The organism is Staphylococcus sp. EG-SA-17, assembly GCF_017151845.1.
GTDB classification, from domain to species: Bacteria; Bacillota; Bacilli; order Staphylococcales; family Staphylococcaceae; genus Staphylococcus; species Staphylococcus aureus.
Genome location: NZ_JACVZO010000021.1, coordinates 1 through 44,828 on the forward strand (window position 1 = coordinate 1; position 44,828 = coordinate 44,828).

Consider the following 44,828-nt stretch of genomic DNA (forward strand, 5'->3'; position numbering starts at 1 on the left):
GTTGATGGATTATTTTATTTTTGCAAAAACAATTTTTTTAACTTAAAATCCAACTATACTTAGTTTTTTACAAGAACATTTGAGACCGAGACATAAATCAATGTCATAGGCTCCACAATGTTATATTAGCTGAAGTTGACAGAACGAAATGCGCTTATAACTAGGTTTTTTCAATTCTGGTCGGGGGTCCCAACATAGAAGCTTATGGAAATTCAGCTTACAATAATGTGCAGGTTGGGGTGGGCTCCAACACAGAGAATTTCGAAAAGAAATTCCACAAACAATACGAGTTGGCCCACTACCATTCTGTAATAAATATAGGAGGTCATTGTTATGCAAATAGAACTTACTGATGCAGCAGTAACTTGGTTTAAAAATGAACTTGAGTTACCTGAAAATAATAAAGTGCTCGTGTTTTTTGTAAGATATGGTGGCGAATTCCAACTCAAGCAAGGATTTAGTCCTGCTTTTACAGTTGAACCAAAGGAAGATGTTGATATTGGCTATGAACAACAATATGACGATTTAAATGTTGTCGTAGCGGAAAAAGATTTGTGGTACTTTGAAGATGACCACATTATTGTAAATGTAGTTGATCACGAAGATGAAATTTCTTATTCCACAAAATAACTAAATTAAAACGAACTTGTTTACACATTCTGATGTGTACTGAACCTCGGAAGTTGCACTTTGGTTTATCACATCTGATGTTGTATGAACAAGTTCGTTTTTGCTATATATTAGCTTATCTTCACGCTAATTGCGTTAATGCTAACGTATTGACTATTTAACATAGATTAATTGTTAATATTGCCTCTCCAAACATTTATAGTAACTTATAAAGAATCAATATCATCCATTATCTCTACTGTTTTCCCTTCATTATTGAGCGTTTGCACTTTACTATAGGCTTCATGCCAATCTGGGAAATAACGATCCAACCGTATAGGCTTAAAAGTATCTTCTTTAATGCAAATCAATTCTGTGGAACCTGTAGTTGCAAGTTCACCTTTTTCATTAAAAATCTCATATTTATACACTGAACGTAATCTCGAATATTTTTCAACCCAAGTTTTAACTTTAACTTTTTCTGGATAAAAAATAGACTTTTTATAATTGACATTGAGGTCAGTCACGGGTGAAATGATTCCTTGTTTTTCCATATCAGCATAACTAAAACCTAACTTCGATATATAATCCAACCGCGCAACTTCAAACCAAGTTGCATAATTCCCGTGATAAATTACACCCATCTTATCAGTTTCAGCATAACGCGCTTCTATTTCTGTAATACTATATATCATTTTAAGCCTTCTTTCAGTTTAACTTTATATCTCATTCTAACATAAAATACAAGAAGAGGCCGGCCAAGAACACAATGAACTGCACCCAGTCTAGTAGACAATTAAATAATTAAAATTAATGGTTGGTTTTGTTGTTATACAGAATCAGCCATTTTTAATGTAATTCTTTCATAATTAAAGAAATGGATAAAATCATGAATTGTTTTTGTAGCTTCTTCTACACTATTAAATTTAAAGTGCTTATTTCCTCTAAAAATTTCACTTTTTATTGTACCCCACACACCTTCCATAGGACCATTATCGATACATTTGCTAACACGTGACATACTTTGAATCATGCCACATTCATCCAACATATGTTTAAATGTTTTCGATGTGTATTGAAAACCTCGGTCACTATGAAATAAAATACCTTTGGTATTTTCTACTTTTTCTATCGCTTGATTGAATGTTTTAAATACTAATTGATTATTGTTAGAAGGGCCTAGCTCATAACTAACAATACGTTTAGCACCTAAGTCATAAATGGCACTCAAATATATCTTACTACCATCTTTGATTTTAAATTCTGTTACATCTGTTAACCAAACTTTATTTGGCGTATCAATGTCAAATTGTCGATTAAGCTTATTTTCTGATGTGATTTGTGGCGTTGAACGTCGATAAGGTTTTCGCTTTTGACGTATTACCGCTTTTAAATTAAGTTCTTTCATCAAACAATAAATTCGCTTTCGGTTTACTTGTTTACCTAGTTTTAATCGAATATAGATATAAATGCGACGATAGCCATAAATACCATTATACTTATGATAGATTGATTCTATTTCTCGCTTAAGCTGTTCATTCTCTAATTCAAGTTCACTCGGTTGATAATGTACCCACTTATAATAACTCGCTCTAGAAATGCCTAAAATACGACACAAGCGTTGGATAGGGTATTGATGCTTTAACGCTTCGATCGTTTTGTATGCCGTGATTTGTTTTCTCTTTGAATCATTTCTCTTTCCAATGCTTGAAACTTTTTTAAAACGTCATTTTCCATTTCTAATAATCGATTTTGTGCTTTTAATGCTTGAATTTCAGCTTCCTTTTGTTCTTCTGGCGTCATCATAGATTTGGGTTTTCCTTTGCCCCTGCCATCTACTAACCCATTTTTACCATGGGCTTGATACTTTTGGACCCACTGGTAAATTTGACCGTATGAGATATTAAAGTGTTCTGCAACTTCTCTATAAGATTGTTTATGATTCAAGTAATATTCAACAATTGTGACACGTTCTTCAAATGTGGTTTTTCTTGCTTTCATGATATACACCCCAGTTTTCGGAGATTGATTCTTAATCTCTTTTCCTACAGTATACATTTTTATCCAATTTTTGACTTGTGTCGAACTACGAATATTGTATTTAATGGCGAGATCTTGTGTTGATTGATTTGAATTCAAATATTCATTTACAACTTTTAATTTTAGTTCCTTTGAATAGCGATTGTATTGTTTTTGTGTAAGTAGTGTTTCAATACCATGGGTTTTATAATATTTATACTTAGGATACAAAGTATTGACATTAATATCTAATTGTAATGTATCGATTAAGTATTGAAACGACACGCCTTTTTCATATTCTTGAAACATATATAGCAGTACATCTATGTCTACTTTAGGTTTTATTGGCATAAATATAGCTCCCTTCAAAGTTTTCATTTTTTCAATGTCTACTTTGAAGGGAGCATTTCACAAAGGTTTTGAACCGACCTATTATATCATAAAGTTTATAGAAGTATTTTTGAGCACTATCAAAGTGCCTCAAATACCGATTAAAATTTTGCTGTGATATCTATTTTTATTGCGCTAATTTATTTCTTAAAACCATTTGTAAAATACCACCGTGACGATAGTAATCCATTTCAACAAGTGAGTCAAAACGAACCATAGCGTCAAATTCTACCAAATCACCATCATGCTTCTTAGCAGTAACTTTGACGTAGTCATGTGGTTGAACATTTTCATCAATATTAACAGAAATTTCTTCTGTACCATCTAGACCAAGAGAATCAGCTGATTCACCTTTTTTAAACTCTAATGGTAATACACCCATCATAACTAAATTTGAACGATGGATACGTTCATAACTTTGTGCAATAACTGTTTTAACACCTAATAAGTTTGTACCTTTTGCTGCCCAGTCACGAGATGAACCCATACCATAATCGTTACCGGCTAATACAACTAAACCTGTACCATCTTCTTTATATTTCATTGCAGCATCAAAGATAGGCATTACTTCATTTGTTGGCCAATAAGTTGTAAAACCACCTTCAGTGCCTGGCGCTAATTGGTTTTTAATACGTATATTAGCAAACGTACCTCGAACCATTACTTCGTGATTACCACGTCTTGAACCATAAGAATTAAATTCACGAATAGGCACTTGGTGATCTTGTAAATATTTACCAGCTGGCGTATCTTTACCAATTGCACCTGCTGGAGAGATGTGGTCAGTTGTCACAGAATCACCGAATTTACCCATAACACGTAAACCATTTAATGGAACAATCGTACCCGGTTCTTTAGATAATCCTTGGAAGAATGATGGATTTTGAATGTATGTTGAATTAGGATCAAAGTCATATAGAGGTTGATCAGTTACATCAATCTCATTCCATAATTCGTTGTTATTGTATACGTTATTATATTCTTCAATAAATAATTCAGGTGTTACAACACTATCAACGGTATCTGAAACTTCTTTAATTGATGGCCAAATATCTTTCAAATATACATCTTCACCGTCATTACCTTTACCAATAGGTTCATTCTGTAAATCAATATCAACCGTTCCAGCTAATGCATAAGCAACAACTAACTGTGGTGAAGCTAGGTAATTGGCTTTAACAAGAGGATGGATACGACCTTCAAAGTTACGGTTACCAGATAATACAGATGTCACTAATAGGTCCTCATCAGCAATCGCTTTTTCAATTTCTGGTAATAAAGGACCTGAATTACCGATACAAGTTGTACATCCATAACCAACCAAGTTGAAGCCTAAATCATCTAAATAAGGTTGTAAGCCAGCATCTCTTAAATATCCGGTAACAACTTTTGATCCTGGTGCTAGAGAAGTTTTAACGTATTCAGGAACTTTCAAGCCTTTTTCAACTGCTTTTTTAGCAACTAAACCTGCACCTAACATTACATAAGGGTTAGATGTATTTGTACATGATGTAATTGCTGCTATTGCAATATCACCTGTTTTCATTGTAGCTTTTGATCCATCTTTAAAGTTAATTTCAGCTTTCTTATCAAATTCACTTTTATCTAAACCGTGTCCTTGGTTGCCTGCTGGAGCTGTTACAGAATTTTCAAATGATGATTTCATATCACTTAAGAAAATTAAATCTTGAGGACGTTTTGGTCCTGAAAGCGATGCTTCAACTGTTGATAAATCCAATTCGATAACATCTGTATAATTAGGATCTTCTTTCTCAACATCAAAGAACATATGGTTTTGTTTCAAATATTCTTTTACTAGCGCGATATGTTCGTCTGATCTACCAGTTAACTTCATATATTTAAGAGATTCATCATCAACTGGGAAGAATCCGCAAGTTGCTCCATACTCTGGTGCCATGTTTGCAATTGTAGCACGGTCTGCTAGTGGTAAATGTTGTACACCTGGACCAAAGAACTCCACAAATTTACCAACAACACCTTTTTTACGTAGCTCTTGAGTTACTCTTAACGCTAAATCAGTTGCTGTTGCGCCTTGTGGTAATGAATTTACTAGTCGTACACCAATAACCTCTGGAATTGGGAAATAAGAAGGTTGTCCAAGCATTCCAGCTTCAGCTTCAATACCACCAACACCCCATCCTAGTACGCCAATACCATTTATCATTGTTGTATGTGAATCAGTACCAACTAATGTATCTGGAAATGCAGTTTTTTCACCATCTACATCACGAACATGTACAACACTTGCTAAATATTCTAAGTTAACTTGGTGAACTATTCCAGTTGCAGGAGGAACTGCATTGTAATTATCAAATGCTTTCGTTGCCCAATTTAAAAACTGATAACGTTCATAGTTACGTTCAAATTCTAATTTCATATTACGTTCAAGAGCTTCTGGATTTGCATAGCTATCCACTTGAACTGAGTGGTCAATAACTAAATCCACCGGTACTTCTGGATTAATTTTAGTAATATCTCCCCCAACGTCATCCATTGCTTTACGTAAAGAAGCTAAATCAACTACGGCTGGTACACCTGTGAAATCTTGTAAAATAACACGAGAAGGTTTAAATGGTACCTCGCCTTCATTTCCATCTTTTCCAAACTGACTTAAAGCTTTAATATGATCGTCTGTAATTACAAAATCATCTTCTTGACGAAGTAAAGATTCTAACAAAACACGAATTGAATAAGGTAAATTGGAAACTTTAGTAATACCTTGCTCTTCTACAGCTTTTAAATCATAGTAAGTATAACTTTGGCCATTCAAGTCAAAATGTTTTTTTGATTGCTCTTTAAAATTTGCAGCCATTTAATGATCCCCCTTGATACATTTTTATATTTATATGCCTTGATTAAATTGTATTATTATATTTATTGATAAACAACTCATCATGCTTAGAAAACGCTTAATTTAGGTTTTGACTTTTTAATCAGAGTATATAAGCAAAACTTATCATACAAGTAAGGTGTAATAAGTATTTTTTATTAATTGAGAATAATTATCAATTTCGCGAATGATTCAATTCAATTTTCAAACGTATTATTTCATTGAGCAGAAAGAAAATTATAGCGCCAAACTTTAATATTTCTTTTCAATGTCATTCTTTTGATGGGAGTGGGACAGAAATGATATTTTCGCAAAATTTATTTCGTCGTCCCACCCCAACTTGCACATTATTGTAAGCTGACTTTTCATCAGCTTCTGTGTTGGGGCCCTCACCCCAACTCGCATTGCCTGTAGAATTTCTTTTCGAAATTCTCTGTGTTGGGGCCCCTGACTAGAATTGAAAAAAGCTTGTTACAAGCGCATTTTCGTTCAGTCAACTACTGCCAATATAACTTCGTAGAGTATAGAATATTGATTTATGTCCCAGCCTGAGTTAATTTTTTATAAAAGTATAGTTAATTTGCGTTTATACCGTCAAACTTCACTTTAGCTTTGTCAAACCCCTTTCTATTAAGTTGTCAGAAATAAACCTATCTTAAAATATAAAAAAATCGAGAATTCGTAGTTTAATAACGAAATTCTCGTTCTTATCCTTTTGAATATACTCAATTTTCCACAAAAACAAACAAGTAGTATATCTGTTCTAGCTACTAGAATGACATACTACTTGTTATTTAAATACTTAACTAAATTTTATTAGTTATCTTTTTTCTCTATATTTCTACGTGACTGACGCTTTTCAAGAATGTCAGATTCATAATCTTCTTGTTGACTCTTGATATATTCTTGTAAGCGATGTTTATTCGGAGTCAATGTTAAACCTAGGAATTTACGTTCCTGGTTCGCATCCTTGTAGAAACTTACCATCATGAGTATGACGACAAAGGAGAATGGGAATGCACTTATAATTGCAGCACTTTGAATCGCATTTAAAGCTTCAGCGCCGTTACCGCCACCAGCTAATAAAAGTACAAATGCTATTAAGGCCTGTGAAATTCCCCAAACAACTTTTACCATACTAGATGGATTTAATGAACCAAATGTTGTTTGCATTCCTAATACAAATGTTGCTGAGTCAGCAGATGTAATAAAGAATGATGCAATTAATAATAATGCAATCAACGATAAAACAATGCCAAATGGCACATGATTAAACACTCCAAATAGCTGTGTTTCAGGAGTCATATCAAAAATTTCTTTGTGTTTCTTACCTGTCTCGATGCCTAATACACCAAAGACACTAAACCAAACAAAACTAACAATTGCTGGAACTAGCAAGACACCAGAAATGAACTCTCTAATTGAACGTCCTTTTGAAACTCGTGCAATAAACACTCCAACGAATGGGCTCCAACTTAACCACCAACCCCAGTAATAAAGTGTCCATGAAGACATCCATTCACGTTTTTGAGGATTTAAAGCTGCTGTATCAAAACTATTAAACAAGAATGTGTTTAGTAAACTACCCGTAGAGCTAGTTAACATATTTAAAATAAGAACAGTTGGTCCAACAATTAAAGCAGCTACCATTAAAATAGTACCTAAACCAATGTTCAAGTTACTTAAGTATTGAATACCTTTACTTAATCCAGACCATGCACTTGCTATAAATAAGATAGTAACAACAATGATGATAATCGCTTGTACAAACGTATTGTTTGGAACATTGAACAAGTAATGTAAACCACCATTAATTTGTAGAGCACCCATACCTAACGAAACGGCTACCCCAACGATTGTCGCAAATACAGATAAAACGTCAATAAAAATCCCAATAGGACCTTCTACTTTATCACCTAAAAGAGGACGTAAAGTTCTAGATAATAAACCTGGTTCACCTTTACGGAATTGCGAATATGCCAACGCTAACGCAACAACACCATAAACAGCCCAAGCATGGAATCCCCAATGGAAAAATGTTGAACGTAGAGCTTCAGTATAAGCTTCAGTAGTTTTGGGATCTGCTGTAGGTGGCGTAGCAAAGTGCGCCATCGGTTCAGCTGCACCATAAAACACCAAACCTATCCCCATACCAGCACTAAACAACATAGCAAACCATGAAATTGTATTAAACTCAGGTTTGTCATTTGGTTTACCTAGTTTAAGTTTTCCAATAGGACTAAAAATAAGGAATATACAGAAGAAAACGATAATCGTAGTAAGAATAAGATAATACCAACCTAACTTTTCTGTAATCCACATTTTAATATTATTGGTAACATAGTTGAATTGTTCAGGTAAAAATGCACCAAGTAATACGACTATAGCAACAACAATTGCACTATAGATGAAGACTGGTGAACACTTCTTTCCATTTGGATTCTCTGGTGAAGAAGAATTCATAATTAATTACTCCCTTCAATTCTATATTTAATTTTATGTAGTAGAATAAAAATATTATCTAAACATTTTATTCAATAACTCACGCACCTTTATAGGATAACAAAGGTCTTTGCGATAATCAAATTTTCTTGAATAATCTATTTTCTAATTTTTTTATTTGTTGTATAATTGAGGTTACATTTAAAAAAGAGAGGTTGAGTGTAATGTTAAAAGAATTCAAAGAGTTCGCCTTAAAAGGTAACGTCTTAGATTTAGCAATTGCTGTTGTGATGGGTGCAGCTTTCAACAAGATTATATCTTCATTAGTAGAAAATATCATTATGCCATTAATTGGTAAAATTTTCGGATCAGTTGATTTTGCTAAAGAATGGTCATTCTGGGGTATTAAATACGGTTTATTTATCCAATCTGTTATCGACTTTATTATCATCGCGTTTGCTTTATTCATCTTTGTTAAGATTGCAAATACATTAATGAAGAAAGAAGAAGCCGAAGAAGAAGCAGTTGTGGAAGAAAATGTTGTGTTATTAACTGAAATCAGAGATTTATTACGTGAGAAAAAATAATTTTTAAATAAAAAGAGATGGGCTAAGGTTGTTCTATACATTCCAAAGTACCATCTCTATTTTTTATGTTTTAATTTCTTTTGAATCTTGTTGAACTCTGATATTGATCTGATTTCACTTCTAAAACTAAAGGTATTCTATTTTTCAATTCGCTCACATGTGAAATAATCCCAACCATTCTACCAGTTGATTTAAGATTTAATAAAGTGTCTAACGCTGTTTCAAGCGTTTCTTGATCTAATGTACCGAATCCTTCATCAATAAATATTGATTCTAGTGAAATACCTCCTGATTGCTGCTGTACAATTTCGCTTAACCCTAAAGCTAATGCAAGCGACGATTGGAAAGTTTCTCCACCTGATAACGAGCTAATATGTCTAGACTTATTTGAATGCAAATCAAATACATCAATTTCTAGGCCACTAAGACCATGAGAAACCGCTTCTCGCCTAATTAGTTGGTATCGATTATCTGACATTGTTGCTAATCTCAGATTTGCTTGAGCAATAATTTGATCTAAATAGTAAATTAAGACAAAGTTTTCCAATGTAAGATTTTTGTTATTCTTACCACTGACAATTTCAGCCAATTGAAATATTTCTTGTTGATCCTTTAATTCTTGATTTAAGTAATTAATATGCGAAACTATAGATTGTGTTTTATTAATATTATTTTGACATTGATAATGAACAGCAGAGTATTCATCTATCAGTGTATTCATCTTTCCTTTTTTTAGCTCATATTCATCTTTTAATTTATCAGAGTCCAATAACTCTTTATCCTTAGTTAATGATTCTAACCTAGCTATTTCCATTTCAAATTCATGATAACGTTTTTTATAAGTATCCCTTTTCTGCTCTAATTCCTCTTGCTCGCCCCTCCAGGCTATTATTTCATCTATATCATTGTCATCAGTTAAATTCAGCCTCGACATTTCCATTTCAATAGACTGTTCATTCAATTCTAAGTCATTATTGTAAGTTTCTAGTTGATTTTCATAATGATTTAGATTATTTTGCTCAATTGACTTTCTTTGAGACAATTGCATTAACTTATCTTCAATCTCCTTTGAGAGTTCTTGATGCTGATTCACATCTTGAACATACTTCTTATAATCCACCTCAAAATTAGTGATATTATTATATTTCGAGAGTGTTTCAAATTCAGTGATGAGATCTCGACATAATTTCAACTCAGATTCATTTTTATTTAGACGCAATTGTTTATTATGAATTTGCAACGTTAGATTATCTTTTTCTTCTTTCATTTGTTCTATAAATTTATTAAGATCTCTTTGATTATTCAATGCATTTTCATTTTCTAGCAGACGCTTATTCAATACTTCAAGTGAAAAATCACTTTGCGTTTTAATATTAATATTCGATATTTTTTCATTAACAAATTTAATTTCAGAATTATGCACAGCAATATTCGATTTTATAGCGTGGATATTTGCTTCAATTTCTTTAATTTCATTTTGACGTTTAGCAATACTGTCAAAATCAATATGATGCCCTAAATCCTGAATTTCATTACCACATATCGGACATTGATCTCCAATATTTACAGCAGATTTAATTTCACTTATAAAGCTTTCTTTATCATTTAAGTCCAATTTTGTTTTATCGTAGCGATCTAATTTTATTTCGAGATTCTTCAATATAGATGTTTCTTCATTAATTTGATTCTCTAACTCTTGCTTACTACCTAATAGTTTATCTAATTCAGCTTTAGCTTTTTCATTTTCTTTAATTATATTAATTTCATTATTTATGTTCGTTATCGTATTATTTAGTTCGATAATTTTCTCGTAATCACTTTCGTTATTACCTATTGAATCTTCGACCGTTTCTAAACCTTTAATTAGATCATTTAATTCATCACCTAATTGTTCACCCTCAGTTCTCAAGCGTTCAATATTGAGATAACTTTGTTGATACTTATTAATATCGTTAAATAATACTCTAGTTTTATCAATAAAAGAGATTTTACTTTCAATTAAATCTCCATTTTCTTCTAACATTTTTTTCTCTTTGTCTATGTTTCGCTTATCACAATCAAGATTCAATATTTTATTATTGGTTTTAGAAATATCTTTTTTGCTATTAGCAATTTTAGTTTCAATTTTTTCTCTATTTTCAATATAATTCAATAGGTTTGTAATATCTTGTAACAACTTTAACTTAGCTTCAATTCCCTCTATTTCAGGTTGTTGTTCTTTCAATTGAACGAAATCAATTTTATTTTTGTTGAGTTGATTAATATTATCTTTTAATATATTATTTTCTAATGTTTTCTTTTCTATTATTTCAAATTCTTTAATAGCAGTTTCTTTACTTTCATTTACAGATGCTAGTATTTCTTTCGACCTAGCTTGTAAAAGTGGTATATTTTCAATCAATTTGTCTATCTGTTGAGTGGCAACCTCTAATAAGCCTTTTATATTGTCATCATCAAATGATTCAATTTCTTGCCATAAAAGGTCAATTTGTTGATATCTATTCTCGATTTGAGCTTTTTCTTTTTTTACTTCTTCTTTTAATATTTCTCGTATAGCTTCAAATTTTTCACTGTCAAACAGTGTTCTTAATATCCCTTGCTTTTCACGACTGTTTGATATTAAAAAGCGTTTGAATTCACCTTGAGGCAAAATAAACAATTGTCGGAATTGATCTGCATTTACTCCTAATAATTCAATAATGAATTGGGTACCTGAAATTACTTTACTTTCTCTAATTTCATACTTGCCATCCACCATCTCAAATACATCAAATTTAGCGTTCGTTTTTGTTGTATTACCTTCTTTGATATAAGGGCCTTGTCTATGCACTTTATAAATTCGATGATTTAATTGAAATTCAAATGTTACTGACATCGGCTGTTTACCATCAGCGAAATGACTTCTCAAATCATTTTCTTCTCTTTGTTCAGTTGATGCTTTACCAAACAAGGCATAAGTCATTGCATCAAAAATCATTGTTTTACCCGATCCAGTCTTACCACTTATTAAAAACAATTCATTATTATCAATTTTAGAAAAATCAATTTCTTCTTTTAAAAAGGGGCCGAAATTATTCAACTTTAAATGTAATGGTTTCATTCATTAATCCTCCTTTCTCAATTCGTTTTCTAAAATATTTTTTATCTTTTTAGATTGGATATCCGATAATTCTTTATCAGTTATATGTTTATAAAACATTTCGATAATTGACATGTCATCTTTTTCACTTATTTCTATAGCATTATTTTCTTCATTGTAATTAAAAGTTTCATTCGTCAGCGCTAAAGTATTAGGATAAATTTGTTTTAAACTCATCATTGGATCAGTAATATGAGACATATTTTTAAGTTTAAAATGTAAATAATTATCTTTATTTTTCACATGAACTTTTTCATTAATAACATCATTATATTCGCCTGAGATAATTTCCAATTGTCTAAGTGGCTTAAGAGGAATAAATACATCGTTAATAATGCCATCATTAATTGTTACACGTCTATACCCTTTAGCTTGACCCGCTTCCGAAAATGAATACTGCAATAAGGAGCCACTATATTTAATTTTGTCGTCTTCTATACTAAATGGATGATGCAAGTGACCTAGCATGACATAATCAAATATATCAAAAACACCTTTCTGAACTGATTCAACCGTTCCAATAGTTAATGGTCTTTCAGAATCAGATGTCTTTCCACCTTGAACAGTCAGATGACTAATTAAAATATTGACGGCATCTTCATCAATTTCCGGTGCTATTGTTTCAATACAGCGCGTAATTCCCTGTTGATGTGTTTCAATGGTGTCATCTTCAAAGTAGTGTTTCATTTCGCTCACAGTAGCATAAGGGAGTGTATAAAAATTAACCCCATTTATCTCTATTGGTGAATTAATCGATGTAAAATCTGTTCTTATAAATAACTGATTATGTTCAAACCAACTCGCCCCATAGTTTAACCTCTCTTTACCATCGTGATTTCCACTAATAATAATTATTGGTATACGCAGTTCTAAATTTAACTTTCCAATCGCTTGTTCTAATAACATGATTGCATCTTTACTTGGATATGTTGTGTCATATAAATCTCCAGCTATCACAATGATATCAGGTTCTTCTTCTTTCATTTTTTCTACGAACATATCTAAAATATACGCTTGATCTTCTAAAAGCTGTTTGCCATTTAATATTTTCCCTAAGTGCCAGTCTGCTGTATGTATAATTTTCATTACTGCCTCCATATAGAACATTTGTTCGCTTTTATTTTAATATAATCATTTCACCTTTTCAAGTAAAATTAAAACCACTCATTGACTGATTTAGAAGTCGATCACAAGTGGTTTTAAAAGTAATTAATTGATTAATGTTTTCTTTAGTTTTTTGTATTTATATAGCATTGCTGCTCTCCAAGGAACAATCATACAGAATGCTAATAAAAAGAACATGCCGCCTAATTCTCCAGGATCTATTTCATTACTAATGAATATTTTCATCACAGTACGAATGATAAGTAATGAAATCAAAATAACTGGAAATGCTTTAGATCGTTTCATATAAATTTCTGTACCTTTGACTTCAAATCGAGAAGTCCAAATTAGAACTGTAGAAAAAAGCAAACCAATTATAAAGGCTTCTAGCATTTCCGATCCTGTTAGCCTAAAATATGGAACGACGTACATCAATGCACCGGTCGCCATAAAAAACGGTGGCAAAACTATTTTTTTCTCATTTACCGGATAATTTTGAGCTTTCATACGAATAACTATAACTATAGTTCCCATAAATAAAGCTACAATGATTGAAAATATTAAATAGAGCACGCAGACACCTTCTCGTTAAATAAACTCTCTGTAAATCATACAAAATGAATTATAGCATTTCTCAGTCTATTCGTCATTTTGTTAACTTTAATTTTAATAAACATATTTATTCTTATTAATTTGATTATAAAAAGAGGCCATTTCCATATCTGGAAAATAGCCTCTATCAATTGCGAATTTACTTTTTCGCACTCTTCATATTTTGATCCATATTTTTATTCATCATCGTCATCATTTGATTAATTTTCTTCTGAGAAGGTTTTTGACCCATTTGCATCATCATCATACGAAGCATTTCTTCGTTGATTGGTGGGTTTTTCTTCAAGTAGTCCATCATATATTTTCTAGCTAAAAGGAAACCTCCAATTAAACCTAAAATTAATGCAGCTACTATAAAAATAATTGCTAACCAAGTTGCCATTGTTTCACCCGCTTTCTTTATCCTACTGAATTTTACTAAATTCATCACATTATTTCAAGAACTAGTTTATTCAAGTATTTTAATATCGATACTAAAAATAATATCAAAAATCATGCTGTTATAACAGAGCTTTTAAAGATTAATCTGAAATAGTATACTTTCATAACTTATCACTTATGATGTAGTTTAAGTGCTATACTCTAAATTTCAACACTTTAAAAGAAGCCTAAGATTATGCATCCTAGACTTCTAAACATACTCGCTTTATAAATTATTCTTATAAGCTCATAACTTGGTTTAAGATATTTTCTTTTGTATATCCATATTTTTCAACTACTAAATCGCCAGGTGCACTTGCGCCAAAGCCGTCAATAGCAATAACTTTACCTGCAGTACCTACATATTTATGCCATCCAAGCGGTGAAGCCATTTCAATCGCAACACGTTTTGTTACGCTTGATGGAATAACTGATTCTTTATATTCTTCAGATTGTTGTTCAAATGCATTCCAGTTAGGCATTGAAACAACACGTACTGATTTACCTTGTTTTTCAAGATCTTTAGCAGCTTCAACTGCAAGACTAACTTCTGAACCTGAAGCTAATAATAGGAATTCTGGTGTCTCTTCAGAGCCATAAACTGTATAGGCACCTTTTCGAACGCCTTCTTCAACTACATCTTCTGGTACATCTAATACCGGTAAGTTTTGACGTGTCAATACTAATGAAGTAGGTGTAGATTCAGATTCTAAGGCAACTTCCCATGCTACTCTTGTTTCATTACCATCAGCAGGACGGATAACATTCATATTTGGAATGGCTCTTAATCCAGCTAATTGCTCAATTGGTTCATGAGTAGGACCATCTTCACCTACTGCAATTGAATCATGTGTGAAGATGAACGTTGCATTTAATCCCATAATTGATGATAAACGTAACGCTGGTTTTAAATAATCACTAAATACGAAGAATGTTGCACCATATGGATGTAAACCTCCATGTGCAGCCATACCATTTACAGCAGCACCCATAGCAAATTCACGTACACCAAACCACACATTTTTACCTTCAGGTGTTTCAGAACTATAATCAGTTGCATCATTTACATTGGATTTGTTTGAACCAGCAAGGTCTGCTGATCCACCAAAGAATGAAGGGACAGTTTTACTGATTGCTTGAATAACAGTACCAGAATCAGCACGAGATGCACCATTATGACCCAGTTCAAAACGTGGTAATTCATCCTTATAATTTTTAGGCAATTTACCACTAATCGCTAATTTAAATTCTTCTGCTAATTCAGGATATGTTTCTGCATATTTTTCTAATAATGAATTCCATTGAGATTCATCTTCATTAGCACGTTTTAACATAGTATTTTGGAAAATTTCGTATACCTCTTCTGAAACATTAAAACGTTTTTCAGGATCTAAACCGTAATTTTCGAATGTTAATTTTCTTTCAACTTCACCTAAAGGTGCCCCATGAACACCATTAGTTCCTGCTTTATTCGGTGAACCAAATCCGATTGTTGTTTTAACTTCAATAATCGTTGGTCCTTCTTGAGATTTAGCTGTAGTAATCGCTTTATCAATTTCTTCTAAATCATTACCATCTTTAACTAGTAAGTAATTCCAACCATATGCTTCAAAACGAGCTTTTGTGTTTTCAGAAAAAGCTTTGTTTAATTCGCCATCTAATGAAATATCATTTGAATCGTATAAAACAACTAATTTACTTAATTTATTATGTCCAGCAAATGAAGCTGCTTCATGCGATATACCTTCCATTAAATCACCGTCAGAAGCTAATACATATGTGTAATGATCTACAACATTATATCCTTCTTTATTAAATTTCCCTGCTAGGTGATCTTCTGCTAAAGCTAATCCTACTGACATAGCAAAACCTTGTCCAAGTGGTCCGGTAGTAACTTCTACACCATCTGTATGTCTGTATTCAGGATGACCTGGTGTTTTAGAACCCCATTGTCTAAATTGCTTTAATTCTTCTAATTCTAAACTACCAGAAACATGTAACAAGCTATACAATAATGCTGAACCATGCCCTGCAGATAATACGAAACGGTCTCTATTGAAGTAATCTTTAGATTGTGGATTAAAATTCAGATGACGTGTCCACAAAGTGTAAGCCATTGGGGCAGCTCCCATAGGTAATCCTGGATGACCAGAATTCGCTTTTTCGATTGTGTCGATACTTAGTGCACGTAGCGTATCAACAGCTAATTGATCTTTTTCATTAAACATCTTGTGTATCTTCCCTTCTTCAATTTTATCAAATACATTATAACTTATTTTAAAATAAAAAGATAAGTAAAATACTTATTTCAAGTTATAATGTCAGAAAATTCTTTACAGATTTGTGATTTAATTTTTATTATCTCTTTTTTGTTGTATCTCTTTAATTTTTTCAGGTGTTACATCATTACCTTCTGGATCAATTACTTTAGTATTTTCAATTTGTTGTTTAAACCCTTTTCTAAAACTCTCAAGATAAGCTTTTCTTAAGGCTGTTTGCTCCTTTGCTTCTTCTTGAGTTAATCCTACTTCTTTTTTCTTTTTAGCTAACTCGTTAATTCTTTCGATATTCAAATCAGAATTACTCAATTAAAAAACCTACCTTCAATTTGTTTATTCAATCATTATAATACTTTAACAAAATATAACAAATTTAAGATCAGCAAAAAAGTAATAAAAAACGCTATTTCGCAAAAATAGGCAAAATAACGTTGTGACAATGTATCAATTTATTAAAGCGAACACTTTCCCATCTCTTTGTTCGCTATTGTTTGTAGGGTCTTTATGTTCGTATGCTTTATTTATCGTATTGTTCTTAATTTGATGGTCAGTCATTTCGTACACTTGTTCCGAGTGAGCACTAATGTTCGCACTTAACAAGAATATTGCAAAGGCTGCACTTGAAACTAAAAATATGATGATATATGTTGATACGTTTTTATATTTATTGTAAAACATCATTTTCACTCCTAGAACATTTGTTTGTATTAGTAATTTATCAGAACTTATGTTCTCTGTCAATATTTTAACGAACAAATGTTTGTTTTGGTTGTGAATTAATGATATACTGTATATAAATTAATTTAGGGAGTGCCTATATATGAGAGAATTAACAAAACGACAAAGCGAAATATATAACTATATTAAACAAGTTGTTCAAATGAAAGGTTATCCGCCTAGTGTTCGCGAAATTGGTGAAGCAGTTGGCTTAGCATCCAGTTCAACTGTTCATGGTCACCTTTCACGTCTTGAAGAAAAAGGCTATATAAGAAGAGATCCGACGAAACCACGTGCTATAGAAATTGTAAGTGATCAAACAAGTGATAATATTAATATGGAAGAAACGATTCATGTGCCAGTTATTGGTAAAGTCACAGCAGGTGTTCCTATTACCGCAGTAGAAAATATTGAAGAATATTTTCCATTACCTGAACACTTAACATCGACACACAATAGCGACATATTCATATTAAACGTCGTAGGCGACAGTATGATTGAGGCTGGTATATTAGACGGAGACAAAGTAATTGTTCGCAGTCAAACCATAGCAGAAAATGGAGACATTATTGTTGCTATGACCGAGGAAGATGAAGCAACTGTCAAACGCTTCTATAAAGAAAAAAATCGTTATCGATTACAACCTGAAAATAGTACAATGGAGCCAATTTACCTAGACAATGTTGCTGTAATTGGGAAAGTAATTGGTTTGTACCGCGAAATGTAATATTTTAAACCGTTATATATTATCGTAATTGTTAAGCCCTCATTTTTATAAATTTTGGACCTCTTGAAAAAGTTACGTTTTCAAGAGGTTTTATTTATTCTAATCTAAATTCAGTTCAAACAGAAATTGCGAATTGTTAGATAATCTCATTCTTTAATATAAATTTTGAATTACAGATTTCTGCAAAATGTTACACAAATTAAAACTCGCCCCCGTAATAATTTACAGGAGCGAGCCATTATTATTTTTTCTTTCTTTTTTATTAAGTATATCTTTGACGCGTTCAACTATATCCGCATCTTTTGGTTTATCTGTTGTCATCATGTTTATCTACTTCCTTACAGACAAACATTACCCTTTAATCTCATGCCAAAAACATTAACCAGTATAATTTTCTGTCCAAAAAGGTTGTTTTTCATCATTAAAATCAACACCAACACCTAATATTTTAAACGTATCATTTAAAATATTTTTTCTGTGACCAATAGAATTCATTAATCCTTGATGTGCATAGATACTACTAACTTGACCATATGCTAAATTCTCTCCGGCTGAGTTAAATGTAATACCATCTTTTTTCAATCGATCAAATGGTGATTGACCTTTTAAATTTGTATGATCAAAATAATGATTGTTGGCCATATCTTTACTATGCTTACGAGCAGTTTCAGAATTCTGTTTAGAATACTTCAATGTAGATAATTGATGTTGTTTTCTTTCAGCATTAACTAAATCAAAATTTTGTAGTTCAAAACTATCTGCAAGCGATTTCGAAGGTGCTCCATATTGTTCTTTTAATCTATTTTCCATAGCATCACTTACTTGTAAAACAGCTGTTACATTATTACGTCGATGCTTATCATAAAATACCGTCGTATAAATGTGATTTTTATGGAAAACATCATATTCTTTATTATTTTGTTCGTAACGCACTCTACCTTTAACAATCTCTGTCTCTGGTTCGCCTAATCTTTGTATTACAACCGATTTCGGTGTATTGTATTTAATTTTTGATTTTGAAGTAATGATATTTTGATTTGTATATAACGCATTTACTTTATCTTTAATATAGCTTACCATGATAAAATTATTGTAATCGTCATCATAATACGTATACCACTTCGTGCCATATTCATTAAATGTAACTCTTTTTGGTTTATTCAATGTTTTCTCAACATCTGACTTTGACATATTCATCTGAATATTATTAAAGGCAAATTGTTGTTTCTTAGGCGTATCCAATTTATTTTCCGCAGAAATTGTTTCTTTATTGATGTGAATGTCAATATATTGTCTTACTTCATTTTGTAAATGAATGAATGGTTTAAATTCTGTTATTGGCGCAATAATAATAATTGATAAAAACGCAACAACAGTTACTATGAATTTTTTAATTTACATCACCTACTATAAATATTAATCTCTATCACCGTTGAAAATAGAGTTTCTAACAATAACATAATCTACAGTACGTAATGATTTCAAGTCTTTTCCACCGGCATATGAAATTGAGCTTTGTAAATCTTGTTGCATTTCTTTTAAGGTATCCATTAATGAACCCTTATGTTCTACAAACATTTTTTTACCTTCTACATTTTTATGTTCGCCTTTTTGAAATTCAGATGCACTACCAAAATATTCTTTATACTGTTTACCATCAAGTTCTACAGTTTCACCAGGTGATTCTTCGTGTGCCGCAAATAATGAACCAATCATGACCATTGATGCACCAAATCTAATTGATTTAGCAATGTCGCCATGCGTTCTTATACCACCATCGGCAATCAAAGGTTTACGAGCTGCTTTACTACATATGTTTAATGCCGCTAACTGCCAACCACCAGTACCAAAACCTGTTTTAATCTTTGTAATACAAACTCTACCAGGACCTATACCGACTTTGGTAGCATCAGCACCAGCATTTTCTAATTCTCTAACACCTTTTGGCGTACCAACATTACCAGCAATAACAAAACTATCAGGTATATGGTTTTTTATATGTTTAATCATGTTTATCACTGAATCTGAGTGACCATGCGCAATATCTATTGTAATATATTCGGGGATTAATTTTTCTTGAGCTAACTTTTCAATAAAATCAAATTCCGCTTTCTTTACACCAACTGAAATAGATGCAAATAAGCCTGAATTTTGCATATGTTTTATAAAAGGTATTCTTGCTTCTTCATCAAAACGATGCATGATATAAAAGTAATCATTTTCAGCAAACCATTTCGCTAATTTCTCATTCATAACTGTTTGCATATTTGCAGGAACTACAGGTAGCTTGAATTTTTTCGGACCAAATTGGATTGTTGTATCACATTCAGACCTACTTTCAACTATGCATTTATTAGGTATTAATTGAATATCTTCGTAATCAAATATTTTCACTTTAAATAGCCCCTTTAAAAACTAATTATTTTTAAATGCAAATTAAAAACCGAATGTTTCCTTATTAATATGAGAAAACATTCAGTTTATAGCATTCGTATATACTGTACATTGTTTTATTGATATTGTAAATGGGCTAAAGTACGAAATTTGATTTTACCAACTTGATTTTTTAACACCTGGAATTTGCCCTTTGTGCGCATGTTCTCTAAACGCAATACGAGACATTTCAAATTTACGTAATACACCTCTAGGTCTTCCAGTTACTTTACATCTTCTAGTTAAACGTGTAGGTGATGAATCTCTTGGTAATTTTCTTAACGCTTCGTAATCACCTTTTGCTTTTAACTCTTTACGTAATTCGTAATATTTATTTACTAACTCTTCTCTTTTTCTCTCTTTTGCTATTTTAGATTTCTTAGCCATATATAGTTACCTCACTTTTTATCAAATCGTAATTATTACGATTTATATAATAACACAATCCTCACATAATTCAACAGTAAAGTTTCATTTCTTTGTTAAATCATTTTCTAAACCATCATATTTAAGATTAAAGTGTATTATCGAACATTTATAAAACATATCCACAATTACTTCGTACTTATTAAATTCCGCTTTGAAATTTTAAATTCTAATATATTAAATATTCTTTCAAGCATTCGCTAACAAAGTGACTTTATAAAATCAGCAATCTATTTCCTTCTATAAAAATTCTCAAATTTTAATAAAGTAACAACTAATACAATCATATATTGTTCTACCGATGAAACTCAATTCATTAATCACTCTTTACAAAAATTTCATAAAAAAGCGAGCTCCCCAATATAATAGGTAAGCCCGCTTTATTTTCAAATCGTCGTATTTGAATGATAAGAATTACTTAGTTTCACGATGTAACGTATATTTGTTTAATCTTGGGCAATATTTTTTCATTTCAATACGCTCAGGATTATTACGTTTATTTTTAGTAGTGATATAGTTACGATCGCCACATTCTGTGCATGCTAATGTTACGTTTACGCGCACGTTAAACACCCTCTCTTGTTAGGAATCTTTACGATTTATTATGATATCATAAACTGCTCAACTACGCAATATAGAAACTACATATCAAATTTATTTTTCAAAGTTTTCGTATGTTTCATCATTTTCAGTTTCAAGATCAATAGAATTTATATCAATACCTAATGCTTTTGCAACACCTTTACCATATTCTGGGTCAGCTTTGTAACAATGACGAATATGACGTCGTTTAACATCATCCGTTACGCCTTCCATTGCATTTGCTGTATTTGTAAAAATTCTTTCTTTAGCGTCCTCTGATTGTAATCTAAACAATTTACCTGGTTGTTCAAAATAATTATCATCATCTTGACGTTGATTATATTCATAGCCGTATCCATCAGTTGGGAATGGTGGCTTTTTATATTCAGGTTGAGAATCAAATTTACCATGGTTATTTGGATAATAATGTGTTCCTCCACCTTGGTTATTGTCAACTACACGCATTTGACCATCTCTACTAAAAGGACAAATATTTTCAATACCAACACCTTTAGGTTGGTTTACAGGAATCTGCCAATGATTAACTCCTAATCGATATCTTTGCGCATCGCCATATGAGAATAAACGCCCTTGCAACATTTTGTCTGGAGAAAAATCTAATCCTGGAATAATATTAGTTGGTGCAAACGCAGCTTGTTCAACATCCATAAAGTAATTATCTGGATTTCTATTTAATTCAAACTCTCCAACTTCAATTAGAGGATACTCATCGTGATACCATACTTTTGTTAAATCAAATGGATTATCTTTATGGTTTTTAGCTTGTTCCTCAGTCATTACTTGAATATACATTGTCCATTTTGGATAATCACCTTTTTCAATGGCTTCGAATAAATCGCGTTGAGATGAATCACGATCTGTTGCTATAATTTCAGCAGCTTCTTCATCAGTTAAGTTTTCAATACCTTGTTGCGTTCTAAAATGGAATTTAACCCAAACACGTTCACCAGAATCATTATACATAGAGTATGTGTGTGAACCGAACCCATGCATGTGACGTAAATCTTTAGGAATCCCTCTATCTGACATTAAGATCGTTACTTGGTGCAATGCTTCTGGAAGCCCCGTCCAGAAATCCCAGTTATTTTGTGCATCTCTCATATTTGTTCTAGGATCTCGTTTCACCGCGCGATTTAAACTAACAAATAGCTTTGGATCTCTAAAGAAGAATACTGGTGTGTTATTCCCTACTAAATCCCAGTTTCCTTCTTCTGTGTAGAACTTTAACGCAAATCCTCGAATGTCACGCTCCGCATCAGCAGCACCACGTTCTCCTGCTACAGTAGAGAAACGGGCAAACATTTCGGTTTGCTTACCTATTTCAGAGAATATTTTAGCATTCGTATATTTTGTTATATCTTTAGTTACAGTAAATGTCCCAAATGCACCAGAACCTTTGGCATGCATTCGACGTTCTGGTATTACTTCTCTATCAAATTGGGACATTTGCTCTAAAAAGTAAATATCTTGCATTAAAAGAGGTCCCCTAGGCCCTGCTGTCATACTATTTTCTCGATCTGATACTGGATGCCCAAAAACACCAGTTAACTTTTTGTCTTGTTGTGACATAGTCATCCCTCCACAATTTATAATAATTATAATTTAATACATATTATAATTTAACCCCATCAAAATTACAATTAAACATGCTCAAAATGATTAAAAAATCAGAAAATTTTAATTTTTTCGCTTTACAGCACTAAATAGTTATTGAATAGTACACTTAAAAAGCTTACAATAATGGGTATATTTAAATAGATGGGAGACTAAATATGGAAGATAATAAAATGAACCGTAGTCTTAACTCAAGACACATTTCCATGATTGCTATAGGCGGTGCAATTGGGACTGGTCTATTTGTAGCTACTGGTAATATCATTTCTCAAGCTGGTCCTGGAGGCGCTATACTCGCTTATCTTGTTATTGGTGTCATGCTATATTTCTTAATGTCATCAATTGGAGAGTTGGCAACATTTTATCCAGTATCAGGTTCATTCAGCTCTTATTCAACACGCTTTATTGACTCATCTCTAGGCTTTACCATGGGATGGTTGTATTGGGCATTGTGGTCATTAGTTACAAGTGTTGATGTCATAGTAGCGTCAAATGTGCTTTATTTCTGGGACACATTTAAATTTTTCCACCCCATTACTTGGAGCTTAATCTTTATTACAATTTTACTATTATTAAACATTTTTTCTGTAAAATCATTTGGAGAAACTGAGTTTTGGTTATCATTGATTAAAGTGTTAACAATTATCGTATTCGTTATTTTTGGCTTTTTAATGATTTTCGGTATCTTAGGTGGTCATGCATATGGATTTGAAAACTATACAAAAGGCCAAGCACCGTTTGTTGGTGGTATCTCTGGTTTCTTAGGCGTATTATTAGTCGCCGGATTTTCGGTTGGTGGTACAGAAGTAGTTGCAGTAACTGCTGGTGAATCAGATGACCCTAAAAAGTCTATGCCTAAGGCAATTAAACAAGTATTTTGGCGTATTCTTTTATTCTATGTCTTATCAATTGCAGTAATTGGTGCAATTATTCCGTACACAGATCCATCATTATTAAGAGCAAGTAGTTCAATAAGTCAAAGCCCATTTACAATTGTATTCGATAGAGTAGGCATAGCCTTTGCAGCATCAGTAATCAACGCGGTTATTTTAACTTCATTATTATCCGCTGCAAATTCAGGTGTTTATACAACAGGAAGAATGTTGTATTCCTTAAGTTCAGACAAAAAAGCACCCCAATTTTTAAGTAAATTAAACAAGACAACAAAGTTACCTTTAAGAGCATTATTAACTACTTATGCAGTCGTTGTTATTGTTATTATTTATGCAAACTTTAATTCAAATGCCGTTTTTAATTTACTTGAAATTATTGGTTCAATGATTATAGTTGTTTGGGGATCAAGCATTTGGTCACAAATACGATTGCGACAAGCTATTAAAAAACAAGGTCAAGATCCTAATAAGGTCCTACCATATAAAGCACCTTTTTATCCATTAGGACCAATCATTGTCATCACTACGCTATTATTCTTGCTATTTGGTGGCTCAGTTGAATATATTTTAAAAGATCAATGGTTAAATGCTTTTAAAAACTTTTTACCTTTAATCATTCTAGTGTCGATTTACTTTATTCATAAAATCATTCACAAAACAAAATTTGTAAAGCTAGAAACAATTAATTTAAAACCACACGATTATGACAATCAAAAATAAATAAATTCTCACACGGCAGATGCTTTAGATTATCTATAGCATTTGCCGCTTTTTAATGGTGTAAAGCAAGATATACTTTAATATCTTTTTCTAGTATAAAGTGTATTAACTAGTATTCTGTTTATATTTTATTATGACCATGTTACCATTCTTTATTTTAGATATTTTGCATATCGTGTATAATATAGATAACAATAACTTTTCAGGGGTGAAATTCAATGATTGGACAAACAAATTTATTTGATGATGTACTAAAGCAAGATGAGAGATTTGTTATTGTAGTTCAAGCATTAGAAGAAAAGAACGGACAATTATTAAAAAGAACTTTAAGGGAATATCCCGGTTTAAACCATAAACAAATGAATGATTTATTTACGCACTTAAAGGAATTATTTTCCGAAGAATCATTTGCTGAAAACCAATCAGCGTTCAGTATTACAGTTTATACAAATTTAGATTATACTGCTGACCAAATATATGCTCATGTAAAACGCTTCAGAGGGAAGCATGACTGGACACAAACAGCTAAATAAAATCAAGATGCTTGCAGTGATTTTAACAATTAATGTTAGATTGTCACTGCATTTTTTAATACATTCGTCATTATTCAGAATGATTCAAATTTATTTATCTACCTTCCGTGACTAATTAATACTTGATTTATTAAAAAAATATACATCTACTATATTCGTTTGATATCATTACTAATCTAAAATATGTATTTCAAATACTCTATAGTATAACTGAAGTCATTTTCACATAAATAAAGCTCCCTTCAAAGCTTTCATTTTTTCAATGTCTACTTTGAAAGGAGCATTTCAATCTTATTCAAATATCATGTGTTAAGGCTTATTTTAAAATTTATAACAATTTTTTGAGCGCATGCGGAATACCATTTTCATTATGATCCAACGTAACTTCATCTGCATATTGCTTAAGTTCATCTGATGCATTCCCCATAGCAATAGCTAGACCTGCGACTTCAAACATTGATTTATCATTCATACTATCACCAAAAGCAATGACTTGATCCACCGAATATCCCAATTTGTGACATAACGCTTTAATTGCATTACCTTTTGAAACATCTTTGGCCATAAATTCTAAGAAGAATGGCTTACTTGTCGTAGCATCTACATTATCATTGAACACACCATTCAAATCAATTCTAGCTTCTGTAATATTCGCTACATAATCTACACCCATGACCTTGGGTACATCGCCTTGAATATATGCTTTGATATCATCAACACGTTTCATCGGTAAACCAGTTAATTCCGCTTCAATATTCATATATTCATGTTCGCTGTCGTATATAATTTGACCATCATGATATGTAAGAACGAAAAATCCTCTATCTCGACAATAATCTACAATTTCATCGAAATCCTGCTTACCAATCGATTTACTTACTTCTACTTCTTCATTAGTCATGTTAATCGTTTTACTGCCGTTATAACTAATAATATAGCTATGATGTTCAGGTAATTTTAAATCTCTAGCAGTTGGAATCATACCTTCAGTAGGTCTACCAGATGCTAAAACAACATAATAACCTTCATCTTGAATTGCTGTTAAATAATTTGCAGTTTCTTCTGATATCACATTATCTGAATTTAGCAATGTGTCATCCATATCTAAAACGACAACTTTATAATTTGTCATATCGCATTAAATCTCCTCTCTATTTCACATTCAATACTATTTTACAATATAAAGTGTCTATTGGTATACAATTCGTTCTTTAACACCACTAACATTAATATCTACTAATTCAGAATGACATGTAACTACATTTCTATTTAAAGCGCGAACTAATTCGCCACTATTTTCTTTGCGACTAAATATTAAAATAGTTGGTCCAGCACCACTAATTACAGTTGCATAGGCATTATGTTGACTAGCAATTGTTTTCACTTCATCAAATTCAGCAATTAAATGCTGACGATACGGTTCATGAAAGCCATCTTGTTGCATGAGTTTACCTGCTAATTCATAATTGTGCTGTGCTAATGCACAAATCATTGTATTACTAATTGCACTACTTTTAACCGCTTCACTATGTGTTAATTTTTGTGGTAAAGCACGTCTTGATGCTTCTGTTTTAAGTTCATAAGTTGGTATCGTTACAATCACATCCACGTCTGGTATGTCGATATGTGCAACTGACGTTTCTTTCGAGACATCATTATAATATCCAGCGATTAAACCACCATAAATGGTCGGCGCAACATTATCAGGATGTCCTTCGATTTCAGTCGCTAATTGTAATACCTCATGTTTAGACAGTTGGATGTCACCAAAATAATTTGCGATATATATAGCTCCTACTAAAGCAGAAGCTGACGAACCTAACCCTCTTGCCAATGGAATATCACTTCTCATTTCGATACATAAATTAGGCAAGTCAACACTATATTTAGAAGCAACTTGTTGTGCTACATGATAAATAAAGTTTGTTTCGTCAGTAGGCAATTGCTTCGATGCATCATCATGGAAAATATATTTCCATTTTGTCCCTGATGTTTCCTTTACAGACAGATGCAAAAATTTATCTAAAGCCATACCTATAGAATCAAAGCCAACTCCAAGGTTGGCTGTTGATGCAGGAATTGTTAACTCCAAAACATTCGACATGTTATAAAGCTCCTTTAATATAATCGATAATGCTATCTTTATCATTTGGCAATGGCTTTATCGGATTATCTAGTAGTGAAATAGCAGTATCAGGATCTTTTAATCCATTACCAGTTAAAATAGCAACTACTTTTTTACCTTGAGGTAATTTACCTTGTCTATGCAATTTAATTAAACCTGCAATAGAAGCATTACTTGCTGGTTCACTAAAGACACCTTCTTTAGTTGTCATTAACTGATATGCTTCTAGAATTTCATCATCAGTAACACTATCTATTAATCCATTTGATTCTTTAAGAGCATTAGTCGCCTTATCCCAACTAGCAGGATTACCAATTCGAATAGCAGTTGCAATCGTTTCAGGATTTTTAATGACTTTATTTTGAACAATTGGTGATGCGCCTTCAGCTTGGAAGCCAAACATTTTCGGCAATTGTGATCCTTTAGCTTCATGATATTCTTTAAAGCCTTTCCAATATGCAGTAATATTACCTGCATTACCTACAGGAATCGCTAAAATATCAGGTGCTTCACCGTCTAATTGTTGTACAATTTCAAATGAGCCTGTCTTTTGTCCTTCGATTCTAAATGGATTGACAGAGTTTACAAGCTCGATTTCGCCACTTTTTGCAATTTCTTTTACAATTTCTAAAGCTTCATCAAAGTTTCCTTCAATAGAAACGATTTCTGCACCATACATTACTGCTTGCGACAATTTACCTAATGCAATTTTACCTTCTGGTATTACGACGATAGCTTTTAAACCTGCTCTCGCTGCATATGCTGCTGCAGACGCTGATGTATTTCCAGTCGAAGCGCATATTACAATTTTCTTACCTTGCTCTTTTGCTTTTGTCACAGCCATTACCATACCGCGATCTTTAAATGAACCTGTCGGATTGGCACCTTCATACTTCACATATAAATCTATACCTAGTATTTTAGACATATTTTCACAATGAATGAGTGGTGTATTTCCCTCGTTCAATGTTAATTTTGGTGTATTTTCATTTACTGGTAAATGTGCTTTAAACTCTTCTACTAATCCTTGCCATCTTCTCATTATAATTAAACTCCTTCTACTGGGTATACTTTGTCAACTTCGTATCCATGCTTAGTGATTAATTCTTCCGGTGATGATTCCAATCCAACTATAACAGCGGCATATGATTGATTATCGTAATTTGCAACTCTTAATGATCGGTGAAATGGTAATATTGCCTTTAACTCATTTTCAAAATTTTCAATTGAACCTTTGACATGATTCACTACTACAAAGAAATTGGATTTTTCTTTAATATTAATTTCTGCATCTGAATCCATCATTTCCCTTGTTTTATCTGTCTTTAATTCAAAATGTGGTGGCAATGTGTGTAAATCTGATTCAAAGAATAATGCTACATTCAATAAATCACTGACAACGGCACTACCTGTTGCTAAACTGCCTGCTCCTTTTCCATAAAACATCGTGTCACCAACGGCATCACCAATGACATAAATCGCGTTATATTCATCCTCTACAGCTGCTAATTGATGCTTTTTATCAATTAACGTTGGTTCTACCGATGCATTAACTTTGCCATTTTCATATATTCCCTTACCAATCAATTTAATTTTATACCCCAGTTGATCGGCTACATTAATATCAGTTAAAGTTACGCCACTAATTCCTCTTCGTTTAACGTCGTTTAATTTAATGACTTGGTTAAATGATAAATATGATGTAATGACAACTTTACGCGCTGCATCTACCCCTTCTACATCATCAGTTGGATCCGCTTCAGCAAAACCAAGTCTTTTCGCTTCATCAAGTGCTTCCTCAAATGTCGTTTGCTCTTTAGTCATTTTAGATAAAATAAAATTAGAGGTACCATTTAAAATTCCCATAAATTTTGAAATATTATTCGCATTCAAACCATTATTTATGGCATTTACGATCGGAATACCACCTGCTACACTCGCTTCAAACTTTAAAGCTACACCATTTTCTTCTGCTAAATCTTCTAAAAGTTTAAGATGTACTGCTAATAAATCTTTATTTGCGGTAATAACATGTTTTTTATTTTTAAGTGCTGTTCTTAACCAATCTACAGTTGGTTCAATTCCTCCCATGACTTCAACGATAATATCTAATGAATCATCATTTAAAATTTCATTAACATCTTCAGTTAAATGATATTGGCTAATATTTAGCGGTCTCTTTTTAGATTTATCTCGAACAAGAATATGCTTTATGACAATATCTTTATTTAATGTATCTTGAATTTGCTGTCGGTTCTCTTCGATGATTTTAACAACACCAGATCCGACAGTACCTAATCCTAATAATGCTATATTTAATTTTTTCATTTTATGTACCTCCGTTTGTGCTTTTGAGAAAAACAAATGTATTATTGAAAAACACTAGATGATAGTATAGTATAGAATTATTCTTTATTTTTGTAAAGTTCGTAATATTCAAAATATAAATACATAATATCATTCTTACTTACAAAACTGAATACAATTTTCTGATTTTTTAGAAAGGTTGGCATGCACTATGAAAGTTTCTAAATTCGGTGGTAGCTCCGTCTCCAATGCTACTCAAATTAAAAAGGTTTTAAATATTGTTAATTCTGATCCAGAGCGAAAGATTGTTATCGTTTCTGCTCCAGGTAAAAGACATGATAATGATATTAAAACAACTGATTTGTTAATCAGATTATATGAAAAGGTCATTAATCATCTTGATTATCATGATAAAAAAAGAGAAATTATTCAGCGTTATGATGATATTGTAAAAGAATTGCAAATGGATGAAAGTATTTTACGGACGATAGATGTGACTTTGGAACATTATATTAATCAATTAAAAAATGAACCAAAGAGACTATTAGATGCATTACTTTCTTGTGGTGAAGATTTTAATGCGCAATTGATAGCTTTATATAATAATAGTCAAGGTATACCAACAAAATATATATCACCGAAGGAAGCGGGTATTTTTGTTACTGACGTCCCACAAGAAGCACAAATATTAGATAGTGCTTACTCTGAAATTAAAAAATTAAGAGATTATGAGGAGAAACTAATTATCCCAGGATTTTTTGGCGTATCTCATGAAGGATATATAGTTACATTTCCACGTGGCGGATCAGATATAACTGGCGCCATCATATCAAGTGGTGTTAGAGCTACAATTTATGAAAATTTCACCGATGTGTCTGGTATTTATAAAGCTAATCCAAATATCATCAAAGATCCTGAATTAATCGAAGAAATCACTTATCGAGAAATGCGTGAATTATCTTATGCTGGTTTTAGTGTTTTCCATGATGAAGCCTTACAACCACTTTATAAAGATCGCATCCCTGTGGTGATTAAAAATACGAACCGCCCTCAAGATAAAGGTACATTTATAGTGCATGATAGAGAAATAAATGCGAAAAATGTGATTAGCGGTATAAGTTGTGATAAAGATTTTACTGTTATTAATATCAAGAAGTATTTAATGAATAGACAAGTCGGCTTTACTAGAAAGATATTAGGTGTCTTAGAGGATAATAATATTTCATTTGATCATATGCCTTCAGGTATTGATACTATCAGTATCGTTATGCGTTCAAAACAAATTCAAAATAAAGAAACAAAAGTATTAAATGAAATTCGTCAAAAATGTGATGTTGATGAGCTAAGTATTGAGCATGATTTAGCAATTTTAATGATTGTCGGCGAAGGTATGAATAAAGTCATCGGTACTGCAAATAAAATTACACATGCCTTAGCTGAATCAAAAATTAACTTAAAAATGATTAACCAAGGTGCTTCGGAAATCTCGATGATGTTTGGAATTCATGTAGATGATGCTGAAAAAGCTGTATTATCTACATATGAGTTTTGCTATCACGGGGTTGCATTAAAAAACTTGTGTGATAAAAACTAATATAAAAGCAATTCGTAACACATGTATTCAACTGCGTTATGAATTGCTTTTTCTTAATTATTTATTGTTCTCTGGATTGCATCCTTAATACGTTGCTCACCTACTACAAATTTTAAAATAAAAAATTGATAGTAGCTTAATGCATCTATGACACGTTTATAATTGGAATAATGATGATACTGATGGTGTTGCATTAAATCATACATTAGAACGATTTCCGGTTTAATATAATCCACATCCCAATTTAAACTATGGAAGTAAATGTTACTCTTAGGTATACGTATATTCGGATCCAATCTAAAAATCCATTCATCGTTTACTACATCATAAACGAAAATACTCATTATTGTTGTATCATCATATTGCACATAAACTTTTGCAATTTTTGAAAGTGATAAATCTTCTTTAGCTATTGCTTGATCTTGCTTATCTATGTATAGTAACGCATATGATTGCGGAATAACTTTCACAATATCACTTAAACGCTTACGTTCCACGCATATTTCAACAATAGAAGGTAATTTTAATTCATCATTTAAGAAAAGCTGCATGGCAACTTCACCGTGAAATTTAAATAATTGCGATGATGTTTTCATTAAATTGTCCACTAATTGTTCTTTAGCATTCATTTCATTCACTCTCAAATACACCTCCTAAGCAAGCGCTTTCACAAATATCATTATACATTTTAAAATTAATGAATTCAATCTTCAAAATACTATGAGTGACCTAATTCTGTCATTTAAATGACCGTTATAACATAAATTCGACATAAACTTGAATTCACGAATCTTTCACGTCATATTCATTGAACATCAATATCTGTCAGTTTATAATTTGATTATAACAATGATGAACTAAAATCAACTAATAAAAATGTGGGAAATTGAATAACAATTAATCTTTATTAATTATTATTGTATACAAAGTTAAAGAAGTCAAAAAGGATTGGTGAAAAAATGTCTTTTTATGTTGTACTTATCATTATCATTGTAGCATTAATTGGTATATTAGTTTTAAATCAAAGGTATAGTAATAGTAAAATAGATACCGAAGTTTATGCAAGAAAGCAACTTATTAAAAAGAACAAAGCATTAAGTGCAGAAAATGCTGAATTAAGAAGTCAAATGCTGAGTTCTAATAATGATGTTGGCCACCATGCATACAAAAATGCTAAAAGAGAATTACGCAAGATTTTAGATAGCTATCTCGAAAATGGTAAATTAAAATATTACGATATTATCGTTACAAGCAATTTAGCTACTAAACATCCGTTTTTCGAGTATGCACGTTCATTTGATTTTATCATTGTTTCAGATATCGGTTTAATAAACGTTGATGTAAAAAGCTGGGGTGAAAAAACATTTTATCACTTTGATGTACCTGATGAGCATGATACAGAAATGAGCAATAGTAATATTGAAAAAGTTGTCGGTCATTACATTAGCCAGCAATATCATGATCAGTTTAATTCATCAAGAAAGTCTATCTATACTTTTACAGAAACAGTTCAACCAAATCGTGTTATTTATGATTTTTATGATTATGATCCGTATCAATTAGCAGCAAATAATGCTAAAGCATTAAAGGATCATATTGAACAAAAATTTAACTTTAAAGTCCAAAGTACCGGTGTTATTTACTTTAGTGATGGTACAGTTAATATCATTCAAGGTTCTGAAGAAAGAGATAAATATGTTGATACAGTTTCAACAAAATCTTCGTTACGACGTATTATTAGCGAAGCCATAGAGCTATCTAAACACCCTTTAAATAAAGAACAGGTTGATCAAATCACTGCTATATTCAAGTAAAATCAAAGGCATAATAATCCATTACGCTCGATACGCACTATGGTTATTATGCCTTTAAATTATTTCTATATATAAATTTATGGTAATAATAAATCGATGCTTCAAGTATATTTTACTTTAATATATATAATCACCTATTTAATTATTTACTCCAAATATTTAATTTCTGTTGTTTAGCTTTATTTTGTGCTTCTATAAATACATTTCTATATTTGCCATTTGGTGAAAAATACTTCTCTCTAGCAAGTCCCTTTTCCACTAATTCCTTATTGTACATACGATCTTTACTTATCCATACATACGCCAATGTTCTACCATAGCGATCTTGTTTTTCTTTATCATATTCTAAATAAACATCTTGATTTGTTAATGTCTTCTTACTATAATTTGATGCTTCTTTGCCAAATGGTTGTACAGGCGTATTCGGTTTCACCGTTTCTGGCGTATCAACCCCTATAAGCCTAACTTTAATTTCTTTACCATTTTGATTTGCAATAAATGTATCACCATCCACAACTCTTTGAACATGTACTTTATCTTTACCATTTAAATCTTGTACAGTTTCATGATTCGTCCCCTTTTTGAAAGGACCCGTATGATTCATAAATTGAAATGCTAATACACCTACAATAATGATGGCTACCACAATCATAGCAAGCGATTTATTTGACTTCATATTGCCACCTACTTCTCTTTTTTCATTCCGATTAATCATATAAAAGTTAAGAAATATCGTCAATAGCCATATCTACATATTTCAATATTTTGGAAAGCTATAGCATGATATAATGTTATTGTTAAGGAGTGAAAATAAATGAACATTTCAAATGAAAATACAGTCACATTAATTGCAGTAATTATCGCAATTATCATTGGTATTTTCCTACAAATATTTTTCAAATTACCATTAATAGTGACGGCAGTACTATCTATTTTATTGGGTATCTTTGTAGGCTTTATCGTTTACTTGATTGTTTCGTTTTATAATAAGCGAAAAAATTAGTTAACAAATCTAAATTGCGAGTACCAAAATAAAAGTATTGAGTAAGATTTTGATTATTGACTCACTTTCCAAGTCTCTTAAATCAAAACACTCAATACTTTTTTGTTTGTATTTAGATCCAGCCTTTTTCATTTGCCTTTTTCCAAGCATCAAAACGATTATCTGCAAATAATTTATCAATTATAACAGATGTATAATTTCTAACTGTTCCATCTGTCAAAAATAATTTTTCACTTATTTCTTTACTACTTAAACCATTGCCAATTTCCCTTAATACAATTTGTTCTTTGGGCGTTAATGGGTTTTTATCTACAAAAAATGAAGTCATCAATGTGGCGCTATATTCTTTCTCTCCGTTATTTACTTTATTAATGGTTTCCACCAATTCTTCTATAGAACGTTCTTTTAAAACATATGCATCCACATCATTCACAACTGCTTTTTCAAAGTATCCCGGTCTTTTAAAAGTTGTTACAATAATCACTTTAATATTCAAATGCTTTTTTCTAATTTCCGCTAAAACTTCAAGTCCAGTCATGCCTGGCATTTCTATATCTAAAATAACAACGTTAGGATTATATTCTTCAATAAGTTTCATTGCATCGAGACCATTATCAGTATCTGCTAAAATTTCAAAATCACCATGTAGTTTAATTAATTGAACCATTGCCTGTCGTAACATATTTTGATCTTCTGCAATAATTAAAGATGTCATGCTATTCCTCCTGTTGAGATTTCAATGATTATTTTAGTTCCATTTGTTGAGTCGACTGCTAAAGTTCCATTTAAATGTTGTACACGCTGTGAAATACTTTTCACCTCACAATCACTATCGATACCTTTGCCATCATCTTCAATCATAAGCAGTAATTTATGATTGTTTACAGTTTTTAATTTACCATGAACTTTTGAAGCATTTGCATGTTTAATAACATTATTTATCGCTTCACGCGTAATCATAACTAACATAGATTGTTTAGTAGGACTTAATACTTGCGCTAATTCTTTATTTTCAAATGTAAAATCAATATCAGCATCTTTTAAAACTTTACGTATACTATCAATCTCTTCAATAAATGATGGTAATTTTACATCATCAATAATTTCTCGAACTTTGTTCAATGATTCACGAGATAATTTATTAATTGCTAATAATTCAGCTTTTACTTTTTCTACATCAGCATCTATTAGTTTATAAGCTAATTCTGATTTTAATGATAAACTTGCAAACACATGCCCTAACGTATCATGTAAGTCTTGACCAATTCTATGTCGCTCTTGTTCAGCAATTAATGTATTAATATGTCTATTTTTTTCTGCTATTTCTTTTTGATATTCACGGTTTTTCATTTTTTTAAAATTATCTAGCATTATTAACGATATAACGACATAATAAACCATCATTGCAACAAAATAGTTGTTATAAAATAAGTACGTTATTATTGTACATATAATCATTGTTAGTATGAAAAAATTAGTTGCCGTTTTTTTAACATTATTTTTAAAAGTAAATGGAACGGCAAAAGCACTATAAAAGAAAAACAAACTTAGCATTGGATGTACACTGAAAACAAAATAACAAATAATAAAATAATGAATAATCAACAAAATGTAAAACATTAATGTATTAAGTCTATTATTTACTATAACTAATATAAGATACGACAACGAAAAGACAATGACTGATATAATATACAACCATTTGGGACCATATACTTCATTAAAAAATATACCGGCAATAGGAAAAATCAGATAAAGTATAGACGATATTTCAGCAATTGAAGTATCTTTTAAAAATTTCATATTTTATTCCGCCCTTTTAAAATGACTAATACAATATACTGCTAATATACTCCCTAAAGCATACAAGAGTATTATAGCAAATGATATTAAATTGATATGATGATTTGAAGCAATATCTACACCTAGTTTACGCAAATGATAGCTCGGTAAAACATGAGCAACATGTTGAAGCCAATTTGGAAATGTGTTTATCGGAAACCACAATCCACCTAATACTGCTAAACCAATTGTTACGATATTAGCTAAAGCACTTGTTTTTTGAATATCATTTAACAAAGAAAATAATATGCCAAAAGTTATTAATAGAGACGCACCTAACCATAAAAATATTCCTGACTCTAACCATTGAACTGCACTCATTGCAACACCTTTATAAAAATGTCCAACCATAAAAATAACTAATATCGCTATTGCAAATTGCAGCATAGTTTTCACTACTTTTGAAATATAATAACTAGTAAAAGTAAATGGTGTTACCATTAATCTTTGGCGCCATTCATTTTGTTTTTCATTAATAATATCTAATGGAAAAGTTAGTAAACTAAAACTTAACAAACTATAAACCGTCATACTATACATATACTCTTTATAAAATTTAGGTTTAACATCTTCCGGCAATTCCAATATCGAAGTAAATAATATATAGAATATAACAGGAAATAAAATAGATAATATTAATGTTGTTTTTTTACGCATTATAACTTTAAATTCGATTTTCAAGTAACTTAGTATCATAATTAGATCCCCTTTGCTTTTTATTGTTGAAGTATGAATCAACAATTGAGACTTTTTGTATTTCAATATCATCCAAATTAATATGAAGTTGTTGAAGATATAAAATCGTATCATTTACATTTGAAGTAATAATTTTGATAGTGCCATTATGATTTTTTTGAATAACTAAATCATCTTTATCTAGTTTTAACTTTCTTATATATTCATCGGATAACGTAATCTGAGATTGCTGATTGGTTCTAATATGTGACGTTGAATCATTAAGTATTATTTCTCCATTTTCAATGAGAATAATTTTGTCTGACATACGTTCGACTTCTTCAATATAGTGCGATGTATAGAGTATCGTTCGATTATCTTCTTTTAAATTTTCAATAATTGACCAAAAATATTCTCTAATTTCTATATCCATAGTCGATGTTGGTTCATCTAATAAGATCAATTGTGGTTGTCCGATTAAAGATAATACAAAATCGAGTAATCGTTGTTGACCACCAGAAAGTTTATTTACAAATTGGTTCAGTTGACTAGAATCAAATTTCGTCAGTTCTATTATTTCTTCCAATGGTAATGGATTTTCGTAAAATGATTGATATAAGTTGATAATCTCAATAACTTTTAATTGATCTGGAAACATCGTTTTTTGGAACATTATACTGCGATTTTCACTTTGTAATAACTTGTCTTTATCAAATATCTCACCAGAATTAGCATTAACATTACCAATTAATATATCAATTAACGTTGATTTTCCAGCACCATTTTTTCCGATTAATGCGATACAGGTACCTTTTTCAATATCAAATGAAATGTTTTTTAAAACACACTTTTTCTTAAATGATTTATTAATATTAGATATTTGAATCAAATGAATCACCTCTTAATATTTTATTAATTTAAGATTAGTAAATTTATTCGATTTAAAATAGGATACTTTGTCATTGGTTCAAAATGACATTTGTCACTTTTACGGTTTACATAATACAATTATAGTCATTAATTGCAGAAATAAAAAGAGCCTCTATAATCGAGACTCCTTACAAATAAATTATAAAATTGGCGAAACTAATTTAGCTAACGATTCTTTAAACTTAACAGACAATGGTCTATTAGCATAAGATTCTTCAGTAAGTTGTTTTGATTTTGTAATATCATGTTCATAAGCCGCTCTTAAATCTTTAGCAAGATTTTCATCATATACAAAGGCATTTACTTCAAAATTTAATTCAAAACTTCTAAAGTCCATATTTGCTGTGCCGACTGATACGATTTCATCATCAATTAAGCACATTTTAGAATGTATAAATCCATTTTCATACGTATAAATTTTAACACCACTTGATAATAAGTCAGAGGCATTTGAAAATGTCGCCCAATAAACTAAAGGATGATCTGGCTTACATGGAATCATCAGATGAACATCTACCCCTGATTTAGCTGCAATTTTAATGGCATTTATATATGAGTTATCCGGAATGAAATAAGGCGATTGCAAATATACCGACTTCTTAGCGCTCATAATCATTTTTGTATAACCATATTCAATTTGATGCCAGTCACTGGCAGGACCACTTGCAGCAATCTGGATTGGCGCATTACCGAATGATTTATTCTTTTTAGGAAAATATTTTTCATCATATTCAAATTGAGGTCGATGTGCTTGCGAATTCCAGTCTAAAATAAATCGCAACTGCAGTGCATCAACCGCATCGCCTTGTATACGTAAATGCGTATCTCTCCAATACCCTAATTTTCCTAAACCTAGATATTCATCACCAATGTTAAATCCTCCGACATAACCTAGTTGACCATCGATTACGATGATTTTTCTATGATTTCTATTATTCATTCTGAAATTCAATAACGGTAATTTAGAAGCAAAAAATGCTTCAACTTCTCCACCTAACGATTTAAAATGATCAAAATTAGCCATCTTAACTTTCTTTGAACCAACGTCATCATATAAAATTTTCACTTCTAGACCTTGTTTCAATTTCTCTTCTAACGCTTTTAAAATTCTTTGGCCTAAGCCATCTAGAGCGAATGTATAATACTCTAAATGGATGTATTCTTTAGCATTTTTAATATCTTGTAAAACTTGATCATATAAATCATTTCCGTCAATAAAATGATCAATTTTATTATTTTCAGTTAAAAAGCCATCTTGATCCATTAACAACATACGTACCAAATCATGGTGCTTTTGAACTTGTTTATTATCTGTACCATAATTACCTTTATCAAAGCTTTCAATCTGCTGCTTTAAAAGCGCATCAAAATCTGTTAACACGTTCCCATTATTTTTATTTAGTTTACGCGCAGAAACCGTTCTTCCAAAAAATAAATAAAGGATAAAACCAATCAATGGTAAGACAAAAAGTACAAATAACCACGCCCATGTTGAACTGGCTGTACGTCTATTTCTTTCTAAAAAAATAATAATAAACGCTAGAACTAAATTAATGATAAAGGCAATTGCTAAAATGATGGTAAAAAGTGTTCCTAAATCATTTGAAAATGAAAATTGCATAGTTTATTTCTCCTATAAAGAAAGGCACAAAAAACTTTTGTACCTTTCTTTCCAGATTATTTATTTACAGATAGAGTTAATATTGCATTAAACTCTTCTTCATTATTTGGAAATGTTCTTTCTTCAATTTCTTTTATTGTAATATTTACTAATTTCAAATTTGTAGCTTCTTCAGAACCTAAAAATTCGTTGATATTTGATTCTAATAATTCTAAAGTCTCAGCTGTAAAAGTTTTAAGTTTAATTTGTTCCATTTAAATCCCCTCTTTTCTCTATTTCCTAAATCATAGAACTTTTAACAGTAAAATTCAATCATTAATATATGTGTTCCAGCACGAAAAGTCGCTATGATTAAAAATTAATTAATTTTATTAATGTATTGTTTGATGTATAATATATTTATTCAACTTCGCGATAATGCGATACAAACTTTAACCATTCATAATACATTTTAAATATCGAACTAGTTTTGAAATTGGTTTATCTTATTAAAATGTTGATATTAGTTTTAGGGGGAAATGTAGTGATTTCATTTGAAAATGATTATTTAGAAGGCGCTCATGAAAAAGTATTAAAAAGATTAGTAGATACAAATCTTGTACAAGCTTCGGGATATGGCTTTGATCAATTCACAAATCAGGCAATTGAAAAGATTAAGGATACAATTGACTGTCCAAATGCTACTATCCGTTTTTTAGTAGGTGGAACGCAAACCAATCAGGTTGTTATTAATTCAATGTTAGAAAGTTACGAAGGGGTTATTTCAGCAGACACTGGTCATGTTGCTGTGCATGAGGGCGGTGCAATTGAATATAGTGGACATAAAGTAATTACTATACCCTCTAAGGAAGGAAAAGTTAGTGCTTCAGATGTTGAAACTTACATGGAGACATTTAAAAGTGATTTTAAAAAGGACCATATGGTATTCCCAGGAATGGTATATATTTCTCATCCTACAGAATATGGCACATTATACTCTAAATCAGAATTGGAAGAGTTATGCAAAGTATGTAAGCAATATCAGCTTCCATTATTTATGGATGGTGCACGATTAGGGTATGGATTGATGAGTGACCAATCAGATATGACTATTAAAGACATCGCTAAATATTGTGATGTATTTTATATAGGTGGTACGAAGATAGGTGCATTATGCGGGGAAGCCATTGTTTTTACGAAAAATAATGAACCGAAACAATTTACCACTCGAATCAAGCATCACGGTGCCCTTTTAGCAAAAGGACGGTTAACAGGCATACAATTTTTAGAATTATTTACGGACAATTTATATTTTAATATAAGCAGACATGCTATCGAAATGGCAAATAAGATGAAAGACGGGTTTAAAAATAAAGGCTATCGTCTTTACTTTGATTCTCCAACCAATCAACAATTTTTTATTTTAAGTAACGAGAAAATAGCAGAGTTAGAACAAAAAGTTAAATTTGCTGTTTGGGAAAAATACGATGATCAACATCGTGTTGTTAGATTCGCAACCAGCTGGGCGACAACCGAAGAAAATTTAAATAAACTATTAGAATTAATCTAATAATGCTGTTATATGTCATCTGGCAAATCATTTATTAATTAATCAAGTTCAGTTGAGTAGTTGTGTTTATTTATATATGAAACTGCTCATTTGAAGCCGTTGATGATATAAAATTACATTATTCCAAAACAAGATACTACAGATTATTGAGTATCTTGTTTTATTTTATAAATTTAAAAATGTTAATTTGTGCTGTATTTACTTTAATTTGACGAGATTTGAAAAGTATTATGATGGTTGTAGTTATTTTATGAAAGTGATGTAATATCATTTGAATTACTAAATCTATTTTGGTAGGAATATCGATGTTTAGTTTAAATGGAATGCACTATTTAAGTTTTTAATATGGAGATGTTTGTGACATTTCGATGATTAAGATTTTTATAGGTGTGCATCTTTACAAATAAACTTTGTGTTTAAAATTGAACTTAGGAAATCAATAGGTTTAGATGAGGATATTGTTGAAGTTATGTGTCTTGTATCCTTAGTTGTTATAAAAGCGCAAAAAATAGCACCGCTTTCTCTTTATCTGTGTAGAAAGGATGCTATTATTGTAAAACAATAGTTTTAATTTTATTTTCTGATATATCATATGTAATTCTACCTGTATCAATTTCTATCGAATTATAACCATCAAAATTATCAACTTTATCATCAAAGTCTATCACTTTTCCAATTAATATTTTATTATTAGTAAGCGTTAATTTGACTAATTTGCCTATGTATGACTGTAAATTCATATTTAATCACTCCTTTTTAATATACGGAACTACATGAAAACCAGTTTTAGAATAATGAACCTTACCTAATTTCGTTTCAATATATTTACCATTCACATAAGATTTACCTATTATCTTTTTATAATCTATAACTTGTTTTATTCTAAAATTCCCTTCATCATCAAACAAAACTGGAATATCAATAAATTCTTTTTTAGTCATCTTTTCACTTTCATTAGAATCTATTATAGTATAACTTGGTAATAAAGATGAATTATTTTTCTTATTATTATATTCATTTGTGCATAAAATATGACGCTTTTGCTTAACATTATTCAATTTCATCGTCATTTTACCATTACTTATCATTTCAAGCATTTCTTTTTTAGCTTTTTGTAGAAAGGATGCTATTTTGTAATTATTTTAATAATCTAATACTTTTTATCTCAGTTTCATCAAACGAATAAACAGCAAAATCAGTCTGTATATCTACAACAAGATTTCCTGTTTCGCTCTCGAATTCATTTTCATAGTCAGTTACAAACCCTTCGTATTCTTCATTATTCAAAAGCGTGATAATAACATCTTTACGATATGCATCTTCAATTCTCAATACTTTTCACCTACTTATCAATATAAGGTACTATATGAGCACCTGTCTTCGAATAATGCACTTTTCCCTTTCTGGTTTCAATATACACATTTTCGATATGTATTTTTCCAATAATTTGATTAAAATTAATAATCTCTTTCAAATCAAATCGCTCATCACTTAATATTAGATTGCCTGTTGACATTTTTTCTCTTAACAATTCATTCAATAAATCTATAGAAAGTATTGTATAGCTAGGCAATTTCTTATTATTTAAAATGGCTCTTTTTTTATTTTCATTATATAGGTGATGACCTAACATATATCTATTTTATTTTCCGCAATTTATTTCTATTTTTATTTTACCATTTTTAATCATTTCTTTCATCTGGTTTTTAGCTTTTTCCTGTAATTATGCTTCTTTTACTTCTACTTGATATTTACCTTCACGCTCTTTAAAGAACTTGTCCCGCCAATTGCCAACATGTGGCACTGTGGTACTTCTACACCAAGGATGCATAGGTGGCGCATTCACACCTGGTATCATATCTTTAACTTTAAATATTTTTCCGTTAAGTGAATGACATAATTTAGATGTTTTACTATCTATTTTGGCAACATATTTATATTCGCCATCTTCACCAAGTTCTTTTAAATATGTTAACTTTTGTGCTTCTGCATTTTCAGTAAATAGTTAAAAAAGCGTATAAAAATAGCACCACTTTCTCTTTATCTGTCTAAAAAGGATGCTATTTATCTTTTGAATTTGAATTCTTTTTCGCTTTTTCTATACTTTCAAATTCTTCAACTAATTCTTTAAAAGATTCACTCAATTCTTTTGCAGTTACATTTCCATCTAATTGTGAATCTAACATAATTAAAATCATCTCACTTTATATTTAATCATATTTATACTATAAAGTTTTTTCAATAATTTTTCAATATGGCTATCATTAATGATATTAATATGCGTAAAATATTTAGCACAAAATTTACTCACTATTTTACCATGAAACCTATTTGACTTGGTAATAAATTTTACTTGTCCCTTATTAGTAACGATTGTCATTGATTTTATTGATGGATGCTTAAAAAATGTAAATAAATCATATTCTGAAAATCCTGACTGTCCAGGATGGTTATGTAACATAACAATTGAATTCGGTTTACTGTTAAATAATAATTCGGTTGCTTGTTACCCTGGCACAAAAGATACACTATCTTGATTGACATATACTTTTGTAAATTTACCATCTTTTAACAAATAAGCTACTTCATTGCTATCATTGTTTTCCATGAGATATACCTCCGTTTATAGTCTGTCGACTGATATTCCATACTTGCTTTTAAAATGTCATCAGCACGTTTTGGACAAATCGAGTAGGAGAATAATCATTACTTGATTATTCGTCCTCTCACACCACCGAGCGTACGGTTCCGTACTCGGCGGTTCAATATCTTGCGTAAGCCGTCTCTGCGAGTTGGGTTAGTGATAATAACCCCCACTTGCGGAGACGTTTTGTTGTAAGTGCACGATGAACCTCATGCGTAGATGATAAACGCCAGTATTTCTTTCTTGAGCTCGCGATTCTCATTGCGCTATCGTGGTCTAGACCATACTTGCGCAACATCTTATATTTTGTTTTAATCTTCTTCCATCTTTTGAGTATGAGTTGCCTAATGCGGCGATTTAGCCAAGGTTCTAATTCTTTAAGAAATCTTTTTATGAATCCTTTTCCAAAATAGTTAATCCATCCTCGTGTCACACGATTAATTTCTGTTATAATATCTTGGAATGAACCTGGTCTACTTCGTCTGGTTAACCACTTTAAGTTGCGTTTTAAATTTCTTTTTGCTTCCGTAGTGGGTCTGAAACGATAAGTGCCATTTACTTTGCTCATTAGACAACTCAAGAACTTTAAACGGGTAGGAGAACCCACCTTACTTTTATCATTATTGACTTCAAGTTTGAGGGTTTTGTGTATGAATGTTTTAATACTATCCATCACACGTTCACCTGCACGTTTCGTCTTGACAAAGATGACGAAGTCATCTGCATATCTCACAAAACGATGATTACGTTTTTCGAGCTCTTTATCCAGTTCATGTAGATATATGTTACAGAGTAATGGTGATATCACACCACCTTGCGGTGCACCTATCTTTCTTTCTGCGACTTCGCCAGATAGGTCAATGGCACCAACTTGTAACCTTCTACGGATAAATGTCGATACCGCTTTATCTTTAATGTGGCGCTCAAATAAATACATGAGTTTATCATGATTTATGTTGTCAAAGCATTGTTTTAAATCACAATCTACGGCTATCGTGTAACCTGCTTCATAGTAAGACGCACATTCTTTCAGTGCTGTTCCTGTACTACGATTAGGTCTAAAGCCATGACTGTGTTTAGAGAAGGTACGATCGATACTAGGTTCAATCACTTGTTTAATTGCTTGTTGTATCACTCTGTCTCTTACGACAGGTATACCAAGCACACGCTTTTTCCCATTTGCTTTGGGAATTTCAACTTTCTTAACTGCTTGAGGTTTGTATGTACCTTCAAGCAGTTTTTGTTTTATTTTTGGAAAGTATTGCGCAAAGTGACCTTGTATTTCACTCACTTTCATGCCATCAATGCCAGGGGCACCTTTATTCTTTTTAACTTTCTTAATTGCCTTTTGAATGTTGTGTTCTCTTACAACAAGCTCCATCATCGATGGAAACTCACGATACATTTCTTTCATTTCACCTAAGATTTACCATGCGCACTTATTTACCCTTTTTCGTTCCACTACTTATCTCTCTATATGTTGCCAACTAGTTCGTTGTTTTCTGCATGATGTAAATCTATAACCTCCATTCTTTACTTTGTATGAATATTGTTCCGTCCTTCGGTACATTTTCCCTACTATGACGTCTGCTGACTTCTCATTATT

Annotated in this window: 45 protein-coding genes and 1 pseudogene; 10 read left to right on the plus strand and 36 right to left on the minus strand. The window is 31.3% G+C overall.

What is annotated here, in order from left to right:
* Positions 1-333: 333 nt before the first annotated feature.
* Positions 334-630, plus strand: a complete 297-nt coding sequence (locus tag IDG65_RS09825; RefSeq protein ID WP_001165377.1) for a HesB/YadR/YfhF family protein — start codon at positions 334-336, stop codon at positions 628-630.
* 206 nt (positions 631-836) lie between these two features.
* Here IDG65_RS09825 and menI read toward each other — a convergent pair whose 3' ends face one another.
* The 4 genes from menI to IDG65_RS09845 form a co-directional block, all read right to left on the minus strand.
* Positions 837-1,304 (minus strand): 1,4-dihydroxy-2-naphthoyl-CoA hydrolase MenI, encoded by a 468-nt coding sequence (gene menI / locus IDG65_RS09830; RefSeq protein ID WP_000640486.1) that lies wholly within the window; start codon positions 1,302-1,304, stop codon positions 837-839.
* A 134-nt stretch (positions 1,305-1,438) separates the two neighbouring features.
* Positions 1,439-3,006 (minus strand): IS3 family transposase gene (locus IDG65_RS09835; protein ID WP_094752956.1). Its coding sequence is split into 2 segments (ribosomal slippage): positions 1,439-2,331 and positions 2,331-3,006, totalling 1,569 coding nucleotides; the frame shifts between segments, so codons are not numbered across the junction.
* 139 nt (positions 3,007-3,145) lie between these two features.
* The gene (gene acnA, locus IDG65_RS09840) at positions 3,146-5,851 is read right to left on the minus strand and encodes an aconitate hydratase AcnA (protein ID WP_000729743.1); all 2,706 of its coding nucleotides are present in this window, start codon (positions 5,849-5,851) and stop codon (positions 3,146-3,148) included.
* 834 nt (positions 5,852-6,685) lie between these two features.
* Positions 6,686-8,332: a BCCT family transporter gene (locus IDG65_RS09845; RefSeq protein ID WP_052997620.1), complete on the minus strand. Its 1,647-nt coding sequence runs from the start codon at positions 8,330-8,332 to the stop codon at positions 6,686-6,688.
* Positions 8,333-8,535: 203 nt separating this feature from the next.
* Between IDG65_RS09845 and mscL the strand changes: the two genes are divergently transcribed.
* Positions 8,536-8,898: a large conductance mechanosensitive channel protein MscL gene (mscL, locus tag IDG65_RS09850; protein WP_000910489.1), complete on the plus strand. Its 363-nt coding sequence runs from the start codon at positions 8,536-8,538 to the stop codon at positions 8,896-8,898.
* Positions 8,899-8,968: 70 nt separating this feature from the next.
* Here mscL and sbcC read toward each other — a convergent pair whose 3' ends face one another.
* From sbcC to sosA, 8 genes are all read right to left on the minus strand, one after another.
* The gene (gene sbcC / locus IDG65_RS09855; protein ID WP_000803159.1) at positions 8,969-11,998 is read right to left on the minus strand and encodes an exonuclease subunit SbcC; all 3,030 of its coding nucleotides are present in this window, start codon (positions 11,996-11,998) and stop codon (positions 8,969-8,971) included.
* A gap of 3 nt (positions 11,999-12,001) precedes the next feature.
* Positions 12,002-13,123 carry an exonuclease subunit SbcD gene (sbcD, locus tag IDG65_RS09860; protein WP_000691284.1) on the minus strand — a complete coding sequence of 374 codons (1,122 nt, stop codon included), beginning with the start codon at positions 13,121-13,123 and terminating at the stop codon, positions 12,002-12,004.
* A 123-nt stretch (positions 13,124-13,246) separates the two neighbouring features.
* The gene (locus IDG65_RS09865) at positions 13,247-13,714 is read right to left on the minus strand and encodes a CcdC family protein (protein WP_000966142.1); all 468 of its coding nucleotides are present in this window, start codon (positions 13,712-13,714) and stop codon (positions 13,247-13,249) included.
* A 93-nt stretch (positions 13,715-13,807) separates the two neighbouring features.
* Complete coding sequence (locus tag IDG65_RS09870) at positions 13,808-13,906, minus strand: hypothetical protein (protein ID WP_001789897.1); 99 nt, start codon at positions 13,904-13,906, stop codon at positions 13,808-13,810.
* The gene (locus IDG65_RS09875; protein ID WP_000246909.1) at positions 13,893-14,135 is read right to left on the minus strand and encodes a YneF family protein; all 243 of its coding nucleotides are present in this window, start codon (positions 14,133-14,135) and stop codon (positions 13,893-13,895) included. Before IDG65_RS09875 ends, IDG65_RS09870 begins: the two co-directional genes overlap by 14 nt.
* A gap of 277 nt (positions 14,136-14,412) precedes the next feature.
* Positions 14,413-16,401, minus strand: a complete 1,989-nt coding sequence (gene tkt, locus IDG65_RS09880) for a transketolase (protein ID WP_000481444.1) — start codon at positions 16,399-16,401, stop codon at positions 14,413-14,415.
* Positions 16,402-16,521: 120 nt separating this feature from the next.
* A complete protein-coding gene (locus IDG65_RS09885; protein ID WP_000071351.1) occupies positions 16,522-16,761 on the minus strand; it encodes a DUF896 domain-containing protein in 240 nt (79 codons plus the stop codon).
* Between the two features lie 135 nt (positions 16,762-16,896).
* Positions 16,897-17,130 (minus strand): DNA damage-induced cell division inhibitor SosA, encoded by a 234-nt coding sequence (gene sosA, locus IDG65_RS09890; RefSeq protein WP_000499647.1) that lies wholly within the window; start codon positions 17,128-17,130, stop codon positions 16,897-16,899.
* Between the two features lie 142 nt (positions 17,131-17,272).
* On the opposite strand from sosA, the gene lexA reads away from it, so the two are divergent.
* The gene (lexA, locus tag IDG65_RS09895; RefSeq protein WP_001208757.1) at positions 17,273-17,896 is read left to right on the plus strand and encodes a transcriptional repressor LexA; all 624 of its coding nucleotides are present in this window, start codon (positions 17,273-17,275) and stop codon (positions 17,894-17,896) included.
* Positions 17,897-18,274: 378 nt separating this feature from the next.
* Here the strand turns inward: lexA and IDG65_RS09900 are convergent, their stop codons facing one another.
* The 5 genes from IDG65_RS09900 to IDG65_RS09920 all read right to left on the minus strand — a co-directional run bounded on the left by IDG65_RS09900 (position 18,275) and on the right by IDG65_RS09920 (position 22,927).
* On the minus strand, positions 18,275-19,291 hold the full coding sequence (locus tag IDG65_RS09900; RefSeq protein WP_169274603.1) for a CAP domain-containing protein: 1,017 nt from the start codon (positions 19,289-19,291) through the stop codon (positions 18,275-18,277).
* A gap of 21 nt (positions 19,292-19,312) precedes the next feature.
* Positions 19,313-20,290: a GMP reductase gene (gene guaC, locus IDG65_RS09905; protein ID WP_000688123.1), complete on the minus strand. Its 978-nt coding sequence runs from the start codon at positions 20,288-20,290 to the stop codon at positions 19,313-19,315.
* Positions 20,291-20,446: 156 nt separating this feature from the next.
* Entirely contained in the window at positions 20,447-20,716 is a 270-nt protein-coding gene (gene rpsN / locus IDG65_RS09910) for a 30S ribosomal protein S14 (protein WP_001085655.1), read from the minus strand.
* Between the two features lie 453 nt (positions 20,717-21,169).
* On the minus strand, positions 21,170-21,319 hold the full coding sequence (gene rpmG / locus IDG65_RS09915; protein ID WP_001265708.1) for a 50S ribosomal protein L33: 150 nt from the start codon (positions 21,317-21,319) through the stop codon (positions 21,170-21,172).
* Between the two features lie 90 nt (positions 21,320-21,409).
* Complete coding sequence (locus IDG65_RS09920; protein WP_000082539.1) at positions 21,410-22,927, minus strand: catalase; 1,518 nt, start codon at positions 22,925-22,927, stop codon at positions 21,410-21,412.
* A gap of 203 nt (positions 22,928-23,130) precedes the next feature.
* Here IDG65_RS09920 and IDG65_RS09925 point away from each other — a divergent pair, with 203 nt between their 5' ends.
* From IDG65_RS09925 to IDG65_RS09935, 3 genes are all read left to right on the plus strand, one after another.
* Entirely contained in the window at positions 23,131-24,585 is a 1,455-nt protein-coding gene (locus tag IDG65_RS09925; RefSeq protein ID WP_000389955.1) for an amino acid permease, read from the plus strand.
* A 139-nt stretch (positions 24,586-24,724) separates the two neighbouring features.
* Positions 24,725-24,829 (plus strand): hypothetical protein, encoded by a 105-nt coding sequence (locus IDG65_RS09930; protein ID WP_001791424.1) that lies wholly within the window; start codon positions 24,725-24,727, stop codon positions 24,827-24,829.
* Positions 24,804-25,118 (plus strand): hypothetical protein, encoded by a 315-nt coding sequence (locus IDG65_RS09935; RefSeq protein ID WP_000580201.1) that lies wholly within the window; start codon positions 24,804-24,806, stop codon positions 25,116-25,118. Before IDG65_RS09930 ends, IDG65_RS09935 begins: the two co-directional genes overlap by 26 nt.
* A 328-nt stretch (positions 25,119-25,446) precedes the next feature.
* Here the strand turns inward: IDG65_RS09935 and IDG65_RS09940 are convergent, their stop codons facing one another.
* Genes IDG65_RS09940 through IDG65_RS09955 form a run of 4 tightly spaced genes read right to left on the minus strand, consistent with a single transcriptional unit; the run spans position 25,447 to position 29,571 of the window.
* A complete protein-coding gene (locus IDG65_RS09940; protein WP_000186309.1) occupies positions 25,447-26,250 on the minus strand; it encodes a Cof-type HAD-IIB family hydrolase in 804 nt (267 codons plus the stop codon).
* Between the two features lie 57 nt (positions 26,251-26,307).
* Positions 26,308-27,222: a homoserine kinase gene (thrB, locus tag IDG65_RS09945; RefSeq protein ID WP_000073185.1), complete on the minus strand. Its 915-nt coding sequence runs from the start codon at positions 27,220-27,222 to the stop codon at positions 26,308-26,310.
* A 1-nt stretch (position 27,223) separates the two neighbouring features.
* Positions 27,224-28,285 carry a threonine synthase gene (thrC, locus tag IDG65_RS09950; protein WP_001255460.1) on the minus strand — a complete coding sequence of 354 codons (1,062 nt, stop codon included), beginning with the start codon at positions 28,283-28,285 and terminating at the stop codon, positions 27,224-27,226.
* Positions 28,286-28,290: 5 nt separating this feature from the next.
* Complete coding sequence (locus IDG65_RS09955) at positions 28,291-29,571, minus strand: homoserine dehydrogenase (RefSeq protein ID WP_000735864.1); 1,281 nt, start codon at positions 29,569-29,571, stop codon at positions 28,291-28,293.
* A gap of 190 nt (positions 29,572-29,761) precedes the next feature.
* On the opposite strand from IDG65_RS09955, the gene IDG65_RS09960 reads away from it, so the two are divergent.
* Complete coding sequence (locus IDG65_RS09960) at positions 29,762-31,144, plus strand: aspartate kinase (protein ID WP_000868652.1); 1,383 nt, start codon at positions 29,762-29,764, stop codon at positions 31,142-31,144.
* A 53-nt stretch (positions 31,145-31,197) separates the two neighbouring features.
* Here IDG65_RS09960 and IDG65_RS09965 read toward each other — a convergent pair whose 3' ends face one another.
* On the minus strand, positions 31,198-31,773 hold the full coding sequence (locus IDG65_RS09965; RefSeq protein ID WP_001803470.1) for a hypothetical protein: 576 nt from the start codon (positions 31,771-31,773) through the stop codon (positions 31,198-31,200).
* Positions 31,774-32,103: 330 nt separating this feature from the next.
* Here IDG65_RS09965 and IDG65_RS09970 point away from each other — a divergent pair, with 330 nt between their 5' ends.
* Positions 32,104-32,958 carry a hypothetical protein gene (locus IDG65_RS09970; protein WP_000011825.1) on the plus strand — a complete coding sequence of 285 codons (855 nt, stop codon included), beginning with the start codon at positions 32,104-32,106 and terminating at the stop codon, positions 32,956-32,958.
* A 142-nt stretch (positions 32,959-33,100) separates the two neighbouring features.
* On the opposite strand, the gene nucI is transcribed toward IDG65_RS09970, so the two are convergent.
* Positions 33,101-33,634: a thermonuclease NucI gene (gene nucI / locus IDG65_RS09975; protein ID WP_000841351.1), complete on the minus strand. Its 534-nt coding sequence runs from the start codon at positions 33,632-33,634 to the stop codon at positions 33,101-33,103.
* A 138-nt stretch (positions 33,635-33,772) separates the two neighbouring features.
* Here nucI and IDG65_RS09980 point away from each other — a divergent pair, with 138 nt between their 5' ends.
* The gene (locus tag IDG65_RS09980) at positions 33,773-33,961 is read left to right on the plus strand and encodes a hypothetical protein (RefSeq protein WP_001027143.1); all 189 of its coding nucleotides are present in this window, start codon (positions 33,773-33,775) and stop codon (positions 33,959-33,961) included.
* Positions 33,962-34,073: 112 nt separating this feature from the next.
* Here IDG65_RS09980 and IDG65_RS09985 read toward each other — a convergent pair whose 3' ends face one another.
* The 6 genes from IDG65_RS09985 to IDG65_RS10010 all read right to left on the minus strand — a co-directional run bounded on the left by IDG65_RS09985 (position 34,074) and on the right by IDG65_RS10010 (position 39,283).
* Positions 34,074-34,676 carry a response regulator gene (locus IDG65_RS09985; protein ID WP_000202390.1) on the minus strand — a complete coding sequence of 201 codons (603 nt, stop codon included), beginning with the start codon at positions 34,674-34,676 and terminating at the stop codon, positions 34,074-34,076.
* Positions 34,673-35,764 carry a sensor histidine kinase gene (locus IDG65_RS09990; RefSeq protein WP_000670297.1) on the minus strand — a complete coding sequence of 364 codons (1,092 nt, stop codon included), beginning with the start codon at positions 35,762-35,764 and terminating at the stop codon, positions 34,673-34,675. The genes IDG65_RS09985 and IDG65_RS09990 overlap by 4 nt, the downstream gene beginning before the upstream one ends.
* Positions 35,765-35,767: 3 nt before the next feature.
* Entirely contained in the window at positions 35,768-36,499 is a 732-nt protein-coding gene (locus IDG65_RS09995) for an ABC transporter permease (protein ID WP_000603969.1), read from the minus strand.
* Complete coding sequence (locus IDG65_RS10000) at positions 36,468-37,376, minus strand: ATP-binding cassette domain-containing protein (RefSeq protein WP_206174086.1); 909 nt, start codon at positions 37,374-37,376, stop codon at positions 36,468-36,470. Before IDG65_RS10000 ends, IDG65_RS09995 begins: the two co-directional genes overlap by 32 nt.
* A 171-nt stretch (positions 37,377-37,547) precedes the next feature.
* The gene (gene cls / locus IDG65_RS10005; RefSeq protein ID WP_001160605.1) at positions 37,548-39,029 is read right to left on the minus strand and encodes a cardiolipin synthase; all 1,482 of its coding nucleotides are present in this window, start codon (positions 39,027-39,029) and stop codon (positions 37,548-37,550) included.
* 56 nt (positions 39,030-39,085) lie between these two features.
* Positions 39,086-39,283: a hypothetical protein gene (locus IDG65_RS10010; protein WP_000435071.1), complete on the minus strand. Its 198-nt coding sequence runs from the start codon at positions 39,281-39,283 to the stop codon at positions 39,086-39,088.
* A 269-nt stretch (positions 39,284-39,552) separates the two neighbouring features.
* Here IDG65_RS10010 and IDG65_RS10015 point away from each other — a divergent pair, with 269 nt between their 5' ends.
* The gene (locus tag IDG65_RS10015; RefSeq protein WP_000622716.1) at positions 39,553-40,578 is read left to right on the plus strand and encodes a threonine aldolase family protein; all 1,026 of its coding nucleotides are present in this window, start codon (positions 39,553-39,555) and stop codon (positions 40,576-40,578) included.
* A 548-nt stretch (positions 40,579-41,126) separates the two neighbouring features.
* On the opposite strand, the gene IDG65_RS10020 is transcribed toward IDG65_RS10015, so the two are convergent.
* The 7 genes and pseudogenes from IDG65_RS10020 to ltrA all read right to left on the minus strand — a co-directional run bounded on the left by IDG65_RS10020 (position 41,127) and on the right by ltrA (position 44,627).
* The gene (locus IDG65_RS10020; protein WP_001053371.1) at positions 41,127-41,318 is read right to left on the minus strand and encodes a hypothetical protein; all 192 of its coding nucleotides are present in this window, start codon (positions 41,316-41,318) and stop codon (positions 41,127-41,129) included.
* 6 nt (positions 41,319-41,324) lie between these two features.
* Positions 41,325-41,675, minus strand: a complete 351-nt coding sequence (locus tag IDG65_RS10025; protein ID WP_000891995.1) for a polymorphic toxin type 50 domain-containing protein — start codon at positions 41,673-41,675, stop codon at positions 41,325-41,327.
* A 40-nt stretch (positions 41,676-41,715) separates the two neighbouring features.
* Entirely contained in the window at positions 41,716-41,910 is a 195-nt protein-coding gene (locus IDG65_RS10030) for a hypothetical protein (RefSeq protein ID WP_001217295.1), read from the minus strand.
* 10 nt (positions 41,911-41,920) lie between these two features.
* Positions 41,921-42,568, minus strand: a pseudogene (locus IDG65_RS10035) (minor capsid protein); the annotation flags it as partial.
* Positions 42,569-42,638: 70 nt separating this feature from the next.
* Positions 42,639-42,776, minus strand: coding sequence for a hypothetical protein (locus IDG65_RS10040; RefSeq protein ID WP_000600812.1), 138 nt, complete (start codon positions 42,774-42,776; stop codon positions 42,639-42,641).
* Between the two features lie 382 nt (positions 42,777-43,158).
* A complete protein-coding gene (locus IDG65_RS10050; RefSeq protein WP_031789497.1) occupies positions 43,159-43,266 on the minus strand; it encodes a hypothetical protein in 108 nt (35 codons plus the stop codon).
* Between the two features lie 74 nt (positions 43,267-43,340).
* Entirely contained in the window at positions 43,341-44,627 is a 1,287-nt protein-coding gene (ltrA, locus tag IDG65_RS10055) for a group II intron reverse transcriptase/maturase (RefSeq protein ID WP_052997621.1), read from the minus strand.
* Between the last annotated feature and the right edge of the window lie 201 nt (positions 44,628-44,828).

What these genes read in the sequence shown, in the direction of transcription:
- IDG65_RS09825 (WP_001165377.1), top strand. Translation starts at nt 334, where the DNA reads ATGCAAATAGAACTTACTGATGCAGCAGTAACTTGGTTTAAAAATGAA.
- menI (WP_000640486.1), bottom strand. Translation starts at nt 1,304, where the DNA reads ATGATATATAGTATTACAGAAATAGAAGCGCGTTATGCTGAAACTGAT.
- acnA (WP_000729743.1), bottom strand. Translation starts at nt 5,851, where the DNA reads ATGGCTGCAAATTTTAAAGAGCAATCAAAAAAACATTTTGACTTGAAT.
- IDG65_RS09845 (WP_052997620.1), bottom strand. Translation starts at nt 8,332, where the DNA reads ATGAATTCTTCTTCACCAGAGAATCCAAATGGAAAGAAGTGTTCACCA.
- mscL (WP_000910489.1), top strand. Translation starts at nt 8,536, where the DNA reads ATGTTAAAAGAATTCAAAGAGTTCGCCTTAAAAGGTAACGTCTTAGAT.
- sbcC (WP_000803159.1), bottom strand. Translation starts at nt 11,998, where the DNA reads ATGAAACCATTACATTTAAAGTTGAATAATTTCGGCCCCTTTTTAAAA.
- sbcD (WP_000691284.1), bottom strand. Translation starts at nt 13,123, where the DNA reads ATGAAAATTATACATACAGCAGACTGGCACTTAGGGAAAATATTAAAT.
- IDG65_RS09875 (WP_000246909.1), bottom strand. Translation starts at nt 14,135, where the DNA reads ATGGCAACTTGGTTAGCAATTATTTTTATAGTAGCTGCATTAATTTTA.
- tkt (WP_000481444.1), bottom strand. Translation starts at nt 16,401, where the DNA reads ATGTTTAATGAAAAAGATCAATTAGCTGTTGATACGCTACGTGCACTA.
- sosA (WP_000499647.1), bottom strand. Translation starts at nt 17,130, where the DNA reads ATGTTTTACAATAAATATAAAAACGTATCAACATATATCATCATATTT.
- lexA (WP_001208757.1), top strand. Translation starts at nt 17,273, where the DNA reads ATGAGAGAATTAACAAAACGACAAAGCGAAATATATAACTATATTAAA.
- rpsN (WP_001085655.1), bottom strand. Translation starts at nt 20,716, where the DNA reads ATGGCTAAGAAATCTAAAATAGCAAAAGAGAGAAAAAGAGAAGAGTTA.
- IDG65_RS09920 (WP_000082539.1), bottom strand. Translation starts at nt 22,927, where the DNA reads ATGTCACAACAAGACAAAAAGTTAACTGGTGTTTTTGGGCATCCAGTA.
- IDG65_RS09925 (WP_000389955.1), top strand. Translation starts at nt 23,131, where the DNA reads ATGGAAGATAATAAAATGAACCGTAGTCTTAACTCAAGACACATTTCC.
- IDG65_RS09930 (WP_001791424.1), top strand. Translation starts at nt 24,725, where the DNA reads ATGTTACCATTCTTTATTTTAGATATTTTGCATATCGTGTATAATATA.
- IDG65_RS09935 (WP_000580201.1), top strand. Translation starts at nt 24,804, where the DNA reads ATGATTGGACAAACAAATTTATTTGATGATGTACTAAAGCAAGATGAG.
- IDG65_RS09940 (WP_000186309.1), bottom strand. Translation starts at nt 26,250, where the DNA reads ATGACAAATTATAAAGTTGTCGTTTTAGATATGGATGACACATTGCTA.
- thrB (WP_000073185.1), bottom strand. Translation starts at nt 27,222, where the DNA reads ATGTCGAATGTTTTGGAGTTAACAATTCCTGCATCAACAGCCAACCTT.
- thrC (WP_001255460.1), bottom strand. Translation starts at nt 28,285, where the DNA reads ATGAGAAGATGGCAAGGATTAGTAGAAGAGTTTAAAGCACATTTACCA.
- IDG65_RS09955 (WP_000735864.1), bottom strand. Translation starts at nt 29,571, where the DNA reads ATGAAAAAATTAAATATAGCATTATTAGGATTAGGTACTGTCGGATCT.
- IDG65_RS09960 (WP_000868652.1), top strand. Translation starts at nt 29,762, where the DNA reads ATGAAAGTTTCTAAATTCGGTGGTAGCTCCGTCTCCAATGCTACTCAA.
- IDG65_RS09965 (WP_001803470.1), bottom strand. Translation starts at nt 31,773, where the DNA reads ATGAATGCTAAAGAACAATTAGTGGACAATTTAATGAAAACATCATCG.
- IDG65_RS09970 (WP_000011825.1), top strand. Translation starts at nt 32,104, where the DNA reads ATGTCTTTTTATGTTGTACTTATCATTATCATTGTAGCATTAATTGGT.
- nucI (WP_000841351.1), bottom strand. Translation starts at nt 33,634, where the DNA reads ATGAAGTCAAATAAATCGCTTGCTATGATTGTGGTAGCCATCATTATT.
- IDG65_RS09980 (WP_001027143.1), top strand. Translation starts at nt 33,773, where the DNA reads ATGAACATTTCAAATGAAAATACAGTCACATTAATTGCAGTAATTATC.
- IDG65_RS09985 (WP_000202390.1), bottom strand. Translation starts at nt 34,676, where the DNA reads ATGACATCTTTAATTATTGCAGAAGATCAAAATATGTTACGACAGGCA.
- IDG65_RS09990 (WP_000670297.1), bottom strand. Translation starts at nt 35,764, where the DNA reads ATGAAATTTTTAAAAGATACTTCAATTGCTGAAATATCGTCTATACTT.
- IDG65_RS09995 (WP_000603969.1), bottom strand. Translation starts at nt 36,499, where the DNA reads ATGATACTAAGTTACTTGAAAATCGAATTTAAAGTTATAATGCGTAAA.
- cls (WP_001160605.1), bottom strand. Translation starts at nt 39,029, where the DNA reads ATGCAATTTTCATTTTCAAATGATTTAGGAACACTTTTTACCATCATT.
- IDG65_RS10010 (WP_000435071.1), bottom strand. Translation starts at nt 39,283, where the DNA reads ATGGAACAAATTAAACTTAAAACTTTTACAGCTGAGACTTTAGAATTA.
- IDG65_RS10020 (WP_001053371.1), bottom strand. Translation starts at nt 41,318, where the DNA reads ATGAATTTACAGTCATACATAGGCAAATTAGTCAAATTAACGCTTACT.
- IDG65_RS10025 (WP_000891995.1), bottom strand. Translation starts at nt 41,675, where the DNA reads ATGCTTGAAATGATAAGTAATGGTAAAATGACGATGAAATTGAATAAT.
- IDG65_RS10040 (WP_000600812.1), bottom strand. Translation starts at nt 42,776, where the DNA reads ATGATTTTAATTATGTTAGATTCACAATTAGATGGAAATGTAACTGCA.
- ltrA (WP_052997621.1), bottom strand. Translation starts at nt 44,627, where the DNA reads ATGTATCGTGAGTTTCCATCGATGATGGAGCTTGTTGTAAGAGAACAC.